Below are 56981 nucleotides of genomic sequence, written 5' to 3' on the forward strand. Positions count from 1 at the left end.
GAGCCAGGCAGAGCGGCCGGAAGACACGTTGGGGGCCTGCACCCTCAGGTGCAGGCCCCCAACAACGAGCAGAAACGTGTCAGAGGTCGGACGGAAGCTTCTCGCCGGTCTCTGCGTCGAACGCGACCCCGGTGGGTGACAGACGGACGGTTCGGGAGTCGGCTCGAGAGCCTTCCTTCCAGGCCTTGCCACCGATCGCCACCCGCACCGTCACATCCGCGAGAGGATCCTCGACCGGCAATGCAATTTCAGGGGCTTTCGGGTACCAGCCGTCCTCACGGACGCTGTGAGCAGTCTTCCCGTCAGCATCAATCCGCAGGTACCGCGCGTTGCGGTCGAAGTACGAGCGCAGTTCCACAACGACGCGTTCTCTGTCGCTGCTCCACTGGGCAACCAGGTCGGTCTCAACTCCGTCCAGGCGCAGCGCCGCCCCCGACCGTCCCTTATAGGCCTCAGCCTTCTCCTGCCGTTCCTGGCGCTCCCGGTCGTGCTCGGCGTTCTGGTAGACGGCGGCGATGGTGATGGACAGGGCGGCGATCGCGGCGATGTAAGGCCAGCGCCGTCGCTTCGGCGCGGGCTCGGCGGGCAAGTCGGCGGGTGTCGCCGGGGTGGATGGTTCGGGCCCGCGGTGCCACTGCGGTGCCGTGCGGTCGTCGGTCTGCTGGGACCAGTCGCCTTTCCCCATGCGGGCGACGGTAGCGCGCAGTTGGGTGGCCTGGTCACTCCTTCCGCTCAGTTCAGCCACCTGCGCTCGGGTCTCCAGCCAGCCCAGGGCCTGGGCGGAGTAGACGCCGTGTACGGTGATGTCTTCCCGCTCGTGGAGGGCGGCCAGTTGAGCGGCTTCGTCGCACCGGCCGTCCAGCGCGGCCTGCAGGACGGTTTCGTGCCGGACCAGGTAGGCGTCCCTGCTGTCCACGACATTTGGGGGCAGCTCCCAGTCCCAGTGCTCCTCCCCGGCCGTGCCTTCGGTCCCGGTCACATTTTCGGTGTGCTGCTCGAACGCGACCGCCGGCATCTGCCCGTTGTCGTCGAGGGCGGCATCATCGTCCGGCTCCGCTGCCGTAGTAGCAGGCTCCTGCTCCACGGCCAGGGCCTGCTGTGCCTTGCGTCGCCGTGACGAGGTGTCGGTGAGTGAGAGTTCCTCGTCTGTGAGGACGGTCTGGATGATGTCGACGTAGTCGGGGCCGACTTTCCACACCGCCTGTCCCGGGCCCAGGCCGGGGATGCGCTCGACAGCCCACGCGGGCAGGCCGAGCAGTGCGCCGACCGTGGCGGCCTCCTCGGGGCCGAGACGGCCGACGTGGGCGATCTCGCACAGCCGGGCCAGGTCCTGCGCTTTGCCCTCGCCGAGGTCGGACAGCGTGTGCATCACCACGTCCAGCGACAGCGCGGCCTTCCGGCTGTTCTTCAGCAGCCGCTGGATCAGCTCCGCCGTCGCGGGGGACAGCAGGATCTGCCAGGCCTCCTCGAGGACCAGGTGCCGGTGCACGGCCGTGGACTGGGGCAGCCACACGTGCTCCGCCCAGCACGACACCGCAGCCATCAGCGACGGGATCGCCGGGGAATTGCGGTCCAGCCGGGAGAAGTCGAAGGACAGAATCGGCAGGTCGGTCTCTGGCAGGCTGGCGTCCTGGCCGTCGAACAAGCCCCTCAGCGAGCCCTCGGTGTAGCGGGACAGGGCGATGGCCACACCCTCGCCCCACTCGGCCAGCTTCGCGGCCGGCCACCGGCCGTCCTCAGGCCCCACCAGCGCGTCCATCACCCCGTTCAGCGACGTCGCCTTCGGATGCGTCAGGGCGTGCTGCAAGGCGTGGGTGGACTGAGGGGTGAGCGCGCCGGGCTCCACCGCAGCAATCAGTGAGCGCACCAGCTGCTCGCGGACTTCGGGCGGAAGCAGGCTGCTGCACGGGTTGAGCGTGAAGGATCCGGCCTCGATGACACGACCGGCGAGGGAGCGGGTCAGTGCTGCCCACTCGCCGGACTGGTCCTCGCCGAAGCTGTCGATGACGACGGCCTGGTGGCCGTTTTCGACGATCTCGCGACGGATCCGCGTCTTCGCCGTCGTGCTTTTGCCTGAGCCGAGCCCGCCCAGGGCCAGCGAGTTGGTTGACGGCAGCAGGGCGGTGTCCGTCTGGACGGGGGAGAGGTGAAAGGGCCTGCCGTCGAGCAGGGACCGGCCGATCGGGATGCCGGGGAAGCGGACGCTGGAGGCGACGAGCGGCGCGGTGATCGCGGCGTGGGTGGAGGGCAGGCGGATCACAGGATCGCCCCTTTCTGGGTGGCTGCCCCGTGCGGGGTGGTCATGACGTGCGCGCGGTGCTGCTGGCCGGGCAGCCAGTCCAGCCGGATGCGGTGGCGGTCGGCGGTCAGGACGGCTTGCCAGCGGGCATCGGTTACGGCGTGCGGGCTGTCGCCCCACACCGTCAGGTAGGCGTCCAAGTCGACGAGCGTCGCGCCCTGGACCAGGGCGCCGTGCGTGGCTCCGCTCGCCAGGCTCTGTGCCTCTGCCTTGATCTTGTCGGTCGTGAAGGCCTCCGAAGCGGCGGACTGCCACTTGGCTGATCGGCGCGACTGCCCGGCCGGCAGCGGCCGGTACAGCACCGCCAGAGACCGGTCCGTGCCCTGCCCGAGCAGCAGCCGCGGCATCAGGTCCCCGTCGGTCTCATCGGGCCAGGCCGTGATCCGGGCCGTCGATGCGTAGCGGCCATCGTCCAAAGCCACCCACCCGGGGCCGCGCTCGGTCACCTCCGGCATCGGCGCAGGCTCGACTGGTGCGAGGTCGCCGAGCCGGGCGAACTCGCCCGCCAGGGTGTCGAGCAGGCGGTCGTCCTGCCCCGTCAGCCCCTTGGGCACGTGCACCGAGATGGTCTGGGTGTGGGTGGTGCAGTCGTCCACGGTGGCGTGGTGGGTGACGTGCACCTGCACCCCAGCATTCCGGGCCTGGCCACCCGCGAAGGTCAGCGCCCGGGAGAAGGCGCCGTGCCAGGCCTCGCGCTGCGCTGCGTCCTGCATCACGCCGTGGCCCGGGTACAGCGCCCACGTCGCAGTCGCTCCCGGCCGGGCGAACGTTCCGGGCGGCGCGGTGCGTTCCCGCAGGTGCCGGTAGCCGACCGCCGCCCAGCGGGCGATCGAACGCGGCCCGGGCGCCACGTTCAGCAGGGCGGCTGCGGCGCCGACCGCACCGAACGTCCACATGGGCGGCGGGGTGATCATTGCCGACATCAGGACGGCGCTCCCGAGCCCGGCATTGGCCTTCGTGAGCATCGTCTCGGCGGGGCTGAGTCCGCGCTGCAGGGCAGGGACGCGGTAGCCGGGCGTCAGGGAGTACACGATCGGACCTCCTCAGGTTGATGGCCAGGCCGGAACACCGGCCGGGGTGGTGAGACCGCCTGGCCCCGACACACCAGCGCCCGCAGGTGAGCGGAGCGGGTGTGCCGGGGCCAGGCGATCGGGCCTCTACGGGTTGTTCGGCCGGGTCGGACCCGATGGCCGGGGGGCGGGGGTCGGTCGCCGTGCCGGTCCCGCGCCCGGCGGTGCCGACTGCGGGGCCGGGCCGTTGGATGCTGGGGGCTGTGTCGGTTCCCCAGCGGCCCGCGCGTTGGAGACCTGCTGTGATGCGGCGGCCCATGCCTCGCGGCGGGCCTGAGCGGCCTGGGCCCTGCGGGGCGCCTCGTGGTGGGCCTTCGCGACCATCGACGCGGCGGTCAGATGCCCCGGCCGCTGCTGCTGTTTGAGGCCGTACGCAGCGAGCAGCACCCCACCGTCCCGCGAGGCCGCCCGGCGCGGTGTGTCCACCACTCGAGGACCGCGCGGGACGTTCTCCTGTTCGTAGACGGTCGGTGCCCCGGCCCGCACGACAGCCCGCGCCAGCGGGTGATAGGTACGGCTCTCCACCAGGGCCCGCGCTGCACCGGCCATCCTCGGGCCGATGTAGGGCACACCGTGGAAGATCATCCGGAGCATCAGTGCATCCGCCGCGACCAGGAGCACCGCGTCGACTACAAGCGATCCCTGAGCGAACTTCACGAAGGGCGCAACCAACAGAAGGGCGAAGGGGGCGAACATCAGCCCCAGCAACCTCCCCGCCCATGCCCGCACCGCCGATGTGTCGCCCCCGCGTGCCAGCGACGCCAGCACCAGCGGCGCCATGCACACGAACACCAAGATGCCGAGCTGACGCGTCATGAAGACCAGCGCCGAGAAGGCGAGGGCGACCACCAGAGCAGCAATGATGATGAGAATCCCCAGAGGGGTGTTCGCATCCGCGCCGTGCTTCAAGTCGTGCTGGATGACGCCGAAGAGGGTGGACTCATCGGTGTTGAATCCGGCCCTAAACGCGGCGCTGACGGCCTTGTTCAGCAGCATCACGGCCCCGGGGATCGAGGCCATGCCGGCGACGGCCACCAGGGCCCAGCCTGTCGATGTGCCCATCTGCCGCAGCCGCGGTGCGCCCTGCCACGCGGTCAGGGCACACACGACGACGACACAGATGAAGATGGCCACAGTCAGGTGCTGGCCGAGCCACAGAAACTCGGCATAGAGCCCGCTGTCGGCCTTCTCTGGCGCCCACGTCTTGCCTGGCGCCAGATGCTCGTTGATGTGCTTGATCAGGCTGTTGGCGAGTTCCTTGACGCTGGTGACGGCGCCGTCGGTGATGCCACCGCTGGCGCCGCCTCCGTCTGCTCCGCCGCCGTCTCCGCCTGTGTCGCCTTCGCAGTAGGACCGTGCTGGCTCGTCCAGTTGGCCGCAGTTGTCCGGGTCCTTGTCTGGCATGGTCAGCCCTTGGCTTCGGTGACGGTGGAGAAGAGGGTGTCGCCGTACAGGGCCAGGACCACGGCGACGAACAGGGTGCCGATGGCCATGCTGCCCTTCCTGAGGGCGCCCTTGGGGTCGCTGGACAACTGCAGCAGCATCCGCACGGCGATCACGGCGATGACGGCGGCGACGCCCTTGGTGACCAGGCCGCCGCCGGTCAGGCCGATGGTGTCGAAGAAGTCCTTGAAGCCGGTGGACATGTCGACGGGCTTGGCGAGGTTGAAGCTACGCATTTCAGATCTCCTTCTGAGTGGACGAAACAGGACGTGCGAATCCGTAGAGGTCGCTCATGGAATCCAGTGAGGAAAAGCGGACCTTGGTGTCGGGCCGAGGGGCGTCGATCATGTATCCGCCGCCCACGTAGATTCCGACATGGTGTATTCCGGAGGCGCTGGAGCCGTAGAACACGAGATCCCCAGGCTTCGCCTGGTCTCGCTTCACCGGCTTGGATGCGAAGTATTGCTGTGCCGCTGTGCGAGGCAGGCTGATACCTGCTTTCGCATAGGCGTAGAGCGTGAGGCCGGAGCAGTCGAATCCGGTGATGTTCTTACCGGAACGCCCCTTGGGCGAGCAGCAGGTTCCCGTGCTGGGACCGTTTGCGTTCCCGCCGCCCCACGAATACGGCTTGCCCAGCATTCCCTGCGCCGCATTCACGGCGGTGACAGCCTGGCTCGCCGATGTGGTTCCGCCTCCCCCCGTGTTCTTGCGGGAAAGTGCGGTGATCGAACTGACATAGTTCTGGGTTTCCTTATACGGCGGGACTCCGCCGTATTTGAGGACAGCGTTACTGCCCGCGTTGTACGCGGCCAGCATGTTGTCCTGCTTGTTTCCCGGAACGTTTTTCACTTCCTCGGCGATGGCGCACAGGTACTTGGCCGATGACGGGATCGCGTCGTCGGGGTCCCATACATCGCGTTTTCCGTCGCCGTTGCCGTCTGTTCCGTGAGCTTCCCACGTGGACGGCATGAACTGCGCGATCCCTTGCGCACCGGCCGGCGACTTTGCTTTCGGGTTGAATCCCGATTCCTGTGTCAGCAGTGCGGCGAGTAGGTTCGGGCTGACTTCGGGGCAGGTGTTTCCCGCGTCCTCGATCAGGTCTTGGTACTCGGCTGGCACGGCCAGGCTGAGCGCCGTGCCGACGGGGTCGTCGCCGGCGCCCTGTACGAGCGCGGCCACGATCACGGCCGCGGTGGCTCCTATGCCCACGACGGCCGCTGTGGAGGCCTTCAACGGCGTCATCCCTCCCTTCGTGAGGTGTGGGGTGGTTATGCAGGTCAGACTGTGTTTCGCATCCGCCGGAGTATCCGCCAGGGATCTGCCGGGCATCCGCCGGGATCCGCCGGGCGGCAGATGCCCGGCGGATGTGTGGCGGGTGCTCCGGCGGATGCGAAGGGGGTTACGGAGCGGACTTGGCGGCGGCGACGAGGTCGGCGAGGTGGTAGCCGCGCACACCCTTTTCGTCCTTGCCGCCCGAGGGGACTCCGAGTGCAGCCGATAGTTTCCGCCCCTGCATTACCGACTTCTCTTCCGTGATCCCGAGGGCGGGAGCCAGTTCGGCCGTGGGCATGAATTGCGCACCCTTGACCTCCATCAGTTTGATGGCTCTCTTCAGTGGAGAGTCCGGCGCCACTTCGAGCGCCTTCTTCTGAGTTGCGTGGACCTCGTCGACCACGTCCCAGATGAATTGGTCTTCGAAATTGAATCCCCGGATGAGCGTGGATCGCCCCTTGGCAAAGAGAACGCCCTGACCCTTGATTTCCGGGTCGAGGAGTGCCGGATTGATCGGTGCAACCGTTTCGAAGTAGGTGTCACCGAGAGCGACCTTGGCGGTTCCCGCCGACGCCACATACAGGCACAGCCGGTAAAGGAACTGATCCCGGACGATGACCGGAATCGCGTTTGTGGAGGGGCGTTGCGTCATGAGCACCGTGGAGATGCCTGATTCCAGGGATTTGGAGACGAGCGATCGCGTGTCTTCCGCGATCTGCTTGGCCTGGTCCTTCTCTTCGTTCGTTGCGCCTGAAGCGAAGAAGTCGGCCGCCTCGTCCACGATGAAGATGACGGGCTTGAATTTCGGGGCAGGCTGCCGGTTCCGAATGGCAGCCGTGATTTCTGCATACCGCTTGTCCGAGCGGTTGTTGAGTTCCCGGACCATGTCCCAGAACACGGCCGGATCGTCGGAGGACTCATAGCGGGTGGCGATCGGTTCGAATCGGGTCAGCCCACAGAATTTGCCGTCGAGCAAATACAGCTCGAAGTCGCCGTATGCGATCAGCAGGCAGGTGATGAGCCCGTTGATCAGCGTGGTTTTGCCCATCTGCGTCATTCCGGCGACCAGCAGCGATGCCTTGTCGAACGTGGGCACGCCGACGAGCTGACCGGTCACGTCGTGGCCGAGCGGCACCCCGCCGGTGAACGTGGCGATCTCCTGCCGGGTCGGGGCGGGGAAGGGGCGGGTGAACGGGGGTTCGTGCAGCTTGAGGAGCTTGACTCGGCGTTCGTTGTCGCGGCTGCGCTCCAGTGTCATGTGCAGGCGAGTGACCCCGAACATGCCCGCCACGGTGCCGAGGCGCTTCTCCACGTCCTCGTACGTGCGGCCCTTGGGCACCAGGAAGTCGTAGACATCGCCGGTCTGCACCGAGCCGACCGTGACCTCATCGGCCCGGATCACCTGGTCGCCGCCGATGACGCTCGCCGTGCGCAGCGCCGCGGTGAGCTCCGGGTGTGCGGCAACGGGCTCAGCGTCCGTCTGCAGCTCTTCCAGCCCAGCCTGCGGCGCTTCCTGCTTCAGCACCGCCGCAGGCTGGGCTTCGCGCGCCCAGCGCTGCATGACGCCCGTGCGGATCCGCCAGGCCAGGTAGCCCAGCGCCACCAGCGCTCCGGCGGTGAGCAGCACGGTGGCCGGCCAGGACAGGCCGAGCTTGTCCTTGATGGCCGCGAGGACGCCGAAGGCGATGGCGAGGGCGCCGATGGCGCCTGCTGCCTGGCCCGCCATGTCGTCGCTGGCCTGCTGTTTCTTCTTTCCCACACCCCTCTCCTTCATGGGTGATCATGAACGGGTCGGCGAACCTAGCCGCACACATTTTCGATTTCCAGAGGTTTCCCGTTCAGCGCTCACCGGATCTGCTCCCTGGGTCTGCGAACGCGTGGTCCGCTCGCCGGGTCACTCGCCGGATCTGCGCTGGTCGACTGCGTGTTGCGGTTCCGGCAGTCGCAGCAAGGGCCAGCCCGCGTCTGCGGGCTGGCCCTCACTGGTGGTGCCGGAAAGCGGGGCGGACGCCCGCCTTGAGTCAGCTCAGGCGTCGGCGTCTTCGGGCTCGTCCTCCTCGGCCTCCTCGGCTTCGGCGGTCCCCTCCTTGGCCATCAGTGCGGCCCAGGCGTGGCGCACTCGCTTCTCGCTGCCGACGAACTCCGCGCGGCGGAAGGCGGCGACGGCCTGGCGGTAGGACATGGGCGGGTCGTCGCGGTAGCGCAGGTGCCGCAGCACGACGTCGAGCTGCTCGTCGGTGAGCTGCTCGCCCGGCTCGGGCGTGGGCACGCCCGTCACGGAGGCGAGGTCAGCGAGTGCGACGGCGTCACGCTCGGCGTCACGTCCGCCGTGACGGCTGCCGTGACGGCCGGACGGGGCAGCGTCCTGACCTGCGTGACTGTCCGTGCCGCCCGGCCCCAGGGCGGCACGGGTGGTGGGCAGGGCGGGCGCGGTGGGTGTCCAGGTGTCGAGGTCCGGCAGTGCGATGGCCGCCACGCTGGCGGGGAGGATCTTCTCCGTGACGGCCTTCTGCGTGGCCTCGGCCTGCTTGTGCAGGTCCTTGGTCATGGACTCCTGCGCGGCCAGCACCGACTTGCGGTACGCGGTCTCAGCCTTGGCTACGCGCCCCTCCAGGGCGGTGGCCATCTCCAGCAGCTCGATGCGGTGGGCAGCGTCGGCCTCCATCGTCTCCAGCCTGTCGGCGACCTCCTGGCGCCGCTCGGCGATGGCCCGAGACGTCTCGTCGGAGACCTTCCGCCCGAGCGCGGGCAGGGCGAGCCACCACGCGCCCTTGGTCGCGACGATCGCGACCGGGGTGAGGACCATGGCCAGGTCGAACGTGCCCGGGTCGGACACGATCAGGTCAGCGGTCGGAATGGCCGCGTTGATGAGCGTGAGGGCCAGCCCCGCGTACATCACGCGCTGGGCGCGCAGCCGGTTGTTGCGGGCCAGGATCTCCGTGGCCTGGAAGACCACCCACAGGGCGTCCAGCGCGGCGACGGTCGGCACCGCCCAGGCCCCGAACCGCGGTTCGAGGATGTGGTAGCTGACGCCGACCGACAGCACGGCCACGCCCAGGGTGATGACGCCCAGGATGGTGAGCACCATCCCGCGCGCGGAGGCCTTCGCCCCCAGGTTCTTGATGCTCTGCACGTTGATGTCCCTTCTGCTGAAATGCCGGTGATGACGTCGGGTCAGCCGCCCATGCCGGACAGGCGGCCGACCTTGGCGACGTGGCTTTCCTGCTGCTTGATGAGGCGGCCGACCTCTTCCGCGAGGAAGCCGCTGTAGTAGCCGCCGAAGGTGCTGCCGACGTGCCAGTGCGCGCCCTCGGGGTAGCCCGCCTTCGCGAGAGCCTCGGAGTGGCTCAGGTCGGCGTAGAGGTGCTTGTCGTGCACGCGCGCGATGTCCACCGCTCGATCGTCGAACGCGGCGGCGGCGGCCAGGGCGCGCTCCTGCGCGTCGACCAGGCGGGAGATGGCGGCCGGCCACTCGGGCCCGGCCTGCGGGGTGCGCAGGTAGTCGTACGCCGACTGAAGCGCCTTCAGCTCCCGCTCGTACGCCTTCCAGCGGTGGGGAGCGTCCTGGACGGCCTGGCGCAGGTCGGCGACGTAGGCGGCGTCCTTCCATGCCTCGCGCGCCTCGTCGTACAGGTCGCTCAGGATGCGGCGGGCCGCTGTGCGCAGCCGGTGTTCGGTCGCGTCCTCGGACTCCGGGACGTACCGCAGTCGCGGGTCCTCGTAGGAGGCGTCGGGCCGGGCCGGCTCCCCTTCGCGGCCGGTGAAGGAGGCGAACTCGAAGCGCAGGCCCCAGCCGGAGGGGTGCGGCTCGATTTTCCGCAGATACGGCGGCAGGTGCGGCTGCAGGCGCTCGTAGATCTGCCGCTGCTCGTCGGCCGTGATGGTGGTGACGGTGTTACCGAGCATGCCAACTCCTTGCTGGGCGAGAGAGGTTCCGGTGCGCTCGCGCTCGGCCGTGCCGCCGCCGTGTGTCGAAGCGGCGGCCGGCGCCGGGTGCGCCAGCTCGGATTCGTCCAGGGGTGTGCGTAACGGGATGGTGCTGGCCATGGCGTCTCCTGTCGGACGGAACTGGTGGCCGCTGTCCGGCTCCCCTGGACCGCGCCCGGCCCCGTGCTCGGCGTGAGGGGCACGCGAGCAGAGGGCCGGGCGGGTCAGGCAGCCGCCAGAGGTGGCGATGACGGCTGAGCGGATGGCTCAGCGGGGGCGGTTGCGTTGCAGGTAGGCGTCCTGGAGCCGCTCGAACGACTCCCACAGCCGCGCGCCGGTGGGGCAGCGGGCGTGGTCGGTGCACGATGTGCAGCCGTCGGCGTGCGTCTGGTGGGCGCGGTGCGCAGCCTGGTAGCGCTGGTACAGGTCGTCAGGCACGGGGTGCTCTTTCGTGGTGCCGGCGGGGCGGGTGAAGGTCGCTCACGCGGTGGCCCGCCTCCCACGCTGCTGCGGCTGCCATCGCGGCGGCCGCGAGCAGCAGGCGGGCCAGGGGGTGGTGGGAGCCGACCGCGGCGGCGGCCCGGGCCGCGCGCTGCTGCGCTGCCCGGGCCGCCTGTATGAGGTGCGCCATTCAGTAGCCGTTGTTCTGGCACGCACTGCACGTCCAGGCCGTGGGCGCCGGAACGGCGCCCTGCCTCCCGGCAGGCGACGACGGCGCGGCGCCGAACGTGCCGCCGCACACATCGCACTGCATCCCACTGCCGGTCACGGGCGACGCGGGTACGGGGGCGAGGGAGGAGGGCGGGCAGTCACTGCCGTTGCACGACCACCGGCCGCACAGCGGGCACGCGTCATCGGCCATCACCGGCCGGTGCAGGGTCAGGACCGGCTGACGCTCGTAGCCGGGCGCCATCTCCTGGAGCGTGCGCCGAACCCGCCGCCCCTCGGGGACACCGGCGTCCTTCTCGCGAACCATGCGCGCCAGAAGGTCACCGAGCTGGCGGAGCGCACTGGGCGGGCAAGGCCCGGTGTGCCAGTTGCCGCACCGGTCGCACGCGTACTCCGGATCGACCGCAGCCCCTGTCGTATGGGCTGCAGAGCGTGTCATGATCGCTGTGGTCATGGGGATCTCCGAATCCTGTATGACCGGACAGCCCCGGAACTCTCACCTTCCGGGGCTGTCACCGTGTGGCTGGCCGGACGGCCAGCCACGGCCCGTCTCCCACCCCCTGACGTTCTCGTGGGTGGGAGAGGGACCGTGGCGGATCGTCAGGCAGCCGGCGCGAACGCGGGCGCGACCGTCTTGGCGGGGCGGATGAGGTAGTCGGAGTCCGTCCACACCGAGCCGACCGCGAAGGGCTGGCCGTCGGGGCGCAGGGTGTCGCGGACGATGACCGCCCACCGCGCGCCGCCCCGGCCCAGCAGCTTCGCGGCCTCGCGCGGGTTGGTGATGAGCGCCAGGACCTCGAACCGGCCGTCGACGTTCTGGTAGACGGCTCCGGGTCGGCGGGGGCCGATCTCCTGGTCGGTGCTCGGCAAGGAGATGGTGGTGGGCATCATGCTGCGGCTCCGATCAGGCAGGCGAGGTGGTCGATGTCGTGCCGGACGGTGTGCTGCGGGTGCGGCCGGCCGCCGCCGGGCTGGGGCTGGCGACCATCCCGCTCGTGAGGCTGAGGCCGCACCGGAAGCGGCGGCCGCCTGTTCCCCAGGACGGGGGCTGTCATGCTGGGCATCCGTGGGTCGTCCTCTCGCGAAGGGTGACCTGCGACAAGAACCCCCAGGGGCCTAATCCCTGGGGGTTCGTCGCGTGAGTGCGTCCTGCGCACTCCGCCGACTACCGAACCCGCAGTGAAGCGGGGCCGGTCGACGACGGGCAGCGCAAGCTCAACCGGATTGCGTCACCGGGCGGGACGCTGGGGGTGGAGCGTCTTCTGCGGCACCGGCGGCGCTCCCAGAGGCGCGGCACCGGCGGGTATCTGCGCGCGGCGGGTGTCGGCGTCACGGACCGCGGACTCGGTCGACGCCCACTTCATCTCGCGCAGCAGCCACAGGGGCCGGCCGTCGCCGGGCTCGTCGCCCGTCGGCGCCGTCTGCTTCTGCGTGGCGATCTGGCTGACGGCCGGGGCGACCGCGTCCTTGGGCTTGCGCCGTACGGTGGTCCTGCGGCGGTGCACGGTCTGCGAGTTGCCGTCCGTCAGGCGCTCCTCCCATTTCCTGGCCGTGACGTTGACGGTGACCAGGCGGTTGCTGCCCAGGCGGCAGCGGACGGCCCCGTCCTTGCCCGCCGGGCCCGTATCGTGCGGAACGACCTTGGGCTTCTTGGTCTGGAGGCCGGTGATCGGCACCCACGTCTTGCAGTCGGGGCAGACCAGCGACGCGCAGGCGGGGCGCAGGTCGTACTGGTGGGGCTTGAGGGTGGAGAGGGCGAGCGCCGGGCGGCTGTTGACGGTGCGGGAGCGGGTCCGGCTCCGGCGGGGACGGGCGGTGCGCTCAAGGGTCGAAGCAGACATCTGAACTCCTCACGGACGGAGCGGCAGGGGAAGCGTCGCGATGCTCTCTCCGCCCTCCGGGCCACACGGACGAGGCCGGCGTCCCGCAGGACAGACAGCGCACAGCGCTGCGACGTGCACAGTCGTCGCGGCCGTCAGGCTCCGGGGGAGTTCGATGGTGCTCTCGCGCCCTCGGTGACCCGAGGACTACCCCGGCCGCCCCGAAGGGCGGACGACTACCTCCGCAACTTCGATATCGAAGTTGCAGTACGATGGTGCGCAATCTCGCTATCGATGTCAAGTGCTTCGATAGAGATATTTCTTCGCTATGTAAGTCGCGGGCCGTAGCTGACGCTGAGCATCGAAGCCCTTAGGATCGCTAGCGAAGTTAGGAGACACATGGCAGGCGGAAAGGGCGCTAAGCAGCCCAGATACCTCCAGATCGCTGACGAACTGAAGGCTGCGATCGAGCGTGGGGACTACCGACCCGGTGATCGGCTGCCGGGGGAGAACGCCCTTGCACCGCAGTACGGCGTCGCCGTGATGACGGCTCGGCGAGCGCTGCGCGCGCTCACCAACGAAGGGCTCGCAGAGTCCCGGAAGGGCGCGGGTGTGTTCGTTCAGGCTTTCCGCCCCATCCGGCGGCGCGGTATTCAGCGTCTGGCACAGGACCAGTGGGGCGCCGGGAAGTCGATCTGGTCGGCTGACGAAGACCGCCCCCTGACGGTCGACCAGGTCTCCGTACAGGAGGTCCTTCCGCCGATGCACATTGCCGAGATGCTTGCCCTGGATGCCGGCGAGACCGCCTGCGCCCGGTCCCGGCGCTTCGTCCTGGATGGCCGGCCAGTCATGCTCGCCACCTCGTACCTGCCCTACGCCCTGGTGGAAGGGTCGGCGATCACCCAGGCCGACACCGGGCCGGGAGGAACCTACGCTCGTCTCGCTGACCTCGGTCATGGCCCGGTTCGCTTCCGGGAGGAGATCCGCGGACGGCTGCCCACTGCTGAGGAAGCGCAAACGTTGGGCATGTCCCCTGAGCGCCCTGTCCTGAAGATATGCCGGACAGCCTTCGACGCCCACCAGCGAGTTGTTGAGGTCAACGAGATGACCCTCGACTCCGCCTCGTACGTTCTGGACTACGAGTTCGATGCCTGACGGCACGCAGGACTCGCCGCGGGCACGGCACTGGGGTGTGCCCGGGATCGCCATGGTTCCTCCGGCCGGGATTGCGGGTGTGGATCAACAAGAAACAGCATCCGCACCAGGGACCTTGAGCGAGATGTCTGACCGTGGAAGTGGTGTAGCAACTGCGTGGCAATAGGGCCGTTGATACCTGGAAGGTGACCGCCAAGGGGGTGTGTAGTGATCGCTGTGGACAGGTGGACAGGTGAGGAGGCGCTGCTGTTGCGGTCGGTGATGCGAGCGTCTGTGCGCGAGTTCGCCGGTCGCCTCGGCATCAGCCCCCGGACCGTCTCGAACTGGCAGCGGAACAAGACGAGCGTCTGCCGTCCCCAGATGGCACAGATCCTGGACACGGCGCTCCTCCAGTGCACTCCTGCTGAGCAGGAGGCGTTCAGCTTCCGTCTAGCAGCGCTGCGTGGAGCGGCAACTCCCATCACCGCCGAGTCGGCAGCGTGTCCGGCACCGTGCACGGTCGTCTCCCACAAGTTCTTGCCGGTTTACCTAGGTGATTGCAGTGCGCCCCTCTACGCTGCGGGTTCGCCAAGCGAGCCAGGGCCAGGCGGCTTGGAGCAGCGAGTCCTGCCAGCTGACCACCACTCCGCGCAGTCGTCGACGGTGCACATATACGCCTGCGGTGTCGCTGTGGTGCATCTCGAAGAACACCACCATCTCGAGTCGTTGACCGAGTTGGCGTTGTGGCGTTATCGCACGTACCAGAAGGAACCGAGCTGGGCGGGCCAGCAGATGGCCGACCTGCTGGCCCGTCACGGCGACCACAAGGACCGGCCCGCCCAGTCGCTCATTCCGCAGTACGTGCTGTCGGCCTACGAGCTCCGCACACATTCCTGGTCAAGCGCTGGCCTGGACACGGCTCTCCAGCTGCTCGCTACGCCATCAGTGCTGGTCAACCGACAGAATCCAGCAGATGTGGTACCGCTCGGGCCAGGGGTGGAGGAAGCCAAGTTCCGTGACGGCTGGGCTCACCCCGAGGCCGTGACATTCGACGGTGGAGTCTCCCGCGGCGTCGTCGGCTGGTCGGGTGTCGCCTATCACCCGCAGCAGGACGAGCGGGCTCTGACCATGAGCCAGATCGTGGCACTTGAGCTCGACGTGCAGGCCCTCTGGGCGCTCTCGTCGCACATCCTGCACATGATCGAAGACGGCCAGGACCCGGTGATGCCGACGGCCTACGGTTGGCGCTTTCTGCGCAGCGCGTACTTCCGGCTCACTACCGCGCGCCCCACTGAGACCGCCCAACACCGGGTGATGCGCGAGGCCATCCTGGCCACCAGCGAACTTCCTGATCGGCTGCGTGCCGCCCAGGACGCTCTCCGAGACAGCAATCCGTGACGGCCATGTGGAAGGCGGAGTGGGTGGACCCTCGATCGACAGCGCTGCTGGTCATTGATGTGCAGCAGGGCTTTGTCAACCAGCACAGCCGCGGAGTCATCCCTGCGGTTGTTCGGCTGGTGGTGGGCTGGCAAGCAGCCGGCGCTCCCGTGGTGCTGTCACGGTTCCACAACGAGCCCGGATCCCCGTACGAGACGATCACGGGATGGACGCGTTTGCGTACTCCCGAGGAACAGGCCCTCGTTGCTGACCTGGCTCCCTTCGCTGCCAGCGCCGCCGCGATTATCGACAAGCCCCAGGCGTCAGTGTTCACCCCCGAGGGCTCCCGGACGATCCGCGAGGCGGGCTGGACCGATCTGGTGCTGTGCGGCATCGACACGGACGCGTGCGTATACGACTCCGCTGTCGCCGCCTATCAGGCCGGATACCGGCCGTGGATCGTCACCGACGCTTGTGCCTCCACCGGCGGCGCCCGCTACCACGACGCCGCACTCCTGCTCGCCTCCCGAAACATCGGAGCTGAGCAGCTGATCACGAGCGAGGTTGTCTTGTCCCGAATCAGCGGAACGCAAGGAGCCCACGCATGAACACACCGCACGAGACAGACGTGCTGGTAGTCGGCGCCGGCCCGTCAGGCGTGGCGGCCGCGGTGATGGCGGCCAGCCTGAACCTTCGAACGGTCATCGTGGAGGCTGACTCAGTAGGCGGCAAGCTGCATGTCATCGGGGCGCTGGAGAACGTCCCTGGCAACTGGTCGACCGGCCCCCAACTTGCTGAGGCTCTTTCCGCCGACCTGGACCGCCTACAGCAGGCTGACCGATGCTCCGTCATCCAGGGCCGTGCGTCAAGCGTCACCGGCTACGACGACCGAGCGGAGCTCGCACTCGAGGACGGACGCGTACTGAGTGCGCAGCTGATCGTGGTCGCCACCGGCGTGGCCGTCTTGGCCCCTCCCGATGCCGACTGGATCAGCGCTCCCGCACGTTTGTCCGTTCCTCCGCTGTGGCGCACCCAGCCTGCAGACCTAGCAGGCCGGACCTACGTCCTCGGAGGGGACCGCCCCCTCGGAACATGGCTCCGCACCCACCCGCACTCCTCAACGACGCTGCATGTCCTCTGTCCGCTAGCAGATGACTACAAGATCGCCGAAGTCGCGGGGGATGAGCGCGTGCGCATCGTGCCCGTCTCTCACGTCGTCCTGTCGCCGATGGCCTACGGAAACGAGTGGAGCTTGCAGGTCAAGGACCGACAGGGTGAGCGCAAGTCCTACGTCGCCAAGACGGTGTTGAACAACCTCGGCAATACGCCAGCAGGTTTGGAGGGCCTCGCCTCGAGCGAGGACGGCTACTGCCCTCCCGGCAAACAGCACCCTCGGATTCGGGTCGCCGGCGACTTGAGGTCGGCCCAGTTCCAACGCGTCACGACGGCTCAGGGCTCTGGGGCGGAAGCTGTACTCGCGTCCTACTACGCCTCGGTCCTGAAGTCATGCTGAGGCTTGATGCCCACCGCCCTAACGGCGTATCGCTGCATGGCGGTCAAGATCGATCCCGTGGTGTATCTTTCAGGGATTCAGTGATCATGAGAGGTTGGGGCATGTCCGACGCGGATCCCATGCAACGGGTCAACGCTCTCCTCGACGACGTTCTGCCGACGCCGCGCGTGCGGCAGCAGCTGCGCCTCGCTGCGGGGCTCACCCAGCAGGAAGTCGCGGACGCTGTGGGCGTGAAACGCCTGGCTGTAGCCCGCTGGGAGCTAGGCCAGACCCACCCTCGGCGGCCCCACCGCGCGGTCTACATTCACCTGCTCAAGCGACTCGCGGAGCGCTTCCCCGAAGCCGCTGAGCTGGATGAGGGCATGCCGACGCCGGCCTCCGAAGGGGGGTCGGGATGACCTAGTGGCCATCGACCGCGCGCGCCAAGAAGCGGACTAACCACCCGCTGGCCTCGCGCGGCCCGTCTACCGACCGGCTTAACCACCCGCGTCGGCCACTCAGGGCCCGGTTGCCGCCGGTCCTGAGCTGCGGCTCACCGAGCCGCTCTACCTGAATCGGCCCCTTACCAGGGCCACCACCACCGGCCGCTGCGGCCACCACAGCCGCTCCGTCCGATCCGCATCACCCGCGGGCCCCCACCACAGGGGCTTCGCGGTTCAGCAGAAACCAAGAGAGAGGAGAAATCTCCCCCCGCCCGGTCGGTGTCCGCCCGCTTCTCACGAAGGGGGCGATCCCAACCCATCCGCATATCTGGCCGTCCAGCCCGGAGGGGCTCGGGTCGGTCCAGCTATGGAGAGCAGGTCTTTCTCATAGTGCCCGAGAGTGATGTCCCCTGTCAGCTTGACCCTGTCCGTTTCGCACCGGTTCAGGCGCGGCGATCTTCCCGTGTGACGGGATCGGCATTCGGTTCATCCGTCTTTTTCCAGTTCGTACCGGAAGTTGAATTTCTGGCAGGAAGCTACAAGAACGACCCCTTCCGGGGCGCATCGGTGAGCACGGTCACGGTGTCTGCCGTATCGCTCGTGCACCCCGTCTCGGAGGTCGTTGACAGCCCCGTCGGCGGCGACGTCCGCGAAGACCACGTCCCGTGTGGCGGGACGGGTTCCGAGATTGTTGCCCGCCGGGCGGGAGCTTCGGGGGTGATCCGGGCTGAGCGGCCTCTGCCCACAGGCCGCCCGGCGCAAGGTCGGCGGGTGAAGGACGAATCGCGAGTTCTGGCTACTCCGGGGGGTGTCCGCTTTGGCGTGTACATCGGCCCGATGACGGCACAGGCGGCTACAGCTCTTGCGGCCCTCACCGCTCCTGTTCGGGCGGTGGACCGATGAGCGTCCTGGCGGCACCGGCCGCCGCGCTGGACCGCCCTCTCTGGGAGGGCGTCCACACCTCCGCCGATGACGCCCTGATGCTTCCCGGGCAGCGGAACGGGCTGCCGTCGGTGCCGACCTCCGGGCAGCCGGGCGACAGTGGTCTAGAGGACCCGCTGCGCCTCGGTCGGAAGATGCGGCTGCGGCTGCTCGCCGCAGTCCAGACGCTGCTGTCGGACCCGTCGATTGCTGGGTTGAAGGATGCGCCGAAGTTGGCGGTGGTGGTGCTGTACGCGAAGTCGCGGGCACCGCAGGGCGAGAAGAACGACCTCCAGACCTCCATCTGGGGCTCGGAGCTTGGCCGGTGGATGGGCGTGAAGGAGTCGACCGTTCACCACAAGGTGCTGCCTGTGCTGCGTGGCTCGGGCGCGCTGCGGACCCGTGTGGTGAGGGACGCGAAGGGGCACCCGACCGGGCTGGACTGCCTGGTCATGCCGCTGTGGAACGCCCACCACGGCGGGGGAGCGGGGCACCCGCTGGCGCTGACGAAGGCGGAGCTGTCGACGCTGCTGCGCCTCCTCGAGGCGCTGTTCGGGCACGGCTGGACGCCGGAGAACCGGGAGGCGACGCCGCCGGGGCTGCTGGCCGGCCGTACGGGCAAGGGGGCTGCGACCGATCGGCTCGGGCTGCTGCTGATGGTGCTGAACACGCGGGCATCGGGCTGGCTGCAGCTGTGCGGCGGCTCGATCAGGAAGAAGGAGGGGCGTGGGGCGGCGACGCTGGCGCGGCTGTTGGGCTGCTCGCCGTCCGGGGCGCGGAAGGTCCTGGCCCGGTTGACGGAGGCCGGTGTCGTGGCGCGGCAGCGCAAGGCGAGGTCGACGCGGATGAACGGCCGGGGCAAGGTCATGCTGCTGCCGGTCGCCCGCGCGTACGGCCGCACCCTGGCCTCTGTGGAGGCTGTTCAGGGGCCCGAGCCTGAGTTTTCGGCGCGTCCTGATGGTGCGTGCGGAGATCATGCTCCCGCTGATGTGGCCGGTGCCCTTGGTACCTCTGGGATCGGCGGTGCTGAGCGCGCTGGGGATGCGGCGGTTCAGGAGCGTCCCGATGGTGCAGAGCTCCACGCAGACCACGCTTCTGTGGTTACTCCCGTAGTTCCTCCGCAACTCTCTTGTGGCTTTTCCGGCGAAGGCCGTGGGGCTGAAGGCCGTCGGCCGGAGCGCGCGTGCGCGCGCGAGGACCAGGCCGCCGACGGCGAGACCACTGTTGCCGAGTCGACCCAGCCGGTGGCTGAGGGCGGCCCGCTGCGCGGGGAAAAGCCGAAGGAGTCCTCGGTCGATGAGCGGGGTGGGCAGCGTGCTGCCGGGGCTGAGGCCGGTGGCCGGCTGAAGGCCGTGGGTTGGCACAAGACGCAGCAGCAGGGGAGGGGTGGCCTTCCGGCTGATCTTGGTCTGCGGGTGGCTCTGGGGCCGGTGTCCGGGCTCTGGGAGCGGCTGTCCGGCTGGCAGCAGGACCAGGTCGAGGCGGCCGCGAAGGCGGAGGTGAAGCGGCTGGCGGGCATGCTGGAGCAGCCGGAGGCGGCGGCGCGGCTGCTGGCCGACCGGCTCACCGACCGGCTGAAGGAGACCGGCGGCGAGGCCCTGGTCGACCGGCCGTACCCGTGGCTGATCCGGCGGGGCCTGGTGCAGCGCCAGGCGTGCACGGACCGGCGCTGTGACGACGGGATCCGGCTGGACATCGGCAGGGAGTGCGAGAACTGCGGCAACGTGCTCCACATCCGGCGTGCCCGGCGGGCCAAGATCGCGGCGGAGGTCGACCGGGAGCTGCCCGGTCGGAGTGAGGGCGAGCGCCGCCGGGTCCTCGATGAGCGGCTGCGCGAGCAGGCGGCCATCGAGGCGGAGGGCCTCGTGCGGCGGCGCAAGCAGGCCCGCGCGGAGCAGGCCCGCCGCGATGCCGCCCGTGCGGCTGCCCAGGAGCGGGCGGAGCGCGAACGTGAGGCCGCGGCCGCCGCCGACGCTGTGCGCCAGACCCTGCCGTGCGAGGACTGCGGGCAGAACCAGGCGGCCGGACTGTGCGAGGCGTGCGACCACCGCCGTCAGACCGAGACCCTGATCGGTGAGGCCGGTCTCCTGGCAGCAGCCTGGTCCGCCGACCTGACCGACCCGGGCAACGTCGCGGCCGTCATTGCCGGGGCCCGGACGGCCATCGGCAACAGCATCGCCAACGCGTGGCAGGAGTTCCTGCAGATCACCGACGTGGCCGCCCTGGAGGCCAACCCGGAGGCAGCTGAGGACGCATACGCATTCGCCGCGTTTCAGACCGCACAGCAGGCCGTCCAGGAGTACCAGGACAACGCCCTGGCGATGCTGGGCCGGACCGAGGAGGCCGAAGCCGAGGCCCGGCGGGCGTACAAGGCAGGGCAGGGCCGCCCCTGGTTCCAGCACAACCCGAACGGCGCGGACGCCATCGCCGCCGCGACGAAGGCCGCCGACGCGGCCCGGGAGCGCGTGGCCGAGTACCTGCTGACGGTGCGGCTGGAGCAGCTGCGCAAGCAGCAGGCGGCGGCCCGGGCCGAGTCGACCGCGCCCGCGCCGTGGACGGACCGGCTCACCAGGCTCGCCACGCGCTCGCTGGACGGCTGTACGGCCGGGGCGGTGATCGCGTGAGCACCGAGCTGAGCGGGGTCAACCTCGCGCGCCAGGCCCTGGTCGCGGCCCGGGAGGCAGCCAAGAAGAACGGCGCCACCCACACGAAGAAGCCGAAGCGGCGCACCGGCACCGTCGTACGCCGGGACGGCCGCGAGCCGCTCGGGCTCGGCAGCGCGATCAGCATGATGATGACCGAGCGCGGCATGGTCGCCCCGGCCGCCGGCGGCAGCGTCCTTGCCCAGTTCGACGACATCCTCGCCGCAGCCGCGCCAGAGCTCGCCGGGCACGTCCAGGCCGTGGCGTTCGACGCGGACACCGGCCGCCTGGACCTCGCCCCCGCGTACGGCACGAAGCTACGCTGGAGCGCGCCGAAGTTGCCGCCAACGAGAAGGTGCAGGGCGCGAACGTCCGCACGCTGCACGTCCTGGCGCCCGCACCCGTGAAGGCCGGCCCCGCCACGGCGGCCGATGACCCGAACGCGCCGACCGTGCCCGTCGCGCCGGTGCAGCGACGGACCCCACCGGACGGCTACCGCCGCGCCATCGAAGCGCACCGCCAGGCCGTCCGGCCGTCGAGGGTGAACCCGGCCATCGCGGAAGCGGTGGAGCGGCAGACGGCGGCGATGCGGGAGCTGAGCCGTCGTGCGTTCCCGGAGCCGGACGTCGTCCCGGACGACGCGCCGGCCTCGATCGAGGTGAGCCGTGCACAGCGCCGCCGCCAGGCCGCGGCCACCGAGGCCGCCGCCCTGCGCCGGGCCAGGGCGGAACGCGCTGCCCGGGAAGCCGGGACGGCAGTCGCCGTCCCGCAGTCGGCTGCGCTGCGGACCACGGCGTGAGTAGCGCGGCTGTAGGAGGTCGGCATCGACGCGGTTGGTTCCAACTACTAAGTTCTCAAACGGAGGTTCGAATTTTGAAGTTACGAGAAGCGATCGAATGCGTGCGGATACGGGTATCCGGGCCCCGGTGTCCCGGTCGGGGCGGCATCGTTAGCCAGCACAGTGTGGTCGCCTTGGACAGCGGGGCCGCGTGCACGACAGCAGGAGGAATGCGGTGAGCGACCGTAGCGCCATCGAGTGGACCGAGGCAACATGGAACCCGACCACCGGTTGCGATCGTGTCTCTTCCGGCTGTGACAACTGCTACGCCCTCGCCTTGGCGAAACGCCTGAAGGCAATGGGGGCGGCGAAGTACCAGAACGACGGTGACCCCCGCACCTCCGGGCCTGGGTTCGGCGTCACGCTGCACCCCGACGCCCTGGACGTCCCGTACGGATGGAAGAGCCCTCGAGTGGTGTTCGTGAACTCGATGTCGGATCTCTTCCACGCCCGTGTCCCCCTCGACTTCGTCCGGCAGGTCTTCCAGGTCATGGCGGACACACCGCAGCACACGTACCAGGTCCTCACCAAGCGGGCCCGTCGCCTGCGCCAGGTCGCGCCGAAGCTGGACTGGCCGGGCAACCTCTGGATGGGCGTCTCGGTAGAGACCGAGAACGAGCTGTCCCGCGTCGACGACCTCCGCCAGGTCCCGGCGGCCGTGCGGTTCCTGTCCTGCGAACCTTTGCTTGGGCCGCTTCCCGGCCTCAGGCTGGACGGCATCCACTGGGTCATCGCCGGGGGCGAGTCCGGCCCGCGCCACCGTCCGCTGGACGAAGTCTGGGTGACCGGGATCCGCGACACCTGCCAGGACGCGGGCGTCGCCTTCTTCTTCAAGCAGTGGGGCGGGCGCACCCCCAAGGCCGGCGGCCGCCTGCTGGAGGGCCGGACCTGGGACCAGATGCCGATGCGGGTCGCGGCCTGACCGAACTGTTCGTTGTGGCCGGGCATGGTCAGGCCCGGCCCAACATCAGGCCGCGAGGTTGCCGGGGTACAGGGTGATCTCCCGGGTCTTCTTCACACCCACGCCGTTGCTGGGCGTCCCGCCCTGCTCGTGCAGACGTTGTACCGCTTTGCGCACCACCGGCTCGGTGATCTGCCCGTAGAAGGACCCGAAGACCTCCAGCGTGTGGTCGACGAGCTTGACCGGCCGCCGGGTCCGTGCCAGAAGCTTCGCAAGGTTCTCAGCGATCTCCGGCACCGCCTTGGCCTCGACCTCCTTCGGATCCGGGCGCGTCACCGAGGCCACGGAGAACAGCGCGTCGTCCTCTTCACGCTCCTCCAGCGTCTCCCACCACGTTGCCCGGGCCCGGGCAACGGTGTCGCCGAACACCCACAGCCCATACGGGCTACGGGTGGCGAACACCAGCCGGTACACGGCCCGCTTGCGCGGCGAGTGCGACACCGGCACCGACTGCACGAGCATCCCGGTACGCCGCTCCAGACGGCGGGCGTACTCGGCCGCCACCGCCTCGATCGCATCCTCGGCCGCGCCGTCCTGGTGACGGGAAGCCACCGCATCAGCGAAGTACTCCCGCCACCAGGTCCCGCCGCACACGTCGTCGAACCGCTGGAGCGACTTCTCGTTGCCCTTCGGGGAGCGGACGTGCCCACCCAGACGCCACACGGCCATCATGCTGAAGTTCATCAACAGCTCAGTCGGAGGCCACTTCTGCGGACGCTTACGCGCGAGGACATCGACAAGGCGGTCCTGCGGCAGAACAAGCCCGCACGGGTCCAGGAAGAGAAACAGCGGCTCCCGGACAGCCCGCTGAACGACCTGGTCAAGAACACCGTCGACCTCACCGCGATGAGCATGCGCCCGTACACCGCGAGCCAGATAGTGCTGGACGACCTCGTGTAAACGGTCGAACGACTTCGCCTGAGGTTCGGAGAAGAAGCACTCCAACGTGAGCCCGGGCTTGTGACGCAGGGACGAAGCGACCTTCAGGGCGATCTCCGCGGACGCTGGGTCGCCGTTCTCATAGCGGCCCTCACCTGCGTATCCGTCTAGGTAGACGACGCGCTTGTCGTGGGAATGCGTGCCCGTCATCCCGCCGAACTGCGGCAGATACCGCTTGAGGAGATCGTGCTTGAACACGCTGGGTAGTGCTTTGTCCGCCCAGTAATCCCCGCCTGTACCCGACGACATCGCCCCACCCCTAGGTTCGCCGTAGTTGTCTGATCACAGATGGTGAGGCACCGGTGGGAACAGAGCAAGAGGCCCTGGCCGTGCCCGCGTGTGAGGAGCGCCGTGACGCTGTGCTGCTCCCCCCTCTACGTTTCCGCGGTCGCGCCGGCCAGGGAGTCGAGGAGCTCTCCGAAGGTGATCTTCTCGCCGTCGTAGTCGAAGGTCATGGCGGCGGCGAGGGCCTCCCACCGGTCGGTGCTGCGCCCGCAGTGGTCCAGCAGGATCTTCAGGGCGAGTTCGGGTTCGTGGCGGGCGAGGATTTCGTCGGCGGGGATCTGGCGCAGGTGCTCCAGGGTGCGGTAGCGGGATTTCACGACGGCGCGGTAGACCTCGGAGCTGGAGAAGATCTCACCGGTGGCGGGGGAGTCGAGCCAGGACTGCAGGACGGCCGCGGGGTCGGGGTGCTTGCCGAGTTCATCGTCGTCCAGCAGCCGCACCACACCGTCGTCCTCGTCTTCGGGTACCGGAACGGCAGCCGCCGCGGCCAGGAACCAGTTGGGGCCGTCGGCCTTCTCGGCGATCCAGGCAAGTTCGGCGGGGTGCAGCCCGTTCAGGACGTCGGCGACGGCGGTGTGCGGGGTGTGCAGATTGGCGGCGAGGGTGGCCAGGGTCTGGACCCGGCGGTGCTCGTAGTGGCGTTCCAGAAGCCGGGCCGGGCGGTCGTTGTCGGGATCGGCATTGTCGATGACGCGGATCAGGGCCCGGCTCGGCTTGGGGGAGACGACGGCGGGCTGATCCAGCCGGGCGAGCTGGACGCAGGCCCCGGCGAGGTGGTCGGGGTTGGCGCTGAGGAGGGCCAGGTCCTCGGCGAGGCGGAGGACGCGGCCGTCGAACTCGTGGTCGCCCTCCTGCTTGCCGGACCAGGTGAGCAGCTGGCCGCGGGTGACGAGAGCGTCGGCGGCCGCGTGCAGCTGGTCGGCGGCGAGGTCGACCAGGCGCGGGTTGTTGCGGACGCGGTTTGCGATGTGGTGCAGGGTCCGGCGGGCGGTCACCTGCGGGTTGGGCAGGTCGGCCAATTCGGGGGCAGCAAATCCTCGCTGAGAGCGGGAGCCGGGTCGGCGGGGAGTTCCTCGCCATCCGGGTCGGCGGCGCGGAACCGGGCGTCCTCGAGGGCCTGCGTCTCGGCCTGGTCCAGCAGCAGGTGCTGGACAGCCGCCCCGAACACGGGGTGCGCGGTGAGCTGCGCCCACCGCTGGGGACACCGTGCCAGCATCGCCCAGCCGTCGCGGCCGCCCAGCTCCAGCGACCAGTCCTTCGAGAACGCGGACACGGCCTCCCAGCCCTCTTCGGGCTCCGGGTGAAGGAGGTACGCAGCGAGCGGGGTGAGGCAGGCTTCCAGGACGGCGTCGAACAGTGCCTGCGGCAGAGGCGGAACCGGCGCGGTCTCCTGGGTGCGGGTGTAGCGGTCGAGATCCCAGTCCCGGACGACCCGCTCCACCTCGTGACCGGGGAGGCGGGGCAGGAGAGCGATCGCCGCTTCGACCTGGTCGGGGTGTCGTGCCAGACCGGCGACCAGTCCGGCCCAGACCCGGCGGGTGCGCAGGATGGCGGGCAGGTCAGCGATGGTCACCGTGCCGTCGGCCGCCAGGGCGGCCAGCATCTTCTCGTCGGCCTGCACCAGCAGCCGGTTCCGCAGCCGCTTGGCAGAGGTCCGGGCCAGCAGCGCGGGCAGTGCCGCCTTGAGGGCCTCCTCCCGCCACCGGTCGGCCTGGAGATCGATGCCGTCGCGGCTGATCGCAGGGGCGCACAGAGATTCGACCACCGTCTTGAGGGCTTCCTTGGGGAGGTCCTCGCTCATCGCAAGATCCCGCCACAGCGGGTACGTACGGGCATTGACCATCCTCAGTTCCCCTCCCAACCCTTGACCCGGCGTCACCGCCCGGTCGCCAGCCGTAGAAGCGACCGTACGGCGCACCCGGGCCCGAGCGGGGCGCGATTTGCGAAGCCGACTCCTTGCATGGCCTTCAGATGCCTGGTGCGTAGTGTCCAGGCGGGTCTGGCGGCCGCGCGCTTACTGGCGGTGCCAGTGGTGGTGGACCTGCTGCACGTCGGCTTCCAGGACGTCACGCAGTTCGTCGTCGTCTGCGGGAACTTCCAGTCCCAGTGCGGCAGCGACCTCGCGGTAGGACGCCGCCATGCCGGGATCACCTGCGGCGACCAGGCTCGACAGCAGAGGCTGGCCTTTCGGCGTCTGCTGGTCGACGAGGGTGAGGACCAAGATGCGTTCGGCAGCGGTCATGCGGGGCAGTGCCGAGCCGAGCTGACGTTGCAGCCTGCTCCAGCTGGTGGTGGCCTGCGCACGGGCAGCCTTCTTCAGCGCACCACGAACGGCGGTGGCGGCGGAGCGCAGGTGGTCCGGGGCCAGGGCGTCGCGCTCGAAGGGGGTACGGGCGAGTTCCGGCTGGGTCGGGTGGTCGATCCAGGCTAGTGCCTTGCGGCGTTCGCTCGGCAGGAGCTTGTCCCCGGCGGTATTCAGCGCCGCGGCGAGGTCCCGTCCCATCTGCTGCATTTCGGCATCGGAGAGAGACACGGGCTGGGTGAGGCGCTGCAGGATGTTCCTCGCCTGGCGGACCGCCGCGCGACGGGCCTGCCGCTCCTGGCGCGGCCCGTTCTTCGCCGGGCGGGTGCTTGTCTTCCCGGCAGGCACTGCGGCAGCGGCGGGTGCGGGGAACGGGCGGTTCGGCTTCTTCCGCTGTGGCCGGGCCGGTGCGGCAGCGCCGACGCCGCGGCGCAGGCGCAGCAGCACGTCGGAGGCCTGCCGGATGAGTTCGTTCTCCTGGGCGGTAGCTCCCTGCCGGGTGGCTGCTTCGAGCCGGTCCAGGCAGCGTTGCAGTGGCGTCACGCTTACGCGGCCAGCCAGGGCCTCGCGCAGCGCTTTCACCAGCTCGGTGCGGTCCTCGGGCGTGTCCGGTACTGCCGTGGACGGCGTGGACGCGGCGGGGGTCTTCGCGGGGAAGTCGCGTGCGTGCGCACCGATCGGCACGGTGTGGCTGCGCCGGCGCCGGATCTCCGTGGCTGCCCGAGTGGACAGCCCATCGGGCGCCAGATGCACGTTGTCTGCGGTGAAGTCGTACCAGTCGACCGCGCCGTCGCTGCTCTGGGTGCCGAACTGCACCTTGCGGTGAGCCCCTTCGGACACACAACGCACCCGGTGCACGTAGCCCTGCTCGCGCAGGAGGCGCGGGTCCGGCTCGATGTCCAGGCCGAACACCGTGCCGGCGTCGAACTCGCCGGGGACCCGCAGTGCGGAGGGGTCGAGGATGAAGCGCAGGGGTTTGTGTCCGCTGGGCTCTGCGGTGATCTGGGCGCCCAGCCTGACCTCTCCGGCCGGGTCGCGCAGGATGCGGGTGTCGCCGCTGAGGCCGTGACGGGCCATCCAGTCAGCCACGGCGGCCTTGACGTAGAGGTGGTCGGCGCTGCCCGATCCGGAGGACCTCGAACTTGTCCTGCGGCATGGGGAGTCGGGGGCATCGGGGTCCGGAACATGCGCGAAGTGGCAGATCTTGTCCGTGCAGAGCCTGGTCGTCAGCCGGCCTCCGCAGCCGCCCAGCCACACCCCGCACCAGAAGGTGCGGCCCACATGGCCGCGGCGGAACAGCTCGAGGTCGACTGCGTCGGTGGGAAGTTCGACCGGGTCTTCAGAGTCGGCGTTGTCGAGCACCGCTGTCTGCACACGGCGTGAATCCCTGACCATCATGCCTCCGGCTCAGAACCGTCACAGCCCCAAGGCGAGAGTACGGGTGGCCACTGACAACAGCCCTGACCCGCGTTCTGCTCCCGGGCGGCAGCACAAGGGCAATTGAGATGGGTCACCCGCCTTCCTACGTGAGCAGGGGCGTCGGATCGCCCGCTCCGGCCGGATGCACATCCAGGCCGCCGTCGGCATTCAGCACCGGACGACGGCCCGGATAGGTACGCCGCGCCGTCTCCAGGTCACGTTCGTCGAAATCGCCGACGAAGACGAGCACGCCGTGAAGAAGTTCCACCTTCTGCGCGCCGGTAGGCCACCCGCTGAGCAACACTTCCGCGGTCATGGGATCCGCCGCCGACGGCAAATCCGGTCCAGGCATGAGTCGCCTTCCCTCGGTCGGTGAGCCAACCTGCCGCTACCGCACTTGTTCCGCTTGATGGTGCTGGTCGTGGTGCTGGACAGAGCGCGGTGGAAAAGCTCGGGCCATGCAGTCCTGCGATGCTCCCACCTGACGCAGCGTCTCGATCTGCCGGTCATAGTCGCGTCCTTCCGGGCTGGCGTGGACGCGGAGATAGATGCGGTCGTCTTCGTCGTCGCTCTCGAAGTAGAAGGCGCAGGTGTGGCCCCACTGGTAGGGGACGTCCGGTTCGGCGCAGTGGCAGAACCGGTGGGCCACGTGCACGGGCAGGCCCCAGCGCGGGTGGCACAGCCGCTGCAGGAGCTGGTCGTGCCACAGGGCCCGAGGGTGGGCGGTACGGGCGTCGATCTTCCAGCTGTCTCCGTCGTCCCAGCACTGGACACGGTAGAACGCGGTGACGGTGTGGAAGAGCGCGATACGCCGGAGCAGAGCGCTGCCCACCGCAGCCCGCCTGGCTCGCGAGCGTTCAGTCAGGGGGTAGGCGTTGAGGAAGTCGGATTCCACGGGATCGAGTTGCGGGGCCGTCCACAGCGGTCGCAGCCCGTTGTCTTCGTACCAGTGCCGGTGCCGGCGCTCGACATCGGTCCAGCCCTCCGCCAGCCCACGGGGCAGAACGAGCACGATTGTTGCCGCGTGCCCTGGGTCTCTCACCGTATGCAGGTGCAGCTGTCGGCCGCTGGAATCGATGCCGCTCACCCGCAGGCCGGGGATGCCGGGCACATCGTCCCCGCTGCCCGGTGAGGGAGTCGCGGGCAGCAGACGACTCAGACAGTGCTCGGGGAAGGAGTACCGCTCCTGGCCCATGTAGGCGTCGAGGTGCAGGGTGAGGGACGTGGTGGCGCTGGTCAGTGAGGCGATGCCGAAAGGGTGCGCGCACAGACTCGGGGAGGTGCCCAGCTGCTCGAGGACGCGGCTCTCCAGCCGCGCCTGCGCAGGCGCGGCCGCGGGCGCCGGGTGGCTGCTTCGAAGGCCGGCGCGGCGGGACTGCCCACTGCACTCGGCCCAGTAGCGGAGCTTGCGGGACTCCCACGAGGAGCGGTCGCTCACGACAGTGCCTTCCTGACGCGCCTCGGCCCGATCCCGGCACGCCGGCGAACTCTGACGAGCTGCTGGGTGTGATCACGGTGGTGCAGGCCGGTGCAATGCCACGCTCCTTGCGTTCCGGTACGCCGGATCGGGCGGCGGTCGGAACGTGGCCCGCCTCGGGCCAGTTCCCCAGCATCCAGCACAACCACGGCCGGGCACGGACGACACCGTCACCGGTTCACTCGGACGGGCCCTGTGGTTCAAGCCCGGAGGGGACAGGTGAGCGGGAGCACGCGTTCGGTCAGCTGCCCGGTGAGCTGGGCATCGGTGAGGGCTGTGTCGGTGAGCCAGTCCGCTTGTGTCAGCTGGTCGACCAGGTGCTGCAGCTCGCCGGAATCGACCGGGACCCATGCGGTGAGAGCGTTCAAGGCGATGCCCTGGCCGCCTTGACCGAGGATCCCTGAGGCGTCGGTCTGGGTGGCCAGCGTCAGTGCGAGCAGCCGGGTGTCGGCGGTGGCCTTGGCCTTGCGGAGCTTCTTGTCCGAAATGACCTTCTGGGCCCAGCCGGAGAGTTTGGCCCGCATTTTCTTGCCGAACGTGAAAGGGCTCGCCTTGTCCTCGTGGGGCACCAGGGAGGGGACGGTGATCGGGGTGGGGTTCTCGGGCCGGGAGGCGAGCAGGTCATCGGCGGTGCCGGGCAGGGTGAGCCAGCCGCAGCCGGTCAGCTTCTCGACCAGGTCCTCCGGGTCGGTCAGGCCCAGAGCGGTGAGGTCCTGGCCTACGAGGTTGCCGGTGCCGGTGTGCGCGGTGCGCAGGGCCAGCATCAGCACGAGCAGCCGTGCCTCCGGGCCGGGCAGCGGGCTGTGGTCGGCCACGTACGCGAGGACAGAGCGCGCGTGGTCCCCCTGTGTCGGCATGGTCAACAGGCGCGACACGGCCGGCTCGTCACTGTCCCCGATGCCGCCGGTGCGCTGTTGGTGCTGGAAGCGGGCGGCGGTGGCGGCCTGCTCGGCGCGCCGGGCCTCCAGTCGCAGGCTCACGATGCCACTGACTTCGGCCCAGGTGGTGAAGGCCCGTGCCTTGCGCTCGTGGAGGTCGGCGAGGAGCGCAAGGTCGGGCTCGGTGCGCTGCTGGTAGGCGCGGAAGAGGTCACCGAGTTCGATGAGCTCGTCTCGCAGGGCGACGGGCCGCAGGTTGTGGGGGACGACACGCTGGGCGATCTTCACCTGTGGTGGGCGGCGCTGCGCAGGTGCCAAGCGGGGAGCCGGTAGCCCCGTCCCGGCCACGGCCTGGCGGTCGGAGAACTGCGGAGTGCCCGCGCCTGTGGCCGTGGTTGCGGGGGCCGGGTGGTCGGTGGTCTGCGGCCCGGGCGCCTGGGAGGTGGCCACGGTTTTGGCTCCGGGGGTGGCGGCCGCGCACCGCGAGCAGCACTCCATGGCGTGCCACCACCGTCCTTCCCGGTCGGTGATCACGGCCAGGACCACTGGGCCGCCGCATCGCCAGGTTTCGGCACGCGCATGCCGACCAGTGTCGGGCAGATGGGTGTGGCAGCCCTCGGCCCTGCATGCGCAGTACGCCCCAGCCCTGGGGGCGGGAGCGGCGCGCAGGTGGGCTCTGAGGTGAGCGATGGCGGCCGCGCGGCCGGCGGCCGCGGACGGCAGACGCTGCTCGGCGCAGGCGGGGCGGCTGCACGAGATGCGCACGGCCGCACTGCCCCGGCTGGCGGCGTTCAGGCGCACAGTCCACCGGCGTCCTGGCACCCGTTCGTCCAGCCCGCTCGCCGCGTCCTGCGTCATCCCGCTCTTCCTCCCGGTGTGTTCCCGATACCCGCCGCCTGCCCCCTCCCCGTGCCGTGCACGGCGAACTCACCGTACGCGGCGCACAGGCCAGGACCGGTGAACTCGCCGTGGCCGCCGACCCCGCGACCAGCAGACAACGCCACACAGTCAGCGCCCCGCCAGCGGTGACGGTTTCAGTGCGAGGTGTGGCAGTTGGGGTCGGTGCAGCCGCCAGCCAGCGCCAGTGTCCGGTCCTGGGGCGGGTTGTCCAGCCACTCCGCGCGCATGGCCTGGAGCCGGTCGATGTCTGAGGCGAGTTCTGGCACATCGGCCCGCAGCGCGTCGGCCCACTGCCCGGTCAACGGCCGCCCGTTGACGTACAGCTCGCCGTCCCGGCCTCCAACGGCGAACAGTACTCCGCCCCTCTGGGCTGGAATCACCATCGCGCCCACCGGCTCGGCGACCTTGCCCTGGCGCACCAGCACCGCGGTGGCGGCCTGAGCCTTGGTCAGGGCTTCCTCATCCACCGTCGGCATTGCATCGGGGCCGGAGGGCGGCAGCAGGGGCAGCACGCCGTCATCGGGCGCACCGTCCAGGCCGCGGCCGGCGAGCTGGTTGTTCTCGTAGAAGGTGACCATCCCCGCCAGCAGCGGCATCTGCTCCCGCAGTCGTTCGGCCACTGACGGCGTGAGCCGTTCGCCGTTGGCCAGCACCTGCCCGCTCCTGCCCACCGCGACGGAGAGCACCTTGCCGTCCGGGGTGAAGTGGTACTTCACGTCCGTGCCGCTTGCCATCAGCCCGGTGTCGATCGCACGGTCCCACAGCCGCATGACCCGCTCAACTTCCGCCTGCGGGAACGGCGGGGCCGCATGCGACCGGACCCCGGGCTGGCGGCGCGCGTCACGCGCTGCGCGCTTCTTCTTGATCCGCCCCACCGGCGGCCTCCCTTGCTCATTGGCCTGCCGGTCAACGAGCGCCCCGCACCTGCGGACACGACCGCGCCACCCGAACGGCTCCCCTTGCACCTTGGACGATGGCTTGTGCCGCCGTGTTCCGCGAAGGCGCGCTCCGCGCACCGCCACCCGCAGGGGCATCGGGCCCGCGTGCGGACCGGGCCTTGGCTGCGCTCTTCGAGCGTCAATCGCGGCCCTGCGGCACCGCCCGTTTCGGTGATCTACGGCCCGATGGCCGCCACAACGGCCAAGGCCGACGTCAGACTCGCGACCGTGCCCGACCCGAACGCTTCCGCTACCCCGTCCGAGAAGGCTCCCGATGGGGCAGGCCCAGCGGCGGCAGGCGCCGGGAGGGTCCGGTTCCCGCTCCTACGGTGGGTGCTCGCCCCGCGCACGATGTGGCAGGCGCGGCGCCTGGCCGCCGACTTCGGCGAGGGGATGGACGCTCGGACCGCGTGGGTGATGGCCCGCGTCGCTGGCCGTCCCGACGAGCACGGTTACGCCATGGCCCACTTGGACGACGAACACCGCACCGCTAACTGAGCGGGTCGGGGCAGATGTCGGCCTCCGGCCCGTGGGGTGCCGACCTCCAGGCTTTCCGCCGACCGCGGCCTTGCTGGTCTCGTGCGCGGCGCGGTCTTACGCCCTGTGGGATCAGGGGCGGCGGGCGAGGACGTCGTCGATGCGGGAGGCGTCGGCTACCCAGGTTGCGGCGGTCGGCGCTATGAAGCCGAGCACGGTGTGCCTCAGGGTGCAGACCTCAACGAAGATCGGCGGCCTTCGTGTTTTCCGGGCCACCTGGCTCCGGTTCCGAGCCCCGTCAGGCACCCAGCTGACTGGAGCGGGCGGCGCGGGACACAAGGACGGCTCGCTTGGCTGACGCCGTCGGAGGTACGGGCGGTGACTTCTGTTCCCCAGCTGCGTTGTAGAGCCCGTGGCGAAGTCCTCCAGCGCATCGCCCGCACCGCGGCCGCCAGCAGCGAGCAGCAGCACGGTCCTGCCTGCTCTGCTGACCATCCAGCTCCAGCACGCCGTGACCCCGTTGTCCGCGGGCCGCTGACGAGTCCGGATCATTGAAGGAGCCGCCATGAAGGTGAGCCAAACGTGACGCGAACTGTACCGCCGGCCATCCGGGAGAAGGCCCGCAGCCGGACCTGCCCGGACTGCCGTGCCGCACCGGGCGAGAAGTGCGCGCCTGACCGCGCCGGGCGCTCCCAGCTGCACCGGGGGCGAATCCGGGACGCCGAACAGGCCATGCAGGTGCCCGTGCACCGCATCCTGCCGTCGGCCGCCGACCGTCACTTCATGCCGCTGGACCCCGACTGCGCCGACACTCTTGTGGTGTCGCTGCACAAGGACGTGGTCGCGGAGCTGGCCCGCTCTCACTACGAGGCTGCGGTGCTGCTGTGGCTCGTGCTGGAACAAGCGGGACAGGAGCGGGCGACCGTGCTAAACCTGAAGAACTTCCAGCTGGCCTTCTTCCTCATGCCGCTCGACTACCTGGCGTCTGGTGAGGTGCTGGAGGCAGTCGACCGGCTTGCCGCCCGCGGTTTCGTCGAGCGGGTCGGCGACAGGGGCGTGCGCGTCAACTCCTTGGCGGCCTGCGTCATCGGGCGGCGCGAGCTGCCTGCCCGTCTCCTCATGGAGTGGAACGCGGCCAAAGCCGCCTGGGAAGGCGCCCCGATGCCGCTGCCACCTGCTGCGGGCACGGGTTCGAGCCGGGCACCGCAGTGGTGACGTGGGCGTCCACAGGCGTCTCAGTGCGAGTCCAGGGCAGCAACAGCCGCCTTCGGTGCTTCCATGCGCTTCTCCACGAAAGCCCACCCGCCGTCGGACGCTGAGTACGGCGTCCCAGGTGGGACCGTCAGCCACACCGAGCCGTCATCGTCAACGAGCAAAAGCCCCTGGGAGTGCAGGGAGTGCAGCGATTCAACGGCTTCGTCCTCGGTGAGGTTCTGGGCAGCAGCCGCATCGGCGGCCATGCCGGACAGACGTGCCAGCGTCTCCAGATGCCGGGCTGCGTCCACGGGGATCTGCTTGCCGTAGATCTCTGCGTACTGCAGGAGAGTCCTCATCGTGTCGGCCTCGCCGGAGTCGGGGCCGAAATGGGCCTCCACCACATCGATCGGACGGACGCCTTTCATGCCCTGGGGGACTGTCGGCCGGGCCCACTCGCGATAGAAAGCGCCGGGCGGGTCGAGGTCGTACAGCGACACTGGCTTACGCGGACGCGGGGTGTGCTTGGGCCGCGGACCAATCCGTTCGGCGGCCGCAGCCCGGCGCGCGGCCTCCCGGGCCCGCCGCTGCGCGGGGTCATTTCGTTTACGTGCCATGGCCTGCGTAACTCCTCAAGAACATCGCCGGTTGCGCGCACGCCACACGGACAGCCCATCGACCACGGCGGGCATCGCGGCGGTAACCGTCGGCATGGCCGACGACACGCCATCGGCACGACATCCCGGAAGGCTGGGTACCTTCGGCGACCGCTCTAGCCTGAGCGCATGGCCTTGAGCACGGATGAACGCGCACTGCTGACGCTGATCGCCAAGTCCCCCGAGCCGGTCGTGATGTCCGACTTCTTCCACGAGCTGAGTCCGCCGGAGCCGGGAATGAACGAGCACCATCCCGGCCACGAAGAATGGATGCTGCGCCAGATCGAATGGCACCGCGTCTCTGTCCAGCTGTGGCAGCAGGACCTTGTCCGCGTCGTCGCCCCAGCCAACGGGGAGCGCGGTGACATGGTCGAGCCCACCGAAGCCGGCCACGTCGTCCTCGCCGGATAAGGCCCGCATCCACTCAGGCAGTTACACAAGGAGATGCATCGTGCCGTCCACGCACAGGGCCACGCTGCGGCCCGCCGGAGTCGAGCTCAGGGACGTCGACTTCACCTTCGGCAGCTCCTTCCCGCACCCCCGCAAGCGGGCCAGCCGGGAAGGGTACGGATTCGAGATCGAGCTTCCCGCTGTGCTCGACCTGCTCACCGGCATCGATGACGGCGTACTCAAGGCCGGGGAGGTCAAAGACGTTCTGCTGCGCGCGGTCAACGGCATGTATCAGCGGGCCGACTGCTGGCGCCATGAAGACGACGAGGACAAGCTGGCCTGGTGCCGACGGGACGGCACCTGCCAGACCTGCGACCGTCACCGGGACTCCTTTGTGAAATCCCTGGCGGCGGCGGCCGAGCGCTGGCGCCGCTGGACGCTGCCCGAGCAGTACCCCTACGCCGCCGGCAACGCCAAGGGACTGCACGAGGTCGGCTGCCACATCATGCGTCAGGGCATGCCGCACGCGTTCAGTCCGCCCGCTGCCGACGACGCCGAAGCCCTACGTTCGTTCGCCCACCGCAAAGACGCCTATGACCGGCCGCCCGCGGCTCTCGAGCCGCTGACCTACCACATCCCCTTCCAAGCCATGACGGCCGAGGAGACCCGAGCGTGGATGGACCGGAACACCGGCCCCAAGGGCGGCCGCTACTACCACCGCTGCGAGCGGTGCGCCCCCACTCCGTAGACGAGGCTTCGCCATGGCTTACCTGGACGACGAACGGCATCGCCCAGACTGATGCCATCTGGTCGCTTCTCAGCCAAAGCGGGTGAGGAACCGGGCAGGCCTTACGGATACGGCATGCCGCCCGCCCGGCCGTCCCATGATCTGCCCCAGGGCCGCAGCGGCCCCTCGTGGAACGGCGAGGAGCAACGGGATGGGCGTGAGCAGCAGCTATCTGTCCAGGGCGGAAGTGCAGCAGTTGCTGGGCGTGAATGCGTTCGGAATGTGGCGGCTGGTCCGGAAGTACGACAGGTTCCCGGAACCGACGGAGAGGCCGGACCGGCTTGCAGCGTTCCGGGACAAGGAGCCCGAGGAAGTCTGGGACGGCACCCAGGTCTACCGTTGGGCGGCCGGCACCCCGGAGTTCGCCCACCGCGGTGCCGTGCTGCTGCGCTCGCTGCCCGAGGACCTGGCGCCGGGCCGGTGGGCCGGCTACAAGGACACCCTGCGTGGCCCCGCCCAGGACTGGCACACCGCCCTCGGTGTGATCCGCCTCGTGCACTGCGACGACCGCAAGACGGCCACAGACGTCGCCACCGCCACGGCCAAGTCCGGGAACCCGGACGGTGTTGTCACCGTCTGCGCCCTGTATGGGGACATGGGCTTCCACGGGCCGGCTCTGGTCGCCGCCGACATAGCCCACCCCGGCATCGAATACGAAGCCGACTGGGGCGACGTCGCAACCCTCGCCGGCCAGGACCTGCCCTGGTGGCCCGACCTGCTGCGCCTGCCACAGGTCATCCGCGAGTGGCAGCCCGGTGCCCCGGCGGCCGTAGTCGAAGTGCCGGCCAACGACAACGAGAAGATCCTGCGCCAGGCCGCGAGCAACGAGGCCTTCGACGTCACATCGCGGGTGGCCGTGACAGACATGGCCAACAGCATCCGCAACAACCGGATCGACAACACGGCGCACGAGATCGACATCTTCTGCAAGGACGGCTACCACGAGAAGCCGAACCCCGTCGTCGTCGGCGCAGTACCCGACACCACCCACCACCCGCTGCCGTGTGACGGGGAGCGCCAAGAACTCAAGGCCGGCTGGCGCAAGCTCGCTCTGAGCAGCCATCCGGACGCCGTCGCCGCGCTCGAGGTAGCCGTCGGCCGCGATCCGGACCTGCTGCCTTTCGGAGCCGTGACCGAGATCCCCGTACGGTCCGGCACGATCAGCGATCGTTGGACCCGCCGGTTGACCATGGTCGACCCGACCGCCGCCCACGCCGTCCTTGCCCACGGCGACAAGCCGGAGGCGTTCTTCATCGACCCGCTCACCGACATGCCCGTCCTGCGCACCCCCGGCAACGACGGCAAGCCGCAGTGGCGGTTCTACGCACCGCTGTCTCTTCCGGCCGGCGGCGCGGAGCTCGCCTCGGTCGTGCTGCACCACACCGTGTGGGTCACGACCAGCGACGGCCACGTCCATCCCGCCCCATGCACGCCGACCGAGCACCTGTGGTGGGGCGACGGCTGGGGCGACCGGCCCAGCGAGGCCGCAGCCGTCGTCAACACGCTCCTGGACGACCTCGGCGCCACCGTCAACCTGCGCGAGCACTACAAGGCGCCCACGGGCCTGACCGCACTGTTCAACGAGGAACATGAGCATGGCGCCGAACTCACCCGTGCCGCCTTGCTCCACGCTCGCATGACCCCGCCCCGCGCGCGCTGAACGCTGCCCCAAGCACCCAAGCACCCAGAACAGAGAGGACGCTCCGTTGAGCACCCCGCGGATCGTGTATGTCGTCCAGCACCACAAGCCCGAGACCGTCACCGACCAAGGAGCCCTGCGTAGCGTCTCGCCCCCCGGGGTGGAGCTTGGCCTGGCCGCAATCGCCGACTTCGACCGGGCCCGGTTCGAGGCCGAGCGCTGGGCGAAGAACAACGGCTACACCGACCTCTCGTGGGAGGAATTCACCAACCCACTCCTCGGCCACGCCCGCAATCTCACAGGCAAAGCCACCATCAACGGCGAGAAGACCCGCGTCTTCGAGGTCATCGCAATGGAACTGCTGACCGGCCCAGCGCCCACCGGCTGACCCCGCGCACTCGCTGACCTCCGACGGAGGGCCGCAGGCTTCGACGGCAGCCTGACGGGCTTCGTGGTCCAGGCCCCGGGCGGCCAGGCCGCCCGGGGCGCACTACTACACGAAGCCGAGCACGGCCAACGCCGCAAAGCGGACTCCATTGGCAGCCATGCTCTCCGGCACACGGTCGGCTTGAGGGGCCGCATCCTCGGGATGCGGCTCACGATCCGGCGGGGGCGACAGCTTGGTGCCCCCGCCTCAGTGACTGGGTCTACAGCTCAGGAAGAGCGACTACTGCGAGTTCCGTGACTCCAGCTCGCGGCGCAGGACATCGAGCGTGCGCCCATCCTCCACGTGCCACAGCGTCCATCCGTTGATGACGTTTCCTGTCACTGCCTCTGCAGCCTTCGACGGCGAGGGGTACGGCGTGGCATGGCCATCGACGACCAATTGGCCGTCAGGCGTCACGACAGCGCGCCCGGACCGGTTGGCACGACGCTGATGGAAAGACAGGATCGCCCCCGCCTCCAGCAGGCCCGCTTGCATGAGATCGGCCAGCGGGCCGTGGGGGAACACCTGCCTCGGTGAAGACGGCTTGTCCCCGGTGCCGAGGGTGAGGGTGACGTGCACGGTGTCATCGCCGCTCGCTTTCAACAGGTGCGCGATGACGGCCGGGTCGAAGTTGATGCTGAGCGTAGGCATGCGGCCTCCCCTTATGGCAGCCCGGTCTGACCGGACCACTCTTCTAGCTCTCATCATAAGCTATTCAGGAGACTAGATTCACCTTCTTGTTTCAGTTACTCAGGAGAATAGTCCAAGGGGAGAAGCCGTTTCGTACGCTATCCGTACGCATGATTTACGCTGTCCGTACGGTTCGTGGGGGAGGGTGTCGGTCAGGAGGTGTTTCATGTCCGAGTTGTTCGACGCGGTCGACGCGCTGGTCGCGTCCCGCGCTCCGCTGCCGTCGGCGGAGGAGCGCAAGCGGCTTCGCCAGGCCCACGGCCTGACGTTGGACGAAGTGGCCGCCGCGCTGAAGGTGCGCCGGGCGACGGTGTCCGGCTGGGAGTCGGTCAAGAAGACGACCGAGCCGCGCGGCCCCGAACGTGAGGCGTACGCGCGGCTGCTGAACAAGCTCGCGGAGCTCTACCCCGCGCCCGCCGCCGCCCCCGTTCCAGTGCCCGCCACGTTCACCGGCGAGCCGACCCCGGCGGAAGCGCGGACTCTATCCACAGGCCCAGCCTCCGAGGCTGCGGACATGACTGAACACGAGAGCACCCAGACCACCCCCGCCTCCGTTCCCGCCGCTGCTGAGCAGACCGAGCCGCGCCCGGCGCGCACCGCCAGGAGCACGTCGACGTCGCGCCATTCCGGCGCGAGGAAGGCGGCCCCGGCCGGAACTCCGGCGGGCGGCACCGACCCACGCTTCGAGAACGGGCCGCTCGCTGTCGTCGACGTCGACGCCGACGGCCAGGTGCTGGCGTACTGCACCGGGGGCCTGGTCCTGGACGTGCCCGCCAAGTCCATCCCGGCCCTGGTGGAGTGGACGCTCAAGGAGGCGAAGCTCGGGCAGCCGAAGCTGTCCGGTCCGGGCAAGGACGCAGACCCGCTGCTCGTACTCACCGAGGCCGCGTTGAAGCGCTACGGCCTCCCTGTCACGCTCACGGAGGAGGAGAAGCACGCCGGGCGGATCCCGGAGGGCCACAAGGTCATCAAGCAGCTGACCCGCGCGCAGTGGCAGCTGACCAAGAGGGGCTTCGGCCCGTGGGCGCGGATCTACCGTCCCGCCACCGGTTCGGAGCGGGCCTGCGTGCAGCTGTGCATCCCGTCGTGGAACGCGCTGGACACCCGGCACTGGGGTGCGGCCGGGCATCTGGCGCCGGCCGAACTCGCCCGGCTCCTGGGCGTGTACGCCTTGAGGGTGATGACGCCGCGCGGATCGACCGCCGTGACCGGCCTGGAGCTGATGACCGCCCTGCACCCGGCGACCCGGGCCTCCGAGCCGGACGCGACGGGTAAGCGGCACTCCGAGCACAACCCCGGCTCCCTGGGCAAGGACCCGGTCGACCCGGCGCCGTGCGAGGCCCCGGACGGGCACCCGCTACTCAAGGACCTGCCCCGGTTCCACGTGCGCGGCCCGGCGGAGAAGCTGTTCGAGGAGGCGTACGACTGGGCGCGGCCCATGACCGATGCCGAGTGCACCTTGCGCCACCTGGTCGGCATCGACGTCAACATGGCCTTCGCCGCCGGAGCGAACGGCCTGAACGTCGGCCTCGGAGCCCCGACGCACGTCACGAACCCGGTGTTCGACCCGAAGCTGCCCGGCAGCTGGCTGGTGGACCTGAGCCACGTCGACCTGTCAAAGGTGAAGGTCGGCAAGGAGTGGGTGGAGCTGGACGGCTCGCTGCTGCCCTCTCCGTTCACGCCGAAGGGCGAGCGGCCCGAAGGGCCGGCCTGGTACGCGACGCCGACCGTGGCGTACGCGGTGGAGCTGGGCTACGAGGTGCGCCCGCTGGAGGCGTGGGTGCGGCGGGAGAACGGCCGCTACCTGGACGGCTGGTACAACCGGCTGCGCGACGCCTACCTCGCCACGATGGCCGACCTCGGCGTCGACGCCGACCTCTCCCCGGAGGACTTCCTCGCGGCGATGGACGGATACAAGAGCCGCGACCCGGAGCTGGCCATCGTCGTCTCCGCGATCAAGGCCACGGTGAAGGGCGGCCTGGGCAAGCTGCGCGAGCGCCCGCGCGGGGAGGGCTGGCGGCCCGGCGAGCCGTGGCGCGCCCTGTCCCGCCCGGCCTGGCGGCCGGACATCCGCGCGGCGGTCATCTCCCGCACCCGGATCAACCTGCACCGCAAGATCGTCAAGCACGCGGCTTTCACCGGTCAGTACCCCATCGCGATCCTGTCCGACTGCGTCGTCTACGCCGCGAACGGACCGAGCCCGCTGGACTTCCTGCCCTACCGGGAGGGCAAGCCGCTGCCCGGCGGCTTCAAGCTCGGCATCAACCCCGGCCTGGTCAAGCACGAGGGCACCCAGAGCGTCCTGTGGGGCGAGGAAGTCCGCGAGCGGTTCAACGCCCCGGAACTCAACCTCGCCCGGTACATCAAGGACGGCACCGTCACCGACGTCGACAACGGAGAGTAGGAGTAGGCCACGATGAGCCTGTTCGGGGACGGCCTGGAGGCCGCGGTGCAGAAGGCGTTCACGCGCCCGGCACCTAAGAGCGCGGGCGCGCAGATGCGGTACCTGGTCAAGCAGCTCAAGGGCACCAAGGCGGTCGCCCAGATGCTGCGGGTCTCCCAACGCACTGTCGAGCGGTACGTGAAGGACCAGATCAAGAAGCCACGTCCGGACCTCGCCGCGCGCCTGGAGCGCGAGGTGAAGGCCCGGTGGCAGCCGCAGATCCGGGCCAAGGCCCGGCAGCAGGCGGCGACCACCGGCGGCATCGTCATCGACACCCGCGCCCGGATCGGCTACACCGCCCCGATCGGCTCCACCGACGAGGACCGCCTCCGCCACCTCACGGTGGCGCTGCCGCCCCACCACGCCGCCCGTCTCTTCGACGCCCAGGAGGCCGGCGCCACCGACCAGCAGCTGCAGGAGATCGCCGCCGAAGCGCTCAAGGAGGTGTACTTCCAGGACGGCGGCCGCCGCGCCGGACAGCTGGAGGAGGTCCGGTTCACGGACATCGAGCACCTCGAGTTCGACCTGTAGATCGCCCCGCAGCAAGGGCCCGAACCGCCTTCTGGGTTCGGGCCCTTGTCGCTGCTCCTGGCTTTGCCGAGCCGGTGGATCAGGGACTGTCAGAGCCCGCTCCTAGGATGCGGCCGTGGACCGAGACTGGATGCGACAGCAGCTTGAAGCGTTTGCCGACCTGGCCCTGCGCCACGAGCGCAGCACAAGGCCGGGCGACTACCTGGGGGATCCGACGCTCTACGAGCAGCTGCACCGCGCGGAGCCCACGGTCAAGCAGATCCTGCGGCTCCTGGACCCGCAGCTTGCCGAAAAGATCGACCTCGGTCAGATGGCAGGCGAGGCCATGGCCCGCAATGAGGTCCACCGGGGCCTGGGCATTCTGGCCGACATGGACGAATGGGCTGCCCGGCTCGTGCCTGATGCCCCAACGCTGCCCGCCGACCAGTTCCACCCGTGGGTGTGGGAGCCGGCCGCCCCGCTGTGGGGCGCAGAGGCCCGGCAGGACGCTGTCCTGGCTGCTGCCCGCACCGTGAACCGCCGACTCCAGCAGAAGCTGGGACGCCACGACATCGGCGAGACGGACTTGTGCATGCAGGCCTTCGACATGAAGGACCCCGTCGCAGGGAAACCACGCCTGCGGTTCGACGGCGACCGCAACACACCTACGTGGCGCGCCCGCCAGGAAGGCGCCAAGTACCTCGCGGCCGGCGCCTTCCTCGCCCTGCGGAACGTCGCCGCGCACGAGGATGAGGTGACCTGGACCGAACAGGAGGCGTTGGAGCACCTGGCGACCTTGAGCGTCCTCGCCCGCTGGATCGAGCAGTGCGCTGTGGAGCGCGCCGCCTAGACCCAGATCTCGTGCTCGTTGCGGTAGTGAGGCCACGGCCGCCCGGCCTGCCGTGCGGCGAGGACGTCCTTGATGCCCGCGACCCACGAGCCTGGTTGCAGGAGCTCAATCAGATACCGGTCCAGCTCGGATCGGCGCATCTGCAGCGTCCATCCCGGCGTCATCGTCAGACCGCCAGGAAGGGTTACGGACCGCAGCTGTTCCTGTTGGTGGATCTCCATGATGACCTCGCCCTGCTGGAGGTCCGCATTGCCCGGCGGGCGGACCCATCGTGCGTCCAGGCCGGCGGCCTGTAGCAGGCGGGTCAGTACGGGACCGGAGGTCTCCACAGTCGCCACGGCGTAGTCCCCGATCAGCCGGGCGCAGGCCACCGGATGCAGTGGATAGTTCGCCCAGGGCACCCGCAGCGGGTCGCGTGCCGTGCTGTCGAGGCTGGTGGCGTGGACGTTGTGGTCCTCGCGGCCGGCCGCGATTCCCGCCCGTTGCAGGGCGCTGTCGGCGGCGTGCTGAAGACGCTCGTTGAACTGCTTGGAAGACATGCCTTGCTGGGCGCATGCGTACTGGTCGACGACGAACAGGGCCCGGCTGCCGGGCACCGGCGTGGCGTAGATGCCGTCGGTTGCGGCCCTCTCCAGGGCGTCGCGCAGCACGTCCAGGTGTGTGCGCAGCGGCAGGTCCAGGTCGTAGAGGAGTTCGGAGGCGTTGTCCCCTGGAAGCGGGCCGCCGTCCAGCACAGCCGCGCGGGCCTGGTTGATCCGCCGTAGCTGCGCGCTCCTGCTGTTCTTCGGGTTGGTCTTGATCTCTTCCGTGCGGGGCGGGTTCACACCGTCCCATACCGTCATGTCGCCGATGCGCAGGCAGTTGGTCAGGTCGTGCAGGAGCGCGAAAGCACCGTCCTCCTTGCAGGCCCTCTCCAGGTGTTCGAGTTCTGCTGCCAGCCCCGCTTTGCCGTACATCGGGCCGGGCGACTGGTTGCGGCACAGAGCGAGGATGAACGGGCGGTGGAAGCCGAAGACGCGCCAGGCCAGCGCGTCACCGACCGAGCGCAACTGGCGGGCCAGCCGCTCGCACACGTCGTGCTCGAAACGCCAGGTCGCGATGTCGGCGGGGTCGCGGCCTGACTGGAGCTCCGGGGCCCCCGGGTGGGGCCGCTTGCCGTTGCGCATCCGGGTGACGGCACGCTTGAACTCCCAGCGGTCCTTCTCCACCTCCAGCAGGCGCGTGAGCAAGTCCCGTTGAAAATCGGCCCCGGCCTCCACCGTCTCGCAGGCGCGGAGCTGTTGGATGAGCTGGACCAGGACCGGCTGCATCGCCTGGTGGCGAGGGTGCATCACCATGTCGTCGGGGCTGTAGGAGTCGGCGTGGAACAGGCTCATCGTGCAAGTGTGGCGATCACTGGGTTCCGCTGCTGTCGTTTTCCGAGCCGCCGAAGCCATGTTCGAAACCCTTGAGTACGGGCCGTGATGCGGCGCCTCGAGTTCGCGGGCCGAAGTTTTCCCGTACGGGCAGCTCAGTGTCCCGGCCCGCGCGGGCCACGGGTGCCTCGTCTCGTCCGGATCCTGCGATGGCTGCGCATCGTCGGATGCGTGATCTGCTGAGTGATCTGCGGCGTCTGGCCAATCGATTGCCCGAGTGGGAGGTAAATCGGATGATCGGCCAGTTGAAGAAGGCGACCAGCGAGGCCGGGGAGCATGTGACGGCGTTGCAGCGTGAAGAGGTGGACTCGTGGGTGGGGGCGACGCATGCTCTGCACCCTGCTGTCTCGGGGCGCGGTGCGAACGGTAGTCCGGCGCGGGCTGCTCATCGTCGCTTTCTTGCGGCGCTTCGGCATCTCCGTCGTTTGCCTGATCGGCCGCTCACGCCTGAGACACGTCGGTTGGTTGAGTTGCTGGAGAAGGACCTCGGTGAGGCCGGGAGCGAGGTGACCCCAACGCAGCGGCGCCGGGCCGAGGCGTGGATCACGCGTCTAAACGTGCCGCAGTCCCGCCCTGCCCCTGACCGGCCCGGGGATGGCGGCGAGCGCAGCCGGAAGCACTCTCGAGCCACTCTGGAGCGGTCTGCTGGGCAGGATCGGATGCGTGGTGGGGAAGGGGAGCGGCTAGCCGAGGCGAAGGTGGTCGAGGTTGCTGCTGCGGTTCGCGGCGCGTTGAAGAAGGCCGCTCGCGAGCGCTCCACGACGTCCTGGTCACAGCTGCGTCGTCAGCTTGGCTCGGCCCTGCCGTCTTTGCATGCGCACGATCAGCTGGAAGTTTCTGGTCGAAGTCGACGCCAGGACCCCCTCGGGCGAGCCTCTCCTGATGGCACTGCTGGCGGCTACCGACTCGGGTGCGCCTGCTCTGTATGAGCGGGTTGCGAACCGGTTGGGCCGAGACGTGCCCGAAGACGCGAAGGACGCCCGTTCACGGTGGCAGACCGATGTCCTCCTTCTCCATCAGCTTTACCGCTATCAGTGACGTAGTGACCTTGCCTCGGAGCAGTTGTTTGGCTGGCACCGCTGCCTGTGGGATGTGGCTGGCCCCAAGCAGATCTGGGGTCTCTGCTTCTCCGCGGAGTCCTCGCGGGCCAATGAATCGCACTCCTGCGTCTCGCCCGAGGTGCGGAAGGAACGGATGTCGCCGTGCCAAGGGTCATCGGCTCCTTGCTGTGCAGTGCTTAGTGCTCTCATCAGCGACTACGCACAGTTGACCGATGAACTCGCGGTAACTGTCAGGGGTGTCGTAGTCCTTGGTCGGTGGTCCGTCGACCCACTGCTGCCAGAGGCCGTCTGACGCGAGGAACCGGGTCGCATGGCTGGCGCCGAGCAACAAGAGCGCACCGAGGGCGGCTGCCTGGTCGTAGTCGAGGTCGGGGCGCGATAGGTAGCGGTCGAGGTAAGCGACCAAGAGGTCGGCGTCAGCAAGGGTGCCGAAGGTGGCGAGAGCGACGCAGTATGCCTCCCCCGCGAAGGGTACTTCGCTGGCGAGCAGCAGGTCGCCGAGGCGTTCGCGGAACTCGATTCGGCCGGCAACGGCGATGAGCCAGGCTGCCGTCGTGCGTTCGCGCCATCCTCCGGTGAGCAGGATTCCCAGTTCCCGGGAGCGGATGTCACCGGCAGCCTTTCCCAACTTCCGCGTGAACTTGGCGCGCTCGCGCCCACTCATCCCGAGAAGGCTGCCACCGAGTTTGAGGTACCGTCGGCCGGGCGTGACGTAGTGGCGGGTCAACTTGAGCAACTCGGACCTTTCGTCAGCGTGGCGCATGACGGCATCCTGTCGTGGAACGAGGCTGTTCAACCATCGGTCTGGCCCGTCGGAGGACTCAGCCGGTCGTCCCGTCGTGGGATTCGCCGAGGTCATCGAGACGGTAAGGGGACTTCAAACCCGGGCCAGAGATGCCGGAAAGTGAGAGCGCCCCGTTCCATTAGCCCCGTTCACGGACATTCACGGGCGACCCTCACGCCGGCACACGACGTACGGGTCGTCCGTCCTTGAACGCAGGTGGGCCCCCTGCATACCGCCTCGTGCCCCACCAACACGGCTAGAAATCATGCGCCGCCCGCGACCTGCGGAAGAAGCGGTGCACGGTCGGCGCTGGCAGGTCGTTCCGTGGTCGAAGGTGTGGGCGCGGCCGTCCTTGTCTCTGGGATGCTGCGTCAGTGGCTGATCGTCAGGCTTAGGTCTGTTGGGGGGATGGATGCGGCGGGGAGGATTACTGCGCATGGCGGCCTGCGCTGGCCTGATGGGAGTAGCAGTCACCGCGACGGGGTGCACAGGCCGTTCGCACGATCCATCGGCTACCGATATGTCACCCAGTGCGCGGACCTACCTGTCGCAGGCGCTGAACATCATGGAAAAGCACTCTCTCCTTCGCCACAAGGTTGACTGGTCGGACTTGCGGAGCAGGGCGTACTCGCAGGCGCGTGGCGCGCAGAAGACGGCGGACACGTACGGGGCGATCGCCTCGGCCCTGAATTCGCTGGGCGACGGGCACAGTGTTTTCTGGGAGCCGGATGTGGCCAAGGAGCGTTACGGAGCATCCGCGGTCGGCCTCGATGGCTTGGAAGGCCGTTCCCTGAGGAACGGCGTGGGCTACATTTCCCTGCCTGGTGTGCAAGGGTCCCAAGAGGCGTACGACCAGTACGTGCGCCAGGGCCGAGATGCCGTGGCGAAGGCCGGCGCGGCCGAAGCCTGCGGCTGGGTAGTGGACCTGCGCTCGAGCGTGGGGGGCAACATGTGGCCGTTGCTGGCCGTCGTAGGCCCGATTCTGGGCGATGGCAAGGTCGGCGCGTTCGTGGATGCCAACGGCGAGGAGTCGGTTTGGTCGATCAGGCACGGCAGCCCCCACGTAGACGGCGAGTTGGTCGGCTGGGGCGATAACCAACCGCTTGCCGGCAGAACTCGACCGGTTGCGGTTCTGACCAGCAGGCAAACTGCCAGTGCGGGTGAAGGTGTCGCGGTGGCCTTCCGGGGACGTCCTGACACCAGGTCTTTCGGTGAGCAGACCAACGGCGTCCCCACTGGAAACAAGCCGTACCGCCTGTCCGACGGAGCTGTGCTGGTCCTCACGGAAGTCAAGGACGCGGACCGAACGGGCCGTGCGTACGACGCGCCGATGCCTCCAGACACGGAGATTGCCAACAATTCACGCCCAGCAGCACGCAACCGGGACGACGTCCTGAAAGCAGCACAGAGTTGGCTCCGCAGGCAGGCCGCCTGTCGTCGACCTTGAAATGCACCGCCTCCTTCCTTGTCCAGCTGGAGCAGCTCACACCAGGTCAAGTTCGCCGGTGGCAACCGGCACGACCGCACCCAGTTGCTGCCACTGCTCGACGCGGTCCCGCCGATCCGGGGGCTGCGAGGGCGGCCTCGCCGCGAGCCGCGGCACCCTGGGCCGGGAGCTACGAGCTGAGGGGTGCCTTGCACGTCTCAGCAGTAGCCTCGCAATTTGCTTACGGGCGATGTGCGGCCGACCAATGCCAACTACGCGGCGGCGAGTTGGAGGAGTTCCGCAACGCCTTGGATACGGGCGTAGGGCTGGAAGCGGGGGAGCAGGTCGTCAACGAGGCGGACGCAGCGAGGCGCTCCGATGCGGCGGGCCAGGAGAAGGGAATGAGTGGCGGCGGCCGCGGCGGGTTCGGGTTCCTTCAGATCGAGGTAGCTCGCGGCGCGGTAGGCGAGGAACACGCCCTTCGTCTTGTCCCGGGCAGGCGGTAGTAGGCGTTCGCCTTCGCTGATGAGCCGGTGGGCGGGGCCGATGTCGCCAAGGTCGAGGAGGGCCTGGCCGGAGTCGACGGCGAGGTCGGCTTCGGATACCCAGGCGCACCAGGCGGGTCGGTCGGCGCCGGCGTCGTTGAGGTGTTGCTCGGCCGCAGTGAGGGCGCGCAGTACGGCGCGGCGTTCGCTCTGGTCACCCCGTGCGGCCAGGATCCGGGCGAGGCGCAACTGGAGCAGGCAGCGGGCGGCGGGGTTCTGGGCGCGGGACAAGGCGTGGTCCAAGATGTTGGCTGCGGTGGTGTAGTCGCGGCGCCAGGCGGCTTGGTAAGCGAGGTCGCCGAGGAGGCCAGCGCCCATGTCGTGGTCGCCTGCAGCGTGGGCGTTGTGCAGACCAGCGATCCATTTCTGGCTGGCGTGGGTGTGGCGGCGCAGGTCGAATGCGTGCCAGGCAACGGTCTGGGAGAGGAAGGCCGCCAGGGTGTGCAGGCGCAGCCCGAGGGCGGTGGTGTAGCGACCGTTCTTGAGCAGTTCGCTCACCGTGACGAGGTGGGCGTTCAGGAGCGTCGGGGTGTGTTGCCGCTGCTCGGTGGACAGTCCAGCGAGGTGGTGGGTGGAGTCTTCCAGAAAGGCGACGAAGTCCTCGCTGATCGGCTTGCCGTCCTGGGCCTGGACGCGCGCGTCGTGGAGGCCGTTGGCTCGGGCCCCTACCAGGGTGGAGACGGCGGTGCCGGTGATGGTCAGGAAGTCTCGGCGTTCCATTGCTGTTCGCAGGGCCTCTCTCAGCGCGAGTACGCACCTGTTCGGTGCGAGTGGGACCACGCCGTCGGTGGTGAGCGGCAGCCAGTTCGGCCAGTCTCCGCTTCGGACGATGGCTTGGGCAATGGCGCCCGTCTGGCCAGGCCTGGCCAGACGGCCGGGTCGCCTACGGGGTAGGACTCGACCTCGGCCAAGGCCCACTCCGGCTAGGAGTCGTAGGCCCAGGATCGGCCGGTCTGCTGGTACTGCTCGACCGGAAACGGCTCGACGCCGGGCTGCATCCGGCTCAGGTACAACATCCCGTTGGTGTGGTCGATCGCCGGCGGTAGAGGTTCCAGTTGTACGGCACGAGCGACAGCTTGTTCGACGAGAGCGACCCGGCCCGCTGCGCCCGGTACACCGCCAGCGGTTCCAGCAGCCGCCCGCGCGGGACCCCCATCCCGCATGATCGACAACCAGAGCGCGTAGTCCTGCCGCTTCGGCATGTCCGGCATCAGCCTTGTCTCGACCACCCTGCGGTCGTACTTGGCGGTCAGGGCGCCGATGTAGTCCTGGACCAGCATCGCGCGGTAGTCCACACGCTCCGGCACCCACACCACACGCCCGTTCGGGACGAAGTCGGCGGCCTCGCCCGCGTACAGGGCGCGGCCCAGTAATGCACCCCACGGAAGAGCAGGCGAACGTGAACCGACAACTGCCCGCCCACCTGGTCGGCGGGCGGGCAGATTGGTGAACCCAACTGCTCAGTGCGCGCGTACTGAAGCGCCGTAGCCGTCATTCTGGCGAAGCACCGTCACCGCTGCGGCAGGTGCCGGCCACGCTTGGATGAGGTACCACTCGGTCACCTCATCGGGAGCAAGGTCGACTGCGGTGTCCCGGCCGCGGGCGTGAATACGCAGCCGGTAGTCGCCGGGGCCAGTGAAGGACAGGACGGGAAGTTCCTCGCCCAGGTCGTCCATCAGGCCGCGGACCATGAGATCACCCGACGCGGAATGCGCTGAGATCTCCACGATCTCCTGCCAGTCTCCGATGTCCGGCGGCGGTTCGGCCTCATGGAGCGTGACAGTGACGTCCACGTCGCCGGTGTGGATGCCGGTCATGACGATGGTGACGCCGTCGGTGACCTGCACGACCCCGTTGTGCCCGCGGTCCAGGTCGGGGCCGGTCGGCCCGTCCTCGTCACTGATGTTGAACTGGTGGTACTGGACCGGGACAGGCCCGCTGCCCCGTTTGACCTCGTCGCTCATCTCGCAGTCCTCATGCCGATGGGTGTGGCTCTACTTGATCCACACCAGGAACCGGTCCTTCTCGATGATGCGGTTGTACAGGTAGAAGTTGCCCAGAGCCCGGCCGCCACCCTCGTTCTGCCCTGCCTCGATCATGCGCCGGCTGTAGCTGCCGCCGGTCTTGGCCCCCTGCCAGGTCGAGGCGAAGGGGTACTCGTCGCATTGCTTTCCTGTCGGCCGCGGCAGGCTCGAAGGGCACGATGTGTCCCGGTTTTCCTTGATCTTGGTCTTGTTCGTCAGGCGGGTGAGGTAGCGGGTGGTGCCGTGCTTGCCCGGCAGGTTCTGGGTGTTCTGTGCGTCCTCGATGTGCTTGGCAAGCTGTGGATACTCGCCGGCCTTCGCGTAGACCATCTCCGGTATGTACGGCATCACGCAACCGGGCTTCGACGTGCCCGGAAGCGCGTTGTCACACCGCACAGGAGGCGTAGGCAGGGAAATCTCGTTGCTCGGAGTAGCCCCGGCCTTGGTGAACACCCAGGCCGCCGAAGCCTGGCCATCCCCCTTCTGGCCCTTGGGCGAGGTCTTGATCGTCGTTTGCAGGAAGAACTGTCCGACGGCGTCCTTGTTCTGGCCCATCGCCTGGGAAGGAAAGGTGCTCTTGGTCACCTTGCATTTGCCCGAGCACTTCACCGTGCCGGACGCGCTCATGCCCTTGGCGGTCCCCGTGCTAGAGACCTCCATCAGCTCCACCTGATACGCCCAGTTCGGAACGTCCCGTCCGCTGTAGGCGTAGGCACGCACCAGATAGTGCAGGGTGCCCGTCACCGCGCCGGTACGCGGGTTGATGACACTCGCGGTGGCGGAGAAGACGCCGCACGCCTTGAACCGGTTGACGTACCACTTGCCGCTGACTCCGTGGTCATCGCACCACGTCGGGGTGGGCCAGGCGGAAACGGAGGCGCGTAGCGGGGCCGGACTCGGCGTGCTGTCCCACGTCGCACAGGTGACCGGTTCCTCACTTCCGTCGCGCCTGGCGATCAGAAGCCGTGCTCGGCACGTAATGGAGGGGCTTTGAGCACCTGCCAGCGGGTCTGGATTCTCGATGCCTTCTTCCTGGGAGCCATCATCTCCTGGTGTAGCCCCCATGACGAACGGGGCCTCGTCTTGTGTCTCCGGCACCGGCTTGGAGATCTCGTCGTCAAGCTCCTGCGACGACTCGTCCAGGTCTTCCGGCGGCGGCACATCGTCTTCCGCGGCGGATGCAGCCAGACTGACGGCCTGCCCCGGTATCTCTGATGCGGCAGCGGGATCCTCGGACGCGTGAGAAGCGTCGAGACAGCTCCCGAGTAGACCAAGCGTGACCGCGCTGGCGGCCAGCAGCTTCTTCAATCTCAAGTTATATCCCCTGTTTTCGGTCAGAACAGCATGGACACCCGTTTTGTCGTGCCCATGCCGGGTCAATCCGATCAAAACACAGACGATGCACAGCCCACTTGGAATGCAAGCGAGCGTTTCCCGCCACTCTCGGGCGCTGTCGGGGTCTGCGCACCCGCAGGAGGCCGCTTACCTGTTGTCCAAAGTTCCATTGACTCTCGGATGCAACATCCATTTATGCCCCCCACGCGAGATGTTGACGCGCTGGCAGATGGTCAGGCCGTGCAGTGACTGGGGCGCCGGATGTATACGCCAGAGTGCGGCACCCACAGGAGGTCGGGCCGTCACCCGAAACTGAGTAACAGCAGGCTGGTTGCGAAGCGATCGAGCCCTGGCCTGAAAGACCGCCACCGGCAACGTCCTGTGGAGGGATTCCTTGATCGAAGGCCAGGTCGGCATCAGCTCGAACGGCGGCGTAGGTTCGGTGGACGGCGGAGGCGACTCAGCACGCGGCCGCGTGGGTTCGCTGGGTGGCACCACGTCATCGTTGGGCTTCGAGCAACTCGAGGGCCAAGCCGGGGCGCGGTGGGAGGCGGTGGGTTCGCGGCGACGGGGCTGGGCTACGGTGCCGCGTATGCGCACCGAGGACGCCGTCATCCGACCCCTGCTCCGGATCCGGGACGTGGCGGCGCGTGGAGCCCTGTACGGGCTGGCCGCCGTGCCCCTGCTCGGGGTGGTCTCCCTGTTCGTCGGCGACCACCACGACCGGACGACGTTCCTCGGCGTCGTCGGATTGTTCGCCGCTTTCACAGCTGTGGTGGGGATCCTCATCGGGCTCTTCTTCTGGTGGGCCTGCGGTGGAGACATCCGGCGCTGTCGCGACTGGCACACGGTCACGGGCCAGGCGGGGCCGGTGACCGTCGCGGCCCCGGTCCTCCTGCGGATCGGGGTGCTGGCCCTGGTGCTGTTCCCCGGCGCCTTCGGCCTACATCACCTGGTGGACAGCGCCGCATACGACAGCTGGCTCTACGGCTACTGAGCCACCCGCGTTGCAGCGCGGAACGACGCTTCCACGAAGGCGGCCGACGACTCCCGCGCCCGCGCGGATAGCTACGCCGAACAGGACGATGCCGACCAACACCCCGTGCGCACTCGCCGCATCTCCCCTTGCCCACAGCTCGTATCAAGACACCTCAGGGGGCCGGCCATGGCTGACCTCCGCAGAGCTAGCTCCAGGCCTCGGGCCCGCCGCCGCGCCACTCGATCAGCCCGGACCGAACCACCTCCATCTCGTCGACCTCCTGGAGCCTGCCTCCTGCGTGCATCGGGCTACGTCCTGCACGGAGAACGCGCGGCCGACGATCGCGCCGTCGATGCGCACCCGCCGGCCACCGGATCGAAGCCGCCCGTTCAAGGCTGAAGGACGACGTGCATGAGTGGGAGCCGCGACCGGGCGGCTGGCAGACCCTGCAGTTGGAGCAGGGCGTCTGGGAAGACGAGTACCCGTTCACCTTGGTCGAATGGTCCGGTGCGCCGGCCTGTGTCGCCGATGTTTCCGACAGCAGCCTCGCCCTCGTGACCGGCCTGGACACCAACGGGCGCCGCTGGCAGGCATGGCACAACCTGGACAACGCCGCGGCCCTCCTCGTTGAGGAACCCGAGGACGTGGATGACGTGAGCCTGTGGACAGCTACCCCGGAGTTCGAAGAGCCGTCGGACAAGGGTGCAGAGCTCGATGCCGGAGTTGCCGACCGACGCCGAAGGCGCTCTCATGTGGGCTTCAGCAGCCAGTGTCCAGGCCACGGCGCAGCAGCCTCGGATCGAGGAACTGCTGCGCGCGCGAAAGACCTTCGTGGAGGAGCTGTTCGACGCGCTGCTGGACGGACAGGGCTTCCCTGAAGCTGCCCACTCCGCACCATAGCCATAGGAAACGACGTCTAAACGGCACGGACAGTTGGCGAGAAGGCACTGGCTGGGCCGGGCGGGCCACCGCGATAGCGGCCAGGAATGGGCGGCCGCTCCAGGCCCATGCTCGGCTCGGTGCCAGCGTCGCCAGTCGTGCTGAAGTGGAGTCGCTGATGAGGGCGGGGCGAGGGTACTGCTGAGTTGTTGGATGGCTCGAGCAGTCCCGCCACAGGGCTGGTTCCCTCGCACGCATCGGTGATCAAGCGGAGGGGCGGATGAAGGTGGAAGCGATTGGGGTATCCCTCCCCTGAAGCGTGTTGGGCGCTGTCAGTCGGGGGGGGGCGATGCTGTGGGCGGGGACCTGGGAAGCGGGCAGCGATCTCCCGACATCGTTGGATTCGGCGCATTGAATGTTGACTACATCGCCAGTGCCTCGCGGTTATCGACGCGGATGGCTGAGCAAGTCTCGGAGTCGACAGCCCGGTTCGAATGGAACACCGAGGGCCCGGTCGACGAAGTGACGATCAGGAAGGCCATCGAGCGTCTGGGAGCGTCGTCTCTTGACGCCTCGCTGGGTGGGTCGGCGTGGTTGACGATGTTCACGCTGGCGCAGATGCGTCTCGGTCTGCGTCTCGGCTACGTCGGTGTCCTTGGGCGGATTGAGACGGCAGGGCTGTCCTTTGTACGGCAGATGGACCTTCTTGGCATTGACCGGCGCTGGGTGGCCCGCTATTCGCACCGGTTGTGTGGCATCTGTCTGTCCTACCTTGAGGACGTCGAACGGGTGATGCTCACGCATCCTGGCGCGAACTACCTAATGGCCGAGCACTTACAGAGGCATGGCGACCAGATCGCGCAGTACCTGGCCCGGGCGCGGCTGGTGCACGTCACATCCTTCCTGGACCCGGTGACGCCGCAGTTGATGCTCAGCGTGCTGCGCCAGGCGCGAAGGCTGAACCCGGCCCTGCGGATCAGCTTTGACCCTGGGTATGACTGGGCTGCGCACCGTACCGAGGCCATTGACGGCATCCTCGCCGAGAGTGAGCTGCTGTTCGTCAATCACCGCGAGTTCAAAGTACTGGGTTCCTACGCGCCCGGTGAGACGGACGAGGTTCTTTCGCACAGAGTGCTGGCTCGCTGCGCCGTGGGTTGCACGCTGTTCGTCACCAAGCGGTACGACGCGGTCGAAGTTTTCCGATCCACCGGTGGTGAGGTTCTTCGCCAGCGGTTTCAGCTACGGAGGCCGCTGCGGGAGACCGACCTGGAAGACGCTACAGGAGCCGGGGACGTGTTCTCCGCGTCTGTGCTGGCGGCGCTGGCCTCTGGGCGGCTGCAGGTGGAGCTGGGTTCTTTCCTTGGGCTCAGCTTGGCGCGTCATCGGGTGGCGCATCAGCATCTTCCGGCCAGAGCAGTACCTGCCCTTGGTCCGGATGGGTTCCTGCAGTCCGGTGAGACACCGGTCAGCCCTCCGAGTCAGCCGCGTGCGGTGCTGCTGACCCACGACGGAGGAAGTCAATGGGAGGCTCTCCACCGCTTTCTCCAGGAGGACTGCCGCCTGGTGGTGCACTCGCTGGGTACGGTCGCGCAGGGTGGCGTCGACCCCATCGCGCTGCATGAGCAAGTGGTCCGCTGCGGCTTTGCGGTATGTGTGCTGTCGGCCGGCCGACTCATGGAGGGTGGGCAGCGCCGCGCGAACGAGGAGGTTGTTCACCGAGTCGGCATGTTCCAGGGGTACTACGGCTTCGGACGGGTGGCGATCCTGGCCGAGGAGGGCTGCGAGCCCTGGTCCAACAACGCTGGCCTGATCCGAATGGATTTCACACCTGGCCGCATAGACAGCGTCTTTGTGGACCTGGAGAGAATGCTGGCCCGAGAGGGATTCCTGGGACCAGGGAGGCGACGGAGTGACCGGTAAGCAGAATGGTGTGCCTGCGGCGGCCTCGCGGGGCGGTTTTGCCCTCGACGTGGTCGGTACCTCGACTACCTCTCCTACTCAGACACCGCGACCGGCGCACAGGATGATTGGGTACCGCTGAGTGCCAGGATCGCCGAGCTGATCGATGACGGCCGCCCAGCACCTGAGTGGGGCACCGAAGCCGCCGTCGATGAGGCCACCGTGTACGCGGCCCTGGAAGCGGCCAACCCTTCGGCACTGCAGACCTCCCTCGGAGGATCGGCCTACAACGCCATCTACGCCCTCTCACAGATGCACCTCGATCTGCGCCTGGGGTACGTCGGCGTGGCGGGCCGCGTTCCCGGACCGGGCCTGTCCGCTGTCCAGCAGTTCGAGACCCTCGGGATCGACCACTCCTTTGTCTTCCGTGACGACGATCATCTGTGCGGCGTCTGTTTCGCCTTCACCGAAAACGGCGAACGCACCCTCCTCACCCACGCGGGTGCCAACGCCGCCATGGCCGACCACATCGACTCAGCCTTCGACGAGCTGGTCGCCTACCTCGCCACCGCGCGAGTCATCCACGTCACCTCCTTCCTGGACGACCGCACGCCCAGCCGGCTCCTTGCCGTCCTAGAAGCTGTCAAACAGGCCAGCCCCGCTACCCTGATCAGCTTCGATCCAGGTCACGTGTGGAGCCACCAGCCCACGCCAGAGATCGAGGTCATGGTGGCTTTGTCAGACTTTCTCTTGCTCAATCATCGAGAGTTCCACGAACTCGGCCGCTGCACTGAGCAGGACACCGATGAGGCTGTGGCATCGCGCCTGTTGGACCGGCTCGCCAACGACCGCGGTGTCGTCATTGTCAAACGCCGCAGCGGCATCCACGCTTGGCGGCGGGAGGAATCCAAGATCCTCGACGATTTCTACCCACAGGTGGTTCTCGCCGACGACGAGATCGAGGACGCCACCGGTGCCGGCGACGTCTTCGCCGCTGGCCTCCTCGCCGTGCTGACCGCTGACCGTCTGCAGATTGAACTCGGCTCCCTGCTCGGCATGACCCTGGCCAGGCACAAGCTCCGCTACGTCGGCAGCCACGGCCACGGCCAACTCGCTGGCGTCGCCCAAAATTTCATCCGCACATTGGACGCCGCCCGCCGCACTGCGTCACAGCCTGCGGGTGTGTTTGTTGCCCACGGCCGCAGCCCTCAATGGCTGGCGGTGAAAGCCTTCGTGGAACAGCGCTTCGGCGTACCGGTGTACTCCTTCGAGTCGCATTCCTGGGGCAGCCGGCCGGTCACCGAAGCGCTGACGGAGTACCTGAACAGGTGCAGCTTCGCGGTGTGTGTGCTGACAGCTGAGGACATCACCGGAGACGGGCACCTGGTAGCACGCCAGAACGTCATCCACGAGGTCGGCCTGTTCCAGGGGCACCGTGGCATGGACCGGGTGCTGGTACTGGTCGAAGAAGGCTGCGAGTCCGTGCCGGCCGCCGCCACGTACTCGCACGTGTTTCCGCGGAACGCGATCCACCAGGCCTTCTGGCCCTTGGACCGCGCGCTGCAAAGTCACGGCTTCGAGCACGTGTGAGGAGCGGGCGGAGCATGCGACTCTATACAGCGTCTACAACCAGGAGCTTGCGCTAGACGACCGCTTACGGGCAGTCGAAGTCCTGGTGAGAGCTGGTTAGTCCCCGAGAAGCACGAGTTCCCGCTCTCGCTCGTGCCGGCCGCCCCCCTCCGGGGGGCGCTGCTGCCATCGGTGTCTCCTCGTACAGCGCCCCTCGTCTTGGGCTGAGGATCATTCTTGCCCGGCCAGGTGACTGCCGAACATCGCGTTCGGATTCCGGAACCGAGCGCGGGTGTCAGGTGCCAGATCTGAGAGCACCAGGAGGCCACACCACGTCGACGGTCAGTCCAGCCGCGCGGGCTGCAGCGACGGTGTCTGCTGTGCCGCCACCGCGCCCCGTGGGGGCGCTGCCGTCCCAGATGGCCATCAGACGGTCCGCACCCTGCAGCAGTTCACGGTTGGCCGCTTCGTAGGCCGCGCGCCCCGCGTGTTCGTACGGCATGACCACCACTTCAGCGGCGGCCTCCCGCAGAACGTCGAAGTTGGCAAGGTCCGCAGGCTGGACCACCGCTTCCCGATAGTCCAGTGACGGAATGATCGCCGAGAGTCGGCCGCCGAGAGCAAGCACCTCCTCTGCGAAGAGGGTGTCGGCGCCGCGGGCCAGGCACGAGCGCCCGACGAGCGTGTCCAGAGGCAGGGCTGTCAGCAGGTCACGAAGGGCTGCGCGCACGGGCCCGACTGCCTCGTCGGCCAGGTCCATGTGACCGGTGACGGCGATCGTCGCCACGTCATTACCCCTTCCCGGCCCCTACGATTGCGCCACCACCCTATCCCCCGCAGGTAGCGTCTTGAGCAGGGCAGTTCGGAGCATCCGCGCACGTCACAGCGCGAGGGCAGAGAATCCCAGAACATAGGCCACGGCGAAGAGAAAGGGGATCCAGCGCTCCACACGGTTGAGCGGCAGATAGACACGCCAGTCCCGTCCCTCGCCGAGAGCGCGCCACTCGGCGACCACGAAGGCGCGGGCAGGTAAGCGTTCCTCGAGCGCCCCGATCACCTCGAACTTGCCCCGGTTCAACTGCTGGTAGGAGCGAACGGTGAACCACCAGGTGGCGCACATGCCTAGCAGGACCAGGAGTGCCGCGAGGCCCAGTACAACCGGGACCCTGCGGTGATTCTCCTGCGAGAGCCACGCACCAAGGAAGACGAGAAGGCTGCTGTGGAGGGTCAGGAAGAAGGTGTTGGCGAGATTACGACGGGCACTGACCCGGTCGGCCATCTCCACGCACAGTTTGTACTGCTCGAAGATCGCAGTGTGATAGGAAGCAGTGGAGTCACGGTAGTCATGAGCTTCAATGTCGCCGTTCCACAACGAGTCACTGATTCCGGCCATTGTCGTACGCCCCCCGGTAGTCGTCACCCTCGTCTCCCTTCCAGCAAGATACGTGCGGTGACGGCGTCGAGGAGAGCCTTGGTGTTGCTGGCCATGACGTTGGTGACGCCCCACGTCGATGTTGACCTTCGAGTTGGTTGAAGCTCAATGATGGCGAGGTGCC

55 protein-coding genes and 2 pseudogenes (1 of these 57 only partly in view) are annotated in these 56981 nt (G+C 68.7%); 26 read left to right on the plus strand and 31 right to left on the minus strand.

Annotated elements, in window-relative coordinates:
* Positions 1-79: 79 nt before the first annotated feature.
* The 13 genes from ABZ016_RS13295 to ABZ016_RS13355 form a co-directional block, all read right to left on the minus strand.
* A complete protein-coding gene (locus ABZ016_RS13295; RefSeq protein ID WP_356916683.1) occupies positions 80-2260 on the minus strand; it encodes a hypothetical protein in 2181 nt (726 codons plus the stop codon).
* The gene (locus tag ABZ016_RS13300; RefSeq protein ID WP_356916684.1) at positions 2257-3330 is read right to left on the minus strand and encodes a hypothetical protein; all 1074 of its coding nucleotides are present in this window, start codon (positions 3328-3330) and stop codon (positions 2257-2259) included. Before ABZ016_RS13300 ends, ABZ016_RS13295 begins: the two co-directional genes overlap by 4 nt.
* 126 nt (positions 3331-3456) lie before the next feature.
* On the minus strand, positions 3457-4773 hold the full coding sequence (locus ABZ016_RS13305) for a hypothetical protein (RefSeq protein WP_356916685.1): 1317 nt from the start codon (positions 4771-4773) through the stop codon (positions 3457-3459).
* Between the two features lie 2 nt (positions 4774-4775).
* Positions 4776-5048: a hypothetical protein gene (locus ABZ016_RS13310; protein ID WP_356916686.1), complete on the minus strand. Its 273-nt coding sequence runs from the start codon at positions 5046-5048 to the stop codon at positions 4776-4778.
* A gap of 1 nt (position 5049) precedes the next feature.
* Complete coding sequence (locus ABZ016_RS13315; RefSeq protein WP_356916687.1) at positions 5050-6054, minus strand: bifunctional lytic transglycosylase/C40 family peptidase; 1005 nt, start codon at positions 6052-6054, stop codon at positions 5050-5052.
* A gap of 157 nt (positions 6055-6211) precedes the next feature.
* Entirely contained in the window at positions 6212-7843 is a 1632-nt protein-coding gene (locus ABZ016_RS13320) for an FtsK/SpoIIIE domain-containing protein (RefSeq protein ID WP_356916688.1), read from the minus strand.
* Between the two features lie 267 nt (positions 7844-8110).
* Positions 8111-9217 (minus strand): hypothetical protein, encoded by a 1107-nt coding sequence (locus ABZ016_RS13325; protein WP_356916689.1) that lies wholly within the window; start codon positions 9215-9217, stop codon positions 8111-8113.
* Between the two features lie 41 nt (positions 9218-9258).
* Positions 9259-10131, minus strand: a complete 873-nt coding sequence (locus ABZ016_RS13330; RefSeq protein ID WP_356916690.1) for a hypothetical protein — start codon at positions 10129-10131, stop codon at positions 9259-9261.
* A gap of 147 nt (positions 10132-10278) precedes the next feature.
* On the minus strand, positions 10279-10449 hold the full coding sequence (locus ABZ016_RS13335) for a hypothetical protein (protein ID WP_356916691.1): 171 nt from the start codon (positions 10447-10449) through the stop codon (positions 10279-10281).
* The gene (locus tag ABZ016_RS13340) at positions 10442-10642 is read right to left on the minus strand and encodes a hypothetical protein (RefSeq protein ID WP_356916692.1); all 201 of its coding nucleotides are present in this window, start codon (positions 10640-10642) and stop codon (positions 10442-10444) included. Before ABZ016_RS13340 ends, ABZ016_RS13335 begins: the two co-directional genes overlap by 8 nt.
* The gene (locus ABZ016_RS13345; RefSeq protein ID WP_356916693.1) at positions 10643-10987 is read right to left on the minus strand and encodes a hypothetical protein; all 345 of its coding nucleotides are present in this window, start codon (positions 10985-10987) and stop codon (positions 10643-10645) included. It lies immediately after the preceding gene.
* A gap of 293 nt (positions 10988-11280) precedes the next feature.
* A complete protein-coding gene (locus ABZ016_RS13350) occupies positions 11281-11571 on the minus strand; it encodes a hypothetical protein (RefSeq protein ID WP_356916694.1) in 291 nt (96 codons plus the stop codon).
* A 338-nt stretch (positions 11572-11909) separates the two neighbouring features.
* Complete coding sequence (locus ABZ016_RS13355; protein WP_356916695.1) at positions 11910-12521, minus strand: hypothetical protein; 612 nt, start codon at positions 12519-12521, stop codon at positions 11910-11912.
* A 378-nt stretch (positions 12522-12899) separates the two neighbouring features.
* Between ABZ016_RS13355 and ABZ016_RS13360 the strand changes: the two genes are divergently transcribed.
* From ABZ016_RS13360 to ABZ016_RS13400, 9 genes are all read left to right on the plus strand, one after another.
* On the plus strand, positions 12900-13655 hold the full coding sequence (locus tag ABZ016_RS13360) for a GntR family transcriptional regulator (RefSeq protein ID WP_356916696.1): 756 nt from the start codon (positions 12900-12902) through the stop codon (positions 13653-13655).
* Between the two features lie 669 nt (positions 13656-14324).
* The gene (locus ABZ016_RS13365; protein WP_356916697.1) at positions 14325-15032 is read left to right on the plus strand and encodes a hypothetical protein; all 708 of its coding nucleotides are present in this window, start codon (positions 14325-14327) and stop codon (positions 15030-15032) included.
* Positions 15029-15619: an isochorismatase family cysteine hydrolase gene (locus tag ABZ016_RS13370; RefSeq protein WP_356916698.1), complete on the plus strand. Its 591-nt coding sequence runs from the start codon at positions 15029-15031 to the stop codon at positions 15617-15619. The genes ABZ016_RS13365 and ABZ016_RS13370 overlap by 4 nt, the downstream gene beginning before the upstream one ends.
* Complete coding sequence (locus ABZ016_RS13375; RefSeq protein WP_356916699.1) at positions 15616-16524, plus strand: FAD-dependent oxidoreductase; 909 nt, start codon at positions 15616-15618, stop codon at positions 16522-16524. The genes ABZ016_RS13370 and ABZ016_RS13375 overlap by 4 nt, the downstream gene beginning before the upstream one ends.
* Positions 16525-16625: 101 nt before the next feature.
* Positions 16626-16922, plus strand: a complete 297-nt coding sequence (locus tag ABZ016_RS13380) for a helix-turn-helix transcriptional regulator (protein ID WP_356916700.1) — start codon at positions 16626-16628, stop codon at positions 16920-16922.
* A gap of 923 nt (positions 16923-17845) precedes the next feature.
* Positions 17846-20491 (plus strand): hypothetical protein, encoded by a 2646-nt coding sequence (locus ABZ016_RS13385; protein WP_356916701.1) that lies wholly within the window; start codon positions 17846-17848, stop codon positions 20489-20491.
* A complete protein-coding gene (locus ABZ016_RS13390) occupies positions 20488-20916 on the plus strand; it encodes a hypothetical protein (RefSeq protein WP_356916702.1) in 429 nt (142 codons plus the stop codon). Before ABZ016_RS13385 ends, ABZ016_RS13390 begins: the two co-directional genes overlap by 4 nt.
* Positions 20865-21308: a hypothetical protein gene (locus ABZ016_RS13395; RefSeq protein WP_356916703.1), complete on the plus strand. Its 444-nt coding sequence runs from the start codon at positions 20865-20867 to the stop codon at positions 21306-21308. The genes ABZ016_RS13390 and ABZ016_RS13395 overlap by 52 nt, the downstream gene beginning before the upstream one ends.
* A 214-nt stretch (positions 21309-21522) precedes the next feature.
* Positions 21523-22269: a phage Gp37/Gp68 family protein gene (locus tag ABZ016_RS13400; protein WP_356916704.1), complete on the plus strand. Its 747-nt coding sequence runs from the start codon at positions 21523-21525 to the stop codon at positions 22267-22269.
* 45 nt (positions 22270-22314) lie between these two features.
* On the opposite strand, the gene tcmP is transcribed toward ABZ016_RS13400, so the two are convergent.
* From tcmP to ABZ016_RS13440, 8 genes are all read right to left on the minus strand, one after another.
* Positions 22315-23445, minus strand: a complete 1131-nt coding sequence (gene tcmP, locus ABZ016_RS13405) for a three-Cys-motif partner protein TcmP (RefSeq protein WP_356916705.1) — start codon at positions 23443-23445, stop codon at positions 22315-22317.
* 176 nt (positions 23446-23621) lie between these two features.
* Positions 23622-24551 (minus strand): hypothetical protein, encoded by a 930-nt coding sequence (locus tag ABZ016_RS13410; RefSeq protein ID WP_356916706.1) that lies wholly within the window; start codon positions 24549-24551, stop codon positions 23622-23624.
* Complete coding sequence (locus tag ABZ016_RS13415; RefSeq protein WP_356916707.1) at positions 24524-25333, minus strand: hypothetical protein; 810 nt, start codon at positions 25331-25333, stop codon at positions 24524-24526. The genes ABZ016_RS13410 and ABZ016_RS13415 overlap by 28 nt, the downstream gene beginning before the upstream one ends.
* Before the next feature lie 213 nt (positions 25334-25546).
* Positions 25547-27208 carry a hypothetical protein gene (locus ABZ016_RS13420; protein ID WP_356916708.1) on the minus strand — a complete coding sequence of 554 codons (1662 nt, stop codon included), beginning with the start codon at positions 27206-27208 and terminating at the stop codon, positions 25547-25549.
* A 148-nt stretch (positions 27209-27356) separates the two neighbouring features.
* Complete coding sequence (locus tag ABZ016_RS13425; RefSeq protein WP_356916709.1) at positions 27357-27569, minus strand: hypothetical protein; 213 nt, start codon at positions 27567-27569, stop codon at positions 27357-27359.
* Positions 27570-27641: 72 nt separating this feature from the next.
* On the minus strand, positions 27642-28691 hold the full coding sequence (locus tag ABZ016_RS13430; RefSeq protein ID WP_356916710.1) for a hypothetical protein: 1050 nt from the start codon (positions 28689-28691) through the stop codon (positions 27642-27644).
* A 239-nt stretch (positions 28692-28930) separates the two neighbouring features.
* Positions 28931-30466, minus strand: coding sequence for a hypothetical protein (locus ABZ016_RS13435; RefSeq protein ID WP_356916711.1), 1536 nt, complete (start codon positions 30464-30466; stop codon positions 28931-28933).
* Between the two features lie 176 nt (positions 30467-30642).
* A complete protein-coding gene (locus tag ABZ016_RS13440) occupies positions 30643-31383 on the minus strand; it encodes a hypothetical protein (RefSeq protein WP_356916712.1) in 741 nt (246 codons plus the stop codon).
* A gap of 249 nt (positions 31384-31632) precedes the next feature.
* Between ABZ016_RS13440 and ABZ016_RS13445 the strand changes: the two genes are divergently transcribed.
* Both ABZ016_RS13445 and ABZ016_RS13450 read left to right on the plus strand, forming a co-directional pair.
* Entirely contained in the window at positions 31633-31944 is a 312-nt protein-coding gene (locus ABZ016_RS13445) for a hypothetical protein (RefSeq protein ID WP_356916713.1), read from the plus strand.
* A 561-nt stretch (positions 31945-32505) separates the two neighbouring features.
* Entirely contained in the window at positions 32506-33138 is a 633-nt protein-coding gene (locus tag ABZ016_RS13450; RefSeq protein WP_356916714.1) for a hypothetical protein, read from the plus strand.
* Positions 33139-33158: 20 nt separating this feature from the next.
* Here the strand turns inward: ABZ016_RS13450 and ABZ016_RS13455 are convergent, their stop codons facing one another.
* Positions 33159-33734, minus strand: a complete 576-nt coding sequence (locus ABZ016_RS13455) for a hypothetical protein (RefSeq protein WP_356916715.1) — start codon at positions 33732-33734, stop codon at positions 33159-33161.
* A gap of 168 nt (positions 33735-33902) precedes the next feature.
* Here ABZ016_RS13455 and ABZ016_RS13460 point away from each other — a divergent pair, with 168 nt between their 5' ends.
* From ABZ016_RS13460 to ABZ016_RS13475, 4 genes are all read left to right on the plus strand, one after another.
* Complete coding sequence (locus ABZ016_RS13460) at positions 33903-34184, plus strand: hypothetical protein (RefSeq protein WP_356916716.1); 282 nt, start codon at positions 33903-33905, stop codon at positions 34182-34184.
* A 40-nt stretch (positions 34185-34224) separates the two neighbouring features.
* Positions 34225-34911 (plus strand): hypothetical protein, encoded by a 687-nt coding sequence (locus tag ABZ016_RS13465; protein ID WP_356916717.1) that lies wholly within the window; start codon positions 34225-34227, stop codon positions 34909-34911.
* 190 nt (positions 34912-35101) lie between these two features.
* Positions 35102-36610 (plus strand): hypothetical protein, encoded by a 1509-nt coding sequence (locus ABZ016_RS13470; protein ID WP_356916718.1) that lies wholly within the window; start codon positions 35102-35104, stop codon positions 36608-36610.
* Positions 36611-36656: 46 nt separating this feature from the next.
* Positions 36657-36977, plus strand: a complete 321-nt coding sequence (locus ABZ016_RS13475) for a hypothetical protein (RefSeq protein WP_356916719.1) — start codon at positions 36657-36659, stop codon at positions 36975-36977.
* Positions 36978-37256: 279 nt separating this feature from the next.
* Here the strand turns inward: ABZ016_RS13475 and ABZ016_RS13480 are convergent, their stop codons facing one another.
* The gene (locus ABZ016_RS13480) at positions 37257-37667 is read right to left on the minus strand and encodes a DUF4357 domain-containing protein (RefSeq protein WP_356916720.1); all 411 of its coding nucleotides are present in this window, start codon (positions 37665-37667) and stop codon (positions 37257-37259) included.
* A 205-nt stretch (positions 37668-37872) separates the two neighbouring features.
* Here ABZ016_RS13480 and ABZ016_RS13485 point away from each other — a divergent pair, with 205 nt between their 5' ends.
* The 3 genes from ABZ016_RS13485 (at position 37873) to ABZ016_RS13495 (ending at position 41509) form a co-directional block, all read left to right on the plus strand.
* Positions 37873-40110, plus strand: coding sequence for a helix-turn-helix transcriptional regulator (locus tag ABZ016_RS13485; protein ID WP_356916721.1), 2238 nt, complete (start codon positions 37873-37875; stop codon positions 40108-40110).
* Positions 40111-40122: 12 nt separating this feature from the next.
* Positions 40123-40680, plus strand: coding sequence for an XRE family transcriptional regulator (locus ABZ016_RS13490; protein ID WP_356916722.1), 558 nt, complete (start codon positions 40123-40125; stop codon positions 40678-40680).
* Positions 40681-40795: 115 nt separating this feature from the next.
* Entirely contained in the window at positions 40796-41509 is a 714-nt protein-coding gene (locus ABZ016_RS13495; RefSeq protein ID WP_356916723.1) for a TIGR02391 family protein, read from the plus strand.
* Here the strand turns inward: ABZ016_RS13495 and ABZ016_RS13500 are convergent.
* Positions 41506-42885, minus strand: coding sequence for a hypothetical protein (locus tag ABZ016_RS13500; protein ID WP_356916724.1), 1380 nt, complete (start codon positions 42883-42885; stop codon positions 41506-41508). The genes ABZ016_RS13495 and ABZ016_RS13500 overlap by 4 nt on opposite strands.
* 852 nt (positions 42886-43737) lie before the next feature.
* Here ABZ016_RS13500 and ABZ016_RS13505 point away from each other — a divergent pair.
* Complete coding sequence (locus ABZ016_RS13505; protein WP_356916725.1) at positions 43738-43962, plus strand: hypothetical protein; 225 nt, start codon at positions 43738-43740, stop codon at positions 43960-43962.
* A gap of 174 nt (positions 43963-44136) precedes the next feature.
* Here ABZ016_RS13505 and ABZ016_RS13510 read toward each other — a convergent pair whose 3' ends face one another.
* Entirely contained in the window at positions 44137-44748 is a 612-nt protein-coding gene (locus ABZ016_RS13510; protein ID WP_356916726.1) for a DUF6000 family protein, read from the minus strand.
* A 541-nt stretch (positions 44749-45289) separates the two neighbouring features.
* On the opposite strand from ABZ016_RS13510, the gene ABZ016_RS13515 reads away from it, so the two are divergent.
* The gene (locus ABZ016_RS13515) at positions 45290-46216 is read left to right on the plus strand and encodes a S41 family peptidase (RefSeq protein ID WP_356916727.1); all 927 of its coding nucleotides are present in this window, start codon (positions 45290-45292) and stop codon (positions 46214-46216) included.
* Positions 46217-46273: 57 nt separating this feature from the next.
* Positions 46274-46369: pseudogene (locus ABZ016_RS13520) on the plus strand (IS5/IS1182 family transposase); the annotation flags it as partial.
* A gap of 98 nt (positions 46370-46467) precedes the next feature.
* Here the strand turns inward: ABZ016_RS13520 and ABZ016_RS13525 are convergent.
* The 4 genes and pseudogenes from ABZ016_RS13525 to ABZ016_RS13540 all read right to left on the minus strand — a co-directional run bounded on the left by ABZ016_RS13525 (position 46468) and on the right by ABZ016_RS13540 (position 50072).
* Entirely contained in the window at positions 46468-47460 is a 993-nt protein-coding gene (locus ABZ016_RS13525) for an XRE family transcriptional regulator (protein WP_356916728.1), read from the minus strand.
* 319 nt (positions 47461-47779) lie between these two features.
* Positions 47780-48101, minus strand: a pseudogene (locus ABZ016_RS13530) (glycosyltransferase family 2 protein); the annotation flags it as partial.
* 99 nt (positions 48102-48200) lie between these two features.
* Positions 48201-48704: a hypothetical protein gene (locus ABZ016_RS13535; RefSeq protein WP_356916729.1), complete on the minus strand. Its 504-nt coding sequence runs from the start codon at positions 48702-48704 to the stop codon at positions 48201-48203.
* Between the two features lie 30 nt (positions 48705-48734).
* Positions 48735-50072 carry a NucA/NucB deoxyribonuclease domain-containing protein gene (locus ABZ016_RS13540; protein WP_356916730.1) on the minus strand — a complete coding sequence of 446 codons (1338 nt, stop codon included), beginning with the start codon at positions 50070-50072 and terminating at the stop codon, positions 48735-48737.
* Between the two features lie 619 nt (positions 50073-50691).
* Between ABZ016_RS13540 and ABZ016_RS13545 the strand changes: the two genes are divergently transcribed.
* The 4 genes from ABZ016_RS13545 to ABZ016_RS13560 all read left to right on the plus strand — a co-directional run bounded on the left by ABZ016_RS13545 (position 50692) and on the right by ABZ016_RS13560 (position 55446).
* A complete protein-coding gene (locus tag ABZ016_RS13545; protein WP_356916731.1) occupies positions 50692-51096 on the plus strand; it encodes a DUF6336 family protein in 405 nt (134 codons plus the stop codon).
* 732 nt (positions 51097-51828) lie between these two features.
* Positions 51829-51978 (plus strand): hypothetical protein, encoded by a 150-nt coding sequence (locus tag ABZ016_RS13550; RefSeq protein WP_356916732.1) that lies wholly within the window; start codon positions 51829-51831, stop codon positions 51976-51978.
* A 333-nt stretch (positions 51979-52311) separates the two neighbouring features.
* Entirely contained in the window at positions 52312-53877 is a 1566-nt protein-coding gene (locus ABZ016_RS13555; protein ID WP_356916733.1) for a PfkB family carbohydrate kinase, read from the plus strand.
* A gap of 201 nt (positions 53878-54078) precedes the next feature.
* Complete coding sequence (locus tag ABZ016_RS13560; RefSeq protein WP_356916734.1) at positions 54079-55446, plus strand: PfkB family carbohydrate kinase; 1368 nt, start codon at positions 54079-54081, stop codon at positions 55444-55446.
* A gap of 274 nt (positions 55447-55720) precedes the next feature.
* Here the strand turns inward: ABZ016_RS13560 and ABZ016_RS13565 are convergent, their stop codons facing one another.
* Both ABZ016_RS13565 and ABZ016_RS13570 read right to left on the minus strand, forming a co-directional pair.
* On the minus strand, positions 55721-56212 hold the full coding sequence (locus ABZ016_RS13565) for a hypothetical protein (RefSeq protein ID WP_356916735.1): 492 nt from the start codon (positions 56210-56212) through the stop codon (positions 55721-55723).
* Positions 56213-56305: 93 nt separating this feature from the next.
* The gene (locus tag ABZ016_RS13570; RefSeq protein WP_356916736.1) at positions 56306-56818 is read right to left on the minus strand and encodes a hypothetical protein; all 513 of its coding nucleotides are present in this window, start codon (positions 56816-56818) and stop codon (positions 56306-56308) included.
* Between the two features lie 158 nt (positions 56819-56976).
* Between ABZ016_RS13570 and ABZ016_RS13575 the strand changes: the two genes are divergently transcribed.
* Positions 56977-56981: the start of a MerR family transcriptional regulator gene (locus ABZ016_RS13575; RefSeq protein ID WP_356916832.1), read on the plus strand. The gene runs 1069 nt beyond the window's last position; the window shows 5 of its 1074 coding nt (coding positions 1-5); it begins with the start codon at positions 56977-56979; its stop codon lies beyond the right edge, outside the window.

It is taken from the genome of Streptomyces sp. NPDC006372 (genome assembly GCF_040612515.1).
Taxonomy (GTDB): Bacteria; Actinomycetota; Actinomycetes; order Streptomycetales; family Streptomycetaceae; genus Streptomyces.

Coding starts and splice junctions, on each gene's coding strand:
- ABZ016_RS13345 (WP_356916693.1), bottom strand. CDS start 10,987: ATGGTTCGCGAGAAGGACGCCGGTGTCCCCGAGGGGCGGCGGGTTCGG.
- ABZ016_RS13470 (WP_356916718.1), top strand. CDS start 35,102: ATGGGCGTGAGCAGCAGCTATCTGTCCAGGGCGGAAGTGCAGCAGTTG.
- ABZ016_RS13460 (WP_356916716.1), top strand. CDS start 33,903: ATGGCCTTGAGCACGGATGAACGCGCACTGCTGACGCTGATCGCCAAG.
- ABZ016_RS13315 (WP_356916687.1), bottom strand. CDS start 6,054: ATGACGCCGTTGAAGGCCTCCACAGCGGCCGTCGTGGGCATAGGAGCC.
- ABZ016_RS13435 (WP_356916711.1), bottom strand. CDS start 30,466: ATGACGCAGGACGCGGCGAGCGGGCTGGACGAACGGGTGCCAGGACGC.
- ABZ016_RS13455 (WP_356916715.1), bottom strand. CDS start 33,734: ATGGCACGTAAACGAAATGACCCCGCGCAGCGGCGGGCCCGGGAGGCC.
- ABZ016_RS13445 (WP_356916713.1), top strand. CDS start 31,633: ATGGCCGCCACAACGGCCAAGGCCGACGTCAGACTCGCGACCGTGCCC.
- ABZ016_RS13385 (WP_356916701.1), top strand. CDS start 17,846: ATGAGCGTCCTGGCGGCACCGGCCGCCGCGCTGGACCGCCCTCTCTGG.
- ABZ016_RS13380 (WP_356916700.1), top strand. CDS start 16,626: ATGTCCGACGCGGATCCCATGCAACGGGTCAACGCTCTCCTCGACGAC.
- ABZ016_RS13525 (WP_356916728.1), bottom strand. CDS start 47,460: ATGGAACGCCGAGACTTCCTGACCATCACCGGCACCGCCGTCTCCACC.
- ABZ016_RS13480 (WP_356916720.1), bottom strand. CDS start 37,667: ATGCCTACGCTCAGCATCAACTTCGACCCGGCCGTCATCGCGCACCTG.
- ABZ016_RS13360 (WP_356916696.1), top strand. CDS start 12,900: ATGGCAGGCGGAAAGGGCGCTAAGCAGCCCAGATACCTCCAGATCGCT.
- ABZ016_RS13545 (WP_356916731.1), top strand. CDS start 50,692: ATGCGCACCGAGGACGCCGTCATCCGACCCCTGCTCCGGATCCGGGAC.
- ABZ016_RS13485 (WP_356916721.1), top strand. CDS start 37,873: ATGTCCGAGTTGTTCGACGCGGTCGACGCGCTGGTCGCGTCCCGCGCT.
- ABZ016_RS13330 (WP_356916690.1), bottom strand. CDS start 10,131: ATGGCCAGCACCATCCCGTTACGCACACCCCTGGACGAATCCGAGCTG.
- ABZ016_RS13425 (WP_356916709.1), bottom strand. CDS start 27,569: ATGACCGCGGAAGTGTTGCTCAGCGGGTGGCCTACCGGCGCGCAGAAG.
- ABZ016_RS13490 (WP_356916722.1), top strand. CDS start 40,123: ATGAGCCTGTTCGGGGACGGCCTGGAGGCCGCGGTGCAGAAGGCGTTC.
- ABZ016_RS13570 (WP_356916736.1), bottom strand. CDS start 56,818: ATGGCCGGAATCAGTGACTCGTTGTGGAACGGCGACATTGAAGCTCAT.
- ABZ016_RS13415 (WP_356916707.1), bottom strand. CDS start 25,333: ATGAGCGAGGACCTCCCCAAGGAAGCCCTCAAGACGGTGGTCGAATCT.
- ABZ016_RS13535 (WP_356916729.1), bottom strand. CDS start 48,704: ATGAGCGACGAGGTCAAACGGGGCAGCGGGCCTGTCCCGGTCCAGTAC.
- ABZ016_RS13355 (WP_356916695.1), bottom strand. CDS start 12,521: ATGTCTGCTTCGACCCTTGAGCGCACCGCCCGTCCCCGCCGGAGCCGG.
- ABZ016_RS13375 (WP_356916699.1), top strand. CDS start 15,616: ATGAACACACCGCACGAGACAGACGTGCTGGTAGTCGGCGCCGGCCCG.
- ABZ016_RS13550 (WP_356916732.1), top strand. CDS start 51,829: ATGTGGGCTTCAGCAGCCAGTGTCCAGGCCACGGCGCAGCAGCCTCGG.
- ABZ016_RS13500 (WP_356916724.1), bottom strand. CDS start 42,885: ATGAGCCTGTTCCACGCCGACTCCTACAGCCCCGACGACATGGTGATG.
- ABZ016_RS13310 (WP_356916686.1), bottom strand. CDS start 5,048: ATGCGTAGCTTCAACCTCGCCAAGCCCGTCGACATGTCCACCGGCTTC.
- ABZ016_RS13305 (WP_356916685.1), bottom strand. CDS start 4,773: ATGCCAGACAAGGACCCGGACAACTGCGGCCAACTGGACGAGCCAGCA.
- ABZ016_RS13340 (WP_356916692.1), bottom strand. CDS start 10,642: ATGGCGCACCTCATACAGGCGGCCCGGGCAGCGCAGCAGCGCGCGGCC.
- ABZ016_RS13510 (WP_356916726.1), bottom strand. CDS start 44,748: ATGCGCCACGCTGACGAAAGGTCCGAGTTGCTCAAGTTGACCCGCCAC.
- ABZ016_RS13515 (WP_356916727.1), top strand. CDS start 45,290: ATGTCACCCAGTGCGCGGACCTACCTGTCGCAGGCGCTGAACATCATG.
- ABZ016_RS13505 (WP_356916725.1), top strand. CDS start 43,738: ATGCGCACGATCAGCTGGAAGTTTCTGGTCGAAGTCGACGCCAGGACC.
- ABZ016_RS13350 (WP_356916694.1), bottom strand. CDS start 11,571: ATGATGCCCACCACCATCTCCTTGCCGAGCACCGACCAGGAGATCGGC.